Raw genomic sequence first — 56187 nt, forward strand, 5'->3', positions numbered from 1 at the left:
ACACCAGAGTTCCCCCCCCCCCACCCCGCGCCACCCCACCCCCGCACCCCCCCCTCCCCCCCCCGCCGTCCGGGCGGCGCCCACCCGCGCCCCGGCCCCGGCCCCGGCCCCACCCCGGCCCCACCCCGGCACCGGCCTCGCCCCGGCACAGGCCCCGCCCCGCCCCGCCCCGCGCAGCCGAGGCGTCACCCCGGCGAGCCCCCGGCACGGTTAACGTCAGGGACACAGCCCCGCACCTGCTCGTTCACCCCGGTTTGCAAGGATTCCCCCATGGCAGCGACGACCTCCCTCCTCCCCACCGCCCTCGACATTCGGGTGGTCGCCCACCGCGGGGCCTCCCACGAGCACCCCGAGCACACCCTCGCCGCCTACCGGCAGGCCATCGCCGACGGGGCCGACGCGCTCGAATGCGACGTACGGCTCACCGCCGACCACAAGCTGGTCTGCGTGCACGACCGGCGGGTGGAGCGGACCTCCGACGGGCGGGGGGTGGTCTCCGAGATGACGTACGCGGAGCTCGCCGCGCTCGACTTCGGGCGGTGGAAGGGCGAGGAGCACGTCGGGGCCCGGGTGCTGCTCTTCGAGGACCTGCTGCGCGAGGCCCTGGCCGCACCCCGGCCGGTCGGGCTCGCCGTCGAGACCAAGCACCCGACCCGGGCCGGCGGCCGGCTGGAGGCCGAGCTCGCGAGGATGCTCCGGGAGTACGGGCTCGCGGACGGGGCTTCGGGGCGCATCGAGGTGATGAGCTTCTCCCGGAACGCGTTGACGAGGATGCACCGGCTCGCGCCCGGGCTGCCGACCGTCTACCTGATCGAGCGGGCGATGCGGCCCGTACGGCCTCCGTTCGCGACCCACGCGGGGCCGGGGATCGACCTCGTACGGCGGGATCCGGGGCTGGTGGGGCGACTGAAGGCCAAGGGGCTGCGGGTGCGCGTGTGGACCGTGGACGAGCCCGAGGACGTGGAGCTGTGCCTGCGGCTCGGCGTGGACACGATCATCACCAACCGGCCGGGGGAGGTCCGAAAGCTCCTGGACTCGCGCTGACGGACCGGCGGGACCGTGCGGCCTTCCTCGCGCAGGCGGCGACACCGGCCAACGACCCGATGAGCAGCGCGTTGACCCGGATCGGCACGACCTCCACACGGACGCCGCCGGGGAAGGTGCACTCGGTGGACATCGGGAAGTACCAGCGGTCGATCTTGATGTCGGCGTCCGGGGTCCGGTAGCTCTGCGGGCCGTGCTGCGCGGTGAGCGCCTCGATGCACGGGCGGGTGGGGCGCGGGGAGAAGCCGCTGAAGCTGCCCACGGCGAAGGCGATGACCGCGATGCACAGGCACGCCCACGCGCCCTCGCTCCACTGGCCGAAGGCCGTCCGGCTCATGCCCGGTCGTCGGGTCGCCGCCAGGTGGACGGCTTTGACGAGGAGGAACGCCACGGCGGGCAGGGCCAGCAGGACGGCTATGGCGGTGATGATCGCCGGGCAAGCCTGCCACAGCAGTTGGAAACACCCGACCGGGGTGCGCCGGCCGGGTGTGGGGGTTTCGGTCGAGCGGGGCGGTTACGACGCGAATCGCTGGTTCGCCGAACCGTTGCAGGTCTGCAGGCGCAGCGCGTCGTGGGCGGCGGCGACCGTCAGGCACATGCCCGGGGCGGCCGCGGGGCGGATGTTGGCGCCGTCGCGGACGAACTGCTGGTTCGCTCCGCCGTGGCAGTTCCACAGGATCAGGCCGGTACCGGCGCCGTAGTTGGCGCCGGGGGCGTCGAGGCAGCGGTCGTGGGTGAGCCCGACGTGGACGGACTTCTTCGCGGAGTCGTACCACCAGTCCTGGTTGCGGCCGCCGTGGCAGTCCCAGCCCAGGACGGCCGTCTCATCGGCACTGGAGCCGCCCTTCGCGTCGAGGCAGTTGCCGGTCGCCTCGTTCTTCAGGGGTGCGTAGAGGGAGTCCCAGGCTCCGGCCTGGAGCACCGGGGTGCCCGTGCTCGCGGGGTCGGCGCAGGAGGCCTCGCGCAGGCCCGAGTTGTAGAGCTGGGTCAGGCAGGACGCGAAGGCGCCGTGGCCCCTGTAGTTGGGGTGGAAGGACTGGCGGGCGGTGTTCTCGTCCCACGGGAAGTGGTCCCCGAGGTCGAGGTAGAGCCCGCGGGCCCAGGTGTCCTCCATGCACACCTCGTGGCCGTGGAAGAGCCGCGAGTTGTCCAGGTAGGTCGCGCCCGAGGTGAGGGCGGCGGCGCGCATGCCCTTCTCGAAGGTGGGCACCGCGTAGTTGCGGCCCCAGGTGGCGTCGGAGTCGTAGCCGGCGCAGCCCCCGGGAAGCTTGCCGGGGAAGTTCGGGTTGTCGTAGAAGTCGGGACCGATGGGGCTGGGGTAGCCCATCACGACGAGCTTGTAGTCGGAGTCGGCGTAGCCCGCGTCGCGCATGACCGTCTTCAGGTCCGCGACCGTCGCCTCCACCTTGGGCTTCAGGCCGTCGACGCGCGCCTGCCAGCCGGGACCGTACTTGGGCTCGCAGGTGCCCTGGCTGAGCACCCAGCGGGTGACGCAGTCGGTCATGACCGGGCCGAACTGGAGGTCGTCGTTGGCTCCGGCGACCAGCAGGACCATCTTGATCTTCGTGTTGCGGGCCTTGACGGCGAGGTTGTCGCTCTGCACCAGTTCATCGGCGTACTGTTTGCTGCCGCCGATCCTGATGTTGCCGGTGTACCCGCCGGAGCAGGCGACGTTGAAGGTGAGGTCCGCCGGGATGCCGGTGCGGTGGATCGCCGAGTCCGGCGATCGGTGGCACTGGTTGGACGACGTGTTGGTCGCGGGGTCGTAGTTGCCGACGCCCTCGCCGGAAATCTCGCTGTCGCCCAGTGAGATCAGGCCGGTCTTGCGCTCGTTCAGCGGCCGGACGGCCGAGTCGCCGTAGATCTTGACGGCCTCCGCCGCGCGGATCGCCTCCAGCTCGGGCGACAGGGGGGTCACAGCCCCCGCCGAAGTGGCTCCCGAGGTGGCCGCAGGGGTTGCCGCCTGGGCCATGGGGGTGATGGCGGTGACGCCCCCGAGGGCGGCCGCGACCGCCGCGACGGCGGCGAAGGTACATCTGAACCTGGATTTCGCGTGTGCACGTGCCATGAACGCCTCCCCGAATGCCGGTGTTACCCACGGTATTTACTGGCCGGTAGGGGACTTGGGAACACTTCGAACAAGACAATTGCTCAACTTTTTGAGGAGGCCACGAACATGACAGACGATCAGCAGGCCGAAGCGTTCCGGACCGAGCACGACTCCATGGGGGACGTACGGGTGCCCGCGCACGCAAAATGGCGTGCCCAGACACAGCGCGCGGTGGAGAACTTCCCCATCTCCGGGCAGCGGCTGGAGCGCGCCCACATCGAGGCGCTCGCCCGCGTCAAGGCGGCGGCGGCCGTGGTCAACGCCCGCCTCGGCGTCGTGGACCAGGACATCGCCGACGCGATCCGATCCGCCGCCGCCGAGGTCGCGGACGGCCGCTGGGACGACCACTTCCCCGTCGACGTCTTCCAGACCGGGTCCGGCACCTCGTCCAACATGAACACCAACGAGGTGATCGCCACCCTGGCCACCGAGCGGCTGGGCCGTGACGTCCACCCCAACGACCACGTCAACGCCTCACAGAGCTCCAACGACGTCTTTCCGTCCTCCATCCACATCGCCGCCACCGCTGGCGTCACCCGCGACCTGATCCCGGCCCTGGAGCACCTCGCCGCCGCGATGGAACGCAAGTCCGCCGAGTTCGCCCAGGTGGTCAAGGCCGGGCGGACGCACCTGATGGACGCCACCCCGGTCACCCTGGGCCAGGAGTTCGGCGGGTACGCGGCCCAGATCGGCTACGGCGTCGAACGGCTGCGCGCGGCCCTGCCCCGGCTCGCCGAACTGCCGCTGGGCGGCACCGCGGTGGGCACCGGGATCAACACCCCGCCCGGGTTCTCCGCCGCCGTCATCGCCGAGGTCGCCGCGGACACGGAGCTGCCGCTCACCGAGGCCCGCAACCACTTCGAGGCCCAGGGGGCGCGGGACGCGCTGGTGGAGACCTCGGGCATGCTCCGTACGGTCGCCGTCTCGCTCACCAAGATCTCCAACGACCTGCGCTGGATGGGCTCCGGGCCGCGCGCGGGATTGGCCGAAATCAATCTCCCCGACCTCCAGCCGGGGTCCTCGATCATGCCCGGGAAGGTCAATCCGGTCGTCCCGGAGGCCGTACTGATGGTCGCCGCACAGGTGATGGGGAACGACGCGACCGTCGCGGTGGCGGGTGCGGCCGGCAACTTCGAACTCAACGTGATGCTCCCGGTGATGGCCAGGAACCTGCTGGAATCGATCCGGCTGCTCGCGAGCGCGAGCCGCCTGCTGGCCGACCGCACCGTCGACGGGATCACCGCCAACACCGCCCGGGCCAGGGAGTACGCCGAGTCCTCGCCCTCCGTCGTCACCCCGCTCAACCGGTACATCGGCTACGAGGAGGCCGCCAAGGTCGCCAAGAAGGCGCTCGCCGAACGGAAGACGATCAGGGAGGTCGTCCTTGAGTCCGGCTACGTCGACCGCGGCGCCCTGACGCTGGAGCAGCTGGACGAGGCCCTGGACGTCCTGCGCATGACACACCCCTGAGAGGCCCGGGAACCGGCCCCGGACGGGGGCCGGATCCGGTCGGTTCCCGTCCCCCGAACCTCCCCCTGGCTTCGCCGGGGGGACCCCCAGGTGACCTGCAACGCAGCGGGCGCGCGGACCCCAGCCCTAAGATCTGCGCATGACAGGTACCTTCCGGCCCGGGAACGGCGCGGTGCGGCGCGGCGCGCAGGGCACGCGCTGGGCGCCCGGGGAGCAGATCCTGTGGCGCTACCGCGACCACGCCCCGGGGCTGAAGGGCCAGGTGCACATCTGCCGCCCGGTGACCGTCGTACAGGACACCGAGGAGCTGCTGGCCGTCTGGATGGCTCCGGGCACCGAGTGCGTCAAGCCGGTCCTCGCCGACGGCACTCCCGTCCACCAGGAGCCGCTCGCCACCCGCTACACCGCGCCGCGGACCACCGTACGGTCGCGCTGGTTCGGCGCCGGGGTGCTGAAGCTGGCCAGGCCCGGCGACCCGTGGTCGGTGTGGCTGTTCTGGGGGCACGGCTGGCAGTTCAAGAACTGGTACGTGAACCTGGAGGAGCCCCTGTCGCGGTGGTCCCGCGGTGTCGACTCCGAGGACCACTTCCTGGACATCGCCGTCTACCCGGACCACAGCTGGGAGTTGCTGGACGAGGACGAGTTCGCCCAGGCGCAGCGGTCCGGCCTGATGGCCCGTGAGCAGGCAAGACGGGTCCGGGAGGCCGGGCGGGCGGCGGTCCGGGTGATCGAGGAGTGGGGGACCCCCTTCTCCGGCGGCTGGCAGGACTGGCGGCCGGATCCGGCCTGGTCGGTTCCGGTCCTGCCGGAGGACTGGGATGCCACCCCGGCGCATATGACCTCATGAGACCCTTGATGCGCCCCCGGGGTTCAAACGTAGGATCGTCCTCCGGAAGGTCGCATGCGCGAGGCGGTGCGGTCGTACCGTGCACCTGCAAGTGTCGTGCCGTACACGGAACTTGACCGGAGGTCGACGCAGGGCCAGAGGTAACGAGGGGGACGCGGAATCCGGAGTGATGGTGCCCCGGCCGCTGAGCGGGTATACCGCGACTGACCGAGTTGAGTGCAGCGCACATCGAGCGCAAACGGACGGAATTCCACGCGTGACGGAGTACCCCACCTCTCAGGAGGGCCCGCAGCCCGTCGCCTCCGGCGGAGGTACGGACGAGGCCGGCCACGGCAAGGCGCCCATCGCCGCCGCCGAGGCCGTACGCACGCATGCGCCGGGCACCGGCGCCGGCTCTGTCGCGGAGCCGGGCGGACCGGCCGCCGCGGCTTCCGACGCGCGCGCGGCCCGCGCCGCGGCGGGCGCGGGCGGGGCCGCCGGGCTCCCCCGGCCCCGCGGAAAGGCCGCCGCCACGGCCGCCGCAGCCGCCTCGGCCGACCTGCCGAGCGCCGCCGCAGGCCCCGGCGAGGGCCAGGGCAGCGCCCGTCCGCGGGACGGCGAGGCCGCCCGTAACGCGGCGGGTCCCGGCGGGGCCCAGGAGGCCGCCGGCCCGGTCCGCGGCCCTCGTGGTGCCGGGGCCGGGTCCCCGCGCGGCGGTGAGGCCGTCGGCGCGGGCACGGAGGCGACCGGGGCCACGCGCGGCTTGCAGGACATCCCCGGGCAGGGGGCCGCGTACCCGGCCGGAGTCGAGCCGGCGCGCCGCGAGGGTGACCGACTGCGCTTCGTCGGCGCCGCGACCCGGCGGATCGCCCGCGGCATCGACCTCGACGAGATCGTGCTCGGCCTGTGCCGCGCCACCGTGCCCACCTTCTCGGACGCGATCCTCGTCTACCTGCGCGATCCGCTCCCGGTCGGCGACGAACGCCCCGTCGGCCCGGTCGTTTTAAGGCTGCGCCGCACCGACCGGCTGCGGCCGATCGACGATCTCACCGACGCCGCGCTGAGCGGCACCATCGGCGCGGGCATGGACCTCGCCGGGGCCGCGGGGGCCACCGGCGAGCTCGACTTCAGCCAGCTGCCGCTGGTCGGCCCGCAGGGTGACCTGCCCGCGGCCGAGCTGTGCGAGATCCGGCCCGGCGGTGCGCTCGCCGAGGTACTGCGCGGTGTACGGCCCGTCTTCGGGTCCTCCGCCGCCGCCAGGGCCGCGCTGCCGGAGCTGCTGGGGGTGGACCACCCGTTGCCGCGCGGCAACCGGGCCGTCCTCGCGCCGCTGCGCGGCCGCCGCCGGGTGATCGGCGCCGCCGTGTTCCTGCGCAGCCCCGAGCGGCCCGCCTTCGAGCAGAACGACCTCCTGGTCGCCGCCCAGCTGGCCACCCATACCGCGCTGGGCATCGACAAGGCGGTCCTGTACGGCCGCGAGGCGTACATCGCCGACGAACTCCAGCGCACCATGCTGCCCGACAGCCTGCCGCAGCCCACCGGGGTCCGGCTCGCCTCGCGCTACCTGCCCGCCGCCGAGACGGCGCGGGTCGGCGGCGACTGGTACGACGCCATACCGCTGCCCGGCAGCCGTGTCGCGCTCGTCGTCGGCGACGTCATGGGCCACTCCATGACCTCCGCCGCGATCATGGGCCAGCTGCGCACCACCGCGCAGACCCTCGCCCAGCTGGACCTGCCGCCCGCCGAGGTCCTGCACCACCTGGACGAGCAGGCGCAGCGCCTGGGCTCCGACCGCATGGCCACCTGCCTGTACGCGGTGTACGACCCCGTCGCGCACCGGATCACGATCGCCAACGCCGGCCACCCGCCGCCGGTGCTGCTGCACCTGGGCGGCCGGGCCGAGGTGCTCCGCGTACCCCCCGGCGCCCCGATCGGCGTCGGCGGCGTGGACTTCGAGGCCGTCGAGCTGGACGCGCCCGCCGGGGCCACCCTGCTGCTGTACACCGACGGCCTGGTGGAATCGCGCCTGCGGGACGTGTGGACCGGCATCGAGCAGCTCCGCGAGCGCCTGGCGAACACCGCGCAGCTGACCGGCCTGGACCACCCGCCGCCGCTGGAAGCCCTGTGCGACGACGTCCTGGACATGCTCGGCCCGGGCGACCGGGACGACGACATCGCGCTGCTCGCGGCCCGCTTCGACGGGATCGCGCCCAGTGACGTCGCGTACTGGTTCCTGGACCCGGAGGAGACCGCTCCGGGCCGGGCCCGCCGGTTCGCCCGCCGCGCCCTGACCCGCTGGGGCCTGGAGGAACTCCAGGACTCCCTGGAACTGCTGGTCAGCGAGGTGGTCACCAATGCCGTCCGGTACGCGGAGCGGCCCGTGACCCTGCGCCTGTTGCGTACGGACGTACTGCGCTGCGAGGTCGGCGACGACTCCCCGCAGCTGCCCCGGCAGCGCCGGGCCCGGGACACCGACGAGGGCGGCCGAGGGCTGTTCCTGGTCAACCGGATGGCCCGTCGCTGGGGTGCCACCCGGCTGAGCAGCGGCAAGGTGGTCTGGTTCGAACTCCCGTTGCCGGGGGCGCATGATCGGCGCTGACCGCGTGGCCGATCCGTCGGCGACCGGATAGCGGCGCGGCCGTTCCGGGCGGCCGAGGCCCCTACGACAGACCGCCGCCCCGCAGCGCGAACGCTGCGGGGCGGCGGTGTCCGTCCGACCGTGGGTCAGTCAGTCAGTCCGTCACCGGTCCGACTGCGGGAACAGCGGGTCCGGCGGCTTCGGGCCGCCGGTCTTGGTCGCCGTCGCCGTCGGGGTCGGCGTCGGGGTGACCGGCTTCGTCGGGGTGTTGGTCGGGTCCGGCGACTTGGTGGCGCTCTTCGTCGGGTCCGGTGACTGCGGCGCGCTGCTGGTGGCGGCCGGAGCGCTGGAGGACTGGCTCGCGGACGGCGACGGGGAGGTGCTGCGGGACGGCGCCTGCACGGCGCCCATCTCCGCCTCCTTCAGATCGAACTTGTCGGTGTCCTCGCCCTTGAGCACGGCGAGGGTGTACGCCTTCCAGATCGAGGCAGGGAAGCTGGAACCACCCGCACGCCCCAGGCCGGCGGTGCCGGTCAGGGTGACCTGGTTGTGGGTGGTGGGGTCCTCGCCGAACATCGCGACGACGGTGACCAGTTCCGGCGTGTAGCCGGTGAACCAGCCCGCCACGTTGGACTCGGTGGTGCCGGTCTTGCCGGCGGCCTCGTAGGCGCTGCTGCGGACCTTGTTGCCGGAGCCGCCCTCGTCGTTGACCACGCCCGTGAGCACCTTGGTGACGGTGTCGGCGGTCTTGCGGCTGATGGCCTGGCTGCCGATGGCGGGCTCGGGCTTGAACTCGCGGTCCTTGTGCTCGGCCTTCTTGATGATGGTCGGCGTGACCTTCTTGCCGTGGTTGTCGAGGGTGGCGTAGACGCCGGCCATCTCCACGGTGTTCGCGCTCATGGTGCCCAGCGCCATGGCGGGCTTGTCCTCGGGCCAGCCCGGGCGGTCCTTCATGCCGAGTTCCAGGGCCGTCTTCTTCACGGCGGGCGGCTTTACGTCCACGATCATCTGCGCGTAGACGGAGTTCACCGAGAAGTCCGTCGCACCCTGGACCGTGATCATCGGGTCGCCGAAGTTCCGGTTGTCCTGGTTCTGCGGGTTGAACGGGATCTTACTGCCGACGACCGGGCGCTTGCTCGTGCCGTCGTAGAGGGTGTTCGGGGTGATCGGCTTGCCGTCCTGGGTGGTGGCGTTGTTCTCCAGGGCGGAGGCGAGCACGATCGGCTTGAAGGTCGAGCCCGGCTGGAAGTCGGTGCGCAGCGCGTTGCTCGCGGACTTCTCCTCCAGGCCCTGGCCGCCGTACATCGCGACGATCGCGCCGGTCTTCGGGTCGACGGAGGTCGCGCCGGCCTGGACGCTCTGGTCCTGGGGCTTGCCCTTGGTGTCCTTGCGGTCGAGCTTGGACTCCAGCTCGTCCTGGACCGCCTTCTCCAGCGCCGCCTGCTTCGTCTTGTCCACGTTGAGCGTGATGCTCCAGCCGCCGGCGGTGATCTGGGCGTCGTCGATGCCCTGCTTGTTCATCTCGTCGTTGGCGGCCTGGACCAGGTAGCCCTTCTGCCCGTCCATGCCGGGGCGGGGCTTGGGCTTGATCGGCGGCGGGAGGGTCATGGTCTTGCGCTTGGCCTCGTCCAGCTTGCCCATCTCGACCATGTTGTCGAGGACGGCGTTGAAGCGGATGTTGACCAGCCGCGTGCCGTTCGGGCCGGCCGTCGCCAGGTCGTACTGGCTGGGGGCCTGGATGACGGCGGCGAGGTAGGCGCCCTGCTCCAGCGTCAGCTTTTCGGCGTCGACGCCGTAGTAGGCCTGGGCCGCGGCCTGGATGCCGTACGCGTTGCGACCGTAGAAGTTGGTGTTCAGGTAGCCGGCCAGGATCTCGGGCTTCTTCATGCGCTGGTCGACCTTGAGGGAGATGATGAGCTCCCGGATCTTGCGCGTCGGCGACTGGTCCTGCGTCAGGTAGTAGTTCTTGACGTACTGCTGAGTGATCGTCGAGCCGCCGGCCGTGCCCTTGCCGCGGACCGTGTTGAACAGGCCCCGGGCCACGCCCATCACGTCGACGCCGCGGTCCTCGTAGAAGGACTTGTTCTCGATGGCGATGAACGCCGTGCGGACGTCCTCCGGAATCTTGTCGATCGGGAGGATCTCGCGGTTCATCTGACCGGTGCGGGCCATGATCGAGCCGTCGGAGTACCGGTAGGTGTTGCTCTGGAGCGTGGCGCTCTCGTTCGGGTCGGTGGGTTCGTTCACCAAGAAGTACAGGATGACCGCCGTGGCCATCAGGAGCAGCATCAGCCCGAGGAACGTCCCGAGGATCTTCTTCCACGTGAAGAAGCGACGTATGCCGGAGCGTTTGCCGCTGCTCCCCTTGTCCGTGGTGCCCTTCGCGCGTCCGCCCGGTGCACGTCGTGCACCGCGCTGCTGCTGTGCCTTACGCGCCTCTGCTCGGCCCATCGCTCCCGCTCCGCTCGATATCCCCCCGACGTCAGCTCAGAAAACTAACACCGCAGGCTGTGACAAAGGTTGACCAACCATGGCCAATACCGGTCAATTCGGACGTGAGAATCAGCACCCACACCACTGGAACCGACGCACATCAAGGCCGAAGGGTTGCCGCCCCGTGCGATCCCGAAGGAAAAGTGATATCACTTTGCTAGGCGGCTGGACCGGCCGCGACCACAGGAACGGGGACGGATCATGAGCAATGCGACGAGCGCAGAGGGTGCACCGGCCGGGGTACGCGAGTTCACCGCGCGCAGCGTGGGCGGCGGCCTGGCCCTGCTGCTCGGTCTGGCCGGCGTCGCGGCGGGGGCGGGTCTGGTCGCGACCGGCGCGGTGCTGACGGCCGTCGCCGCCAAGGCCTCGCTGATAGCCGGCGGCGTCCTGCTGGCCATAGCCGCCCTCATCGCGATGAGCGGGCTCAACACGGTCGCGCCGGGCGAGGCCCGGGTGGTGCAGTTGTTCGGCCGCTACCGGGGGACCATCCGCACGGACGGACTGCGCTGGGTCAACCCGCTGACCTCGCGGGAGAAGATCTCGACCCGGGTACGCAACCACGAGACGGCCGTCCTGAAGGTCAACGACGCCTACGGCAACCCGATCGAGCTGGCGGCGGTCGTGGTGTGGCGGGTCGAGGACACGGCGCGGGCCACCTTCGAGGTCGAGGACTTCACGGAGTTCGTCGAGACCCAGACCGAGGCGGCGGTCCGGCACATCGCGATCGAGTACCCGTACGACGCCCACGACGAGGGCGGCCTGTCGCTGCGCGGGAACGCCGAGGAGATCACCGAGAAGCTGGCCGTCGAACTGCACGCGCGGGTCGAGGCGGCCGGGGTGCACATCATCGAGTCCCGCTTCACGCATCTCGCGTACGCTCCGGAGATCGCCTCCGCGATGCTCCAGCGCCAGCAGGCGGGCGCGGTCGTGGCGGCCCGCAAGCAGATCGTGGAGGGCGCGGTCGGCATGGTCGAACTGGCCCTGACCCGTCTGCAGGAGGAGGAGATCGTGGACCTGGACCCGGAGCGCAAGGCCGCCATGGTCTCGAACCTGATGGTGGTCCTCTGCGGGGACCGCGCCGCGCAGCCGGTGCTCAACACGGGCACTCTTTACCAGTGACCTCACCCGAGGAAGGTGGCCGGGCGGGCCGGCAGCCGCGCAAACAGGTGCTGCTGCGGCTCGACCCGCAGGTGTACGACGCGCTGGCCCGCTGGGCGGGCGAGGAGCTGCGCAGCGCGAACGCGCAGATCGAGTTCCTGCTGCGGCGAGCCCTGTCCGAGGCGGGCCGCCTGCCGGGCGGGGCCGCCCCGATCCCGCCGCGCGGCCGCCCCCGCACCTCGCCCGACTCCTGACCGGCCTTCCCGGCCGACCTTACGGCCGACCGCCGAACCCCTGTCGGGTATGTCCGCGGGTCCGCGCCGCCCGCGGGCCCGCGCAGGTGGGCCCGGAACAGACGGTTCGGCCCAAGTTGGTTGCATGAGGGTCCCCCGAGCGGTGGCATCCTGCACGGCCGTCCTGATCGCGGGCGGGGTCCGTCCCCCCGGCGCGACGGCCATGGCACTCCAGGACCCGCCGCCCACGCCCTCGGCGACGGCGACCCTGCCCCGTCGGCCCTGAAGCCGATCGATCCGGCCACCTTCCAGGCCGCCGTCGACGGTGCGGCGAAGAAGCTCATGGTGCCCGGCACGGTGGTCCTGCTCCGCACCCCGCGGGGGACCTTCCGCGCGATCACCGGCACGACGCGACGGGGCACGGCCGAGCCGCCGGACAGCGGCGACCACACTACGCCCTGCTGGGCCTGGTCGCCGAGAAGGCCGGCGGCCGCCCCTTGGCCCAGCGGTTCCAGGACCGGCTGTTCGCCCCGCTCGGACTGAAGGAGACATCACTCCCGGGCATCCACGACCGGTCGCTGCCCGAGCCCTACTCACACGGCTACATGTACGGCGGAACGCAGTACGCGCTGGTCGACCGGCCGTACCCCGCCGCGATGAGCGAGGCGGCACGGACGGGGAAGCTCCAGCCCCTCGACTACACCCACCAGAACCCGTCCTACGCCACCGCCGCCGGAGGAGTCATCTCCACCGCGGACGACCTGGCCACGTGGATCACGGCACTGGTGACGGGCAAGGTCCTGAACGCCGCATCCCAGCAGCAGTGGCTCCGCAGGCCGAGGACCCGGCGGCCCCGGACGGCCAGAAGGACGGCTACGGCATCGCCCACCAGCGCTTCGCCCCGAACGCCGCGATGTACTACCACGGCGGTGAACTCCCGGGCTTCAACTCCTTCATCGGCCACGACCCGGACAGCGACGCCACCCTCGTGATCTGGACGAACCTGACCTTGTCCCCCGACGGCCGCACCACGGCCCAGGCCATGCTGCCCACCGTCCAACCAGATCTACGCCGGCCTCGCCCTCCCCACCCCCTAAGCCTCGCCCGACCCGCAGGGGCATGCCGAAGTGATCTCTACACCACGGGTATACACGGCGCGTATACACCGTGTGTATAGTCGGCGGCATGTCCATCGGTCACACACTTCTCGGCCTCCTTGAGGCCGGCCCACGCCATGGCTACGACCTCAAGCGCGCCTACGACGAGCGATTCGGCCACGACCGCCCCCTCGCCTACGGGCAGGTCTACTCGACCATGTCCCGCCTCCTCAAGAACGGCCTCGTCGAGGTCGACGGGATCGAGAGCGGCGGCGGCCCCGACCGCAAGCGGTACGCCATCACCGACGCCGGGATCACCGACGTCGGGTCCTGGCTCTCGCAGCCCGAGAAACCCGAGCCGTACCTCCACTCGACCCTCTACACCAAGGTCGTCCTCGCCCTGCTCACCGGCCGCAGCGCGGCCGATCTGCTGGACACGCAGCGCGCCGAACACCTGCGCCTCATGCGCATCCTGACCCAGCGCAAGCGGGGGGGCGACCTCGCCGACCAACTCGTCTGCGACCACGCCCTGTTCCACCTGGAGGCAGATCTGCGCTGGCTGGAACTCACCGCCGCCCGCCTCGGCCAGCTCTCCCAGGAGGTACGCCGATGACCCCGGCCGGTTCCCTGCTCACCGCCACGGACCTCCGCAAGGCGTACGGGCCCACCCTCGCGCTCGACGGCGCCCAGTTCTCCATCCACCCAGGTGAGATCGTCGCCGTCATGGGACCGTCCGGCTCGGGCAAGTCCACCCTGCTGCACTGCCTCGCGGGGATCGTCACGCCCGACTCCGGCTCCATCACGTACGCCGGGCGCGAGCTGTCCGCCATGAACGACGCCGAGCGCAGCACCCTGCGCCGCACCGAGTTCGGCTTCGTCTTCCAGTTCGGACAGCTCGTACCCGAGCTGACCTGCGTGGAGAACGTCGCCCTCCCGCTGCGCCTGACGGGCGTGAAGCGCAAGGAGGCCGAGCGGACCGCCCTGCACTGGATGGAGCAGCTCCAGGTGGACGACCTCGGCCACAAGCGGCCCGGAGAGGTCTCCGGCGGCCAGGGCCAGCGCGTGGCCGTCGCCCGCGCCCTGGTCACCCGGCCCCGAGTGATCTTCGCCGACGAGCCGACCGGCGCCCTCGACTCCCTCAACGGCGAACTCGTGATGCGACTGCTCGCCGAGGCCGCCCGGTCCGCCAACGCCGCCGTCGTCCTCGTGACGCACGAGGCCCGCGTGGCCGCGTACTCCGACCGCGAGATCGTCGTGCGCGACGGCAGGTCCCGCGACATGGAGCGCTTCGTATGAACACGATCCGGGAATGGGCCCGCGACCTCGGCATGGGCGCCCGCTTCGCCTTCGCCGGCGGCCGCGAGGGCTGGATCCGCACCCTGCTCACCGGCGTGGGCGTCGGCCTCGGCGTCGCCCTGCTGCTGATCAGCACGGCGATCCCCGGTGCGCTCGCGGCCCGCAACGAGCGTGGCGACGCCCGCAGCACGATGACCGCCACCGCCGAGCACCCCGGGCCGGACACACTGCTCATCGCACATGCCAACCAGACGTACCACCGGAAGGACATCGACGGGAGCCTGGTGAAGGCGGAGGGACCACAGGCCCCGGTGCCGCCGGGCCTGAAGAGGATCCCCGGCCCCGGCGAGTTGGCCGTGTCCCCCGCCTTGAAGGAGCTGCTGGCCGCCTCGGACGGCAAGCTGCTGCGCGAGCGCCTCGACGGACGCATCACCGAGACCATTGCCGACGCCGGCCTGACGGGCCCCGGCGAGCTGGTCTTCTACGCGGGCGACGACCGACTGCGAGTGGCGGCCGACACGATGGGCCGCGTCCAGCGGATCACCTCGTTCGGCTACGAGCGGGAGAGCGAACGGCTCAGCCCCGTCCTGCTGCTCCTGGTCGTCCTCACGTTCGTCGCCCTGCTGCTGCCGGTGGCCGTCTTCATCGCCGCCGCCGTGCGCTTCGGCGGTGAGCGCCGCGACCGCCGGCTCGCCGCGCTGCGCCTGGTCGGCGCCGACGGCCGGGCGGTGCGCCGCATCGCCGCGGGCGAGGCCCTGGCCGGGTCACTGGCCGGACTCGTACTGGGCACCGGCTTCTTCCTGATCGGGCGCCGACTCGTCGGCGGCTTCGACCTCCAGCAGCGCAGCGTCTTCCCCGCTGACCTCGATCCGACGGTGTGGCTGGCCGCTCTCGTCACGGTCGCGGTGCCGGCCGCGGCCGTCGCGGTCACCCTGTTCGCCCTGCGCGGCGTGGTGATCGAGCCGCTGGGTGTCGTACGCACGGCCCGGCCGAGCAAACGGCGCATCTGGTGGCGACTGCTGCTGCCGGTGGCCGGACTGGGCCTGCTCGCACCGATGACGGGCCGCGGCAACAACAGCGGGAACTTCAACCAGTGGCAGGTCAGCGGCGGTGTGGTGCTGCTCCTGGTCGCCATCACGGCGCTGCTGCCCTGGGTGCTGGAACGGTTCGTCGGCCGGATGCGCGGCGGCCCGGTCTCCTGGCAGCTGGCCGTGCGCCGGCTCCAGGTCAACAGCGGCGGCGCCGCCCGTCTCGTCAACGGCCTCGCCGTGGCGGTCGCGGGTGCCATCGCCCTGCAGATGCTGTTCGCGGGCGTCGAGGGCGACTTCACCGAGAAGACCGGACAGGACCCGTCCCGGGCCGCCGTCTCGATCCTGGTCGACCACGACTCCGAAGTCGACGTGGAACAGCTGGCGCAGCAGGTCGCCCGGTCCGAGGGCATCCTCAAGGCGGTGCCTCTGCGCTCCGTCGGCGCCGCCCACAAGGTTCCTGCGGACACCGGGCTCATCCACGTCACCGTCGGCAGCTGCGAGGCGCTGCGCGAGGTCGCCGCGCTGGACTCCTGCGAGGACGGCGACGTCTTCCTGGCCACCGGTGCCCCCGGTACCCCCGGCGTCGGCAAGGCCGGCAAGGCTGGCAAGGCCGGCAATTACGGTGGCACGGCCGAGCCCGGCGACAAGCTCTTCGTGGGCAACGTGAGGGGCTACGCGAGCCAGGCCAAGCCGGTCGAGTGGACCGTGCCCGCCGGCGCCCGCCCGGTCGCCAGCCGCCCCGACCCGGTCGGCACACTGCGCTCCGGCCTGCTGGTGACCCCGTCGGTCGCGCCCGGGGACACCAGCGAATTCGGCACGACCCAGATCTTCGTGCAGGCCGACGAGTCGGTGCCGGACGGACTGGAGCGGGCACGCACAGCCGCCTTCAAGGCGTCCCCCCTGTCCACCGCCATGACGCTCAGGACCACGAAGCAGGAAAGCGGCTACTCGGCGATCCGCACCGGGCTCTTCTTCGGGGCCACCGCCGTGCTGATCCTGATCGGTTCGAGCCTGCTGGTCTCCCAGCTGGAGCAGCTGCGCGAACGCAAGAAGCTGCTGTCGGCGCTGGTCGCCTTCGGCACCAAGCGCTCCACGCTGAGCCTGTCGGTGCTGTGGCAGACGGCCGTGCCGATCGGCCTGGGGCTGAGCCTGGCCGCCCTGTTCGGGGTGGGACTGGGCACCGTACTGATGCGGATGGCCGCGGCCCCGGTGCGGGTCGACTGGCTGTCGGTCGCGGCGATGACCGGCATCGGCGCGGGTGTGGTCGCCCTGGTGACCCTGCTCAGCCTGCCGCCACTGCTGCGCCTGATGCGCCCGGACGGCCTGCGCACCGAGTAGCCCCCCGTACGCCCGTTCCCCACGGCCCCGTCCGCTAGTCGGTGGGCCACACCGGGAGCGGGCGTACGGCTTCGCGCAGTGCGCCCGCGATCGCCCGGAACTCCTCCTGCCGGGCCGTCCCCGTACGCATGGCCAGCGCGATCCGCCGGGACGGGGCGGGTTCGGCGAAGTACCCGGTGGCCAGGTACTCGTTGCGGGCGGTCTCCAGCCGCAGCGCGGTACGCGGCAGCAGCGTCACGCCCAGACCCCCGGCGACCAGCTGTACGAGGGTGGACAGCCCGGCGGCGGTCGTGGTGACGTCCGCCCCGTCGGTGCGCCCGGCCTCGCGGCAGATGTCCAGGGCCTGGTCGCGCAGGCAGTGCCCCTCGTCGAGCAACAGCAGTTGCAGGCCGCGCAGTTCCTCGCGCGGGATGTCCTTGCGACCGGCCAGCGGATGCTCCCGCGGCGCCAGGAGGACGAAGTCCTCGTCGAAGACGGGCAGTTCGGTGACCCCGGGGACGCCGAGCGGCACCGCGAGCAGCAGCAGGTCCAGCCGCCCGCCGGACAGCCCCTCCAGCAGCGAGGCCGTCTGCTCCTCGTGCACCTGGAGGTCCATCCGCGGATAGCGCCGGTGGAACAGCCCGAGCACGGTCGGCAGCAGGTACGGCGCCACCGTGGGGATCACCCCGAGCCGCAGCGTCCCGGTGAAGGGGGCCCGTACGGCCTCGGCTTCCTCCAGCAGCCCACCCATGGCGTCGAGCACCACCCGCGCCCGCCCCGCGATCCGCTCCCCGGCCGGGGACAGCAGCACCTTGCGCGTGGTGCGCTCCAGCAGCTGCACGCCGAGCGCCTCCTCCAGCGCGGACACGGCTCCGGACAGCGCGGGCTGGCTCATCCCGATGGCCGCGGCGGCGTCCCGGAAGTGCAGGTGCTCGGCGACGGCCGCGAAGGCCCGCAACTGAGCGAGGGTCGGTTGCTTCGCTCCCCTATTACCCACAGCCACTGATAGGTACCTCCGATCACCTGACACAAGACTAGCTATTTCCGTAATCAATGCAGCTGTGCCAGCATGTGAGATCCGTCCAACCCTCTCGGAAAACCCCCAAAAGGGGCAATTTCCTGTCTGCAAGGAGAGCACGTGCTCACTGTCGGCGACCAGTTCCCCACGTACGACCTGACCGCTTGTGTCTCGCTCGAAGCCGGATCCGAGTTCGCGCAGATCGACCACAAGACGTACGAGGGCAAGTGGAAGGTCGTCTTCGCCTGGCCTCTCGACTTCACCTTCGTGTGCCCGACGGAGATCGCCGCCTTCGGCAAGCTGAACGAGGAGTTCGCCGACCGCGACGCCCAGATCCTCGGCTTCTCGCTCGACTCCGAGTACGTCCACCACGCCTGGCGCAAGGACCACGCCGACCTGCGTGACCTGCCCTTCCCGATGATGTCCGACATCAAGCGCGAGCTCTCCACCGACCTCGGCATCCTCGGCCAGGACGGCCTGCCGATGCGTGCCGTCTTCATCGTGGACCCGAACAACGAGATCCAGTTCTCGATGGTGACCGCCGGTTCCGTGGGCCGTAACCCCAAGGAGGTCCTGCGGGTCCTCGACGCCCTGCAGACCGACGAGCTGTGCCCCTGCAACTGGAACAAGGGCGACAGCACCATCGACGCCGGCGCGCTGCTGGCCGGTGAGTGACGGATGTCCCTCGACTCGCTGAAGGCCGCCATACCGGACTTCGCCAAGGACCTGAAGCTGAACCTCGGCTCGGTCATCGGCAACAGCGACCTCCCGCAGCAGCAGCTGTGGGGCACGGTCCTGTCCTGCGCGATCGCCGCCCGCTCCCCGCGCGTCCTGCGTGAGCTGGAACCCGAGGCGAAGGCGAACCTGTCCGCGGAGGCGTACACCGCCGCCAAGTCCGCCGCCGCGGTCATGGCGATGAACAACGTCTTCTACCGCACCCGGCACCTGCTCTCCGACCCGGAGTACGGCACCCTGCGCGCCGGCCTGCGGATGAACGTCATCGGCAACCCGGGCGTGGAGAAGGTCGACTTCGAGCTGTGGTCGCTCGCGGTCTCCGCGATCAACGGCTGCGGCCAGTGCCTCGACTCGCACGAGCAGGTCCTGCGCAAGGCCGGTGTCGACCGGGAGACGGTCCAGGAGGCCTTCAAGATCGCCTCGGTGATCCAGGCCGTGGCCGTCACGCTCGACGCCGAGGCGGCCCTCGCCGCCGAATAGCAGCGGCCGTACGGCGAACAGGGGCCCCGCGGCCGGGAACGGCCGCGGGGCCCCTGTCGTTCACCTCTTCAGCGTGGCCATCAGCGTGCGCACGTCCTCGATCATCGCCGCCTTGACGGCGTCCTCGTCCGGTGCGGGCGTGTCCTGCTCCCCGTACCAGCTGATCGTGAGCGTGAAGACCGCGCCGCCGTCCAGCACTTGGATCCGGTTCCCCCTGACCGAACGGCTGATCAGTGCCCGCTCGCCGAGCCCGGGCACCTGCTCCGCGCCCGCCGTCTCGTCCCAGACGTTCGACAGGGACTCGGGAGCGGCACCGAACTCCTCGCGCGGGTCCGTCTTCTTGTGCAACTGGACCAGCGCCTCGGCCCCGTACCTCATGCTGTCTTCGGTGGGATACGTGTTGTACATGCAGTACGACCAGTCCATCGCGGGGTGCTCGCCGCGGCGCGGGACGTCACCGCTGAGTTTCGTGGTGGCCCTGGCGACCGCGCTCAGCGGCGCCTCCTTGCAGAGGTCCTCCGCGTGCCGGTACGCGACCTCCGGCGCGCTGCTGAATCGATCCTGCGACACGGCCAGCGTCCCGGCCCACACCATCGAGGCCAGCAGCGCCCCGCCCAGCGCCCACTGCCACGGCCGCGCGGGCCGTCGTAAGGGCTCCTCCGGCGCGTCCGGCTGCGCCTGCCCGGCGGGCGGGGCGGCGGCCCCCCACTCCCCGTCGAACTCGGGCTCGCCGATCACCGCTGTCCCGGGTCGGCCTGGCCCAGGGCGGTCGCCCCGTGCGGCGAGGGGCCGACCGAGGTGGCGTCGTGCAGGAGTTGCTCGCGCGAGTACGCCCTCAGGTAGCCCACCACCGTGTTGGTGACCGCGACCAGCGGTACGGCGACGACCGCTCCGCCGATGCCCGCGATCATCCCGCCGGCCGCCACGGCGAGCACCACCGCGAGCGGGTGCACCCGCACCGCCCGGCCCAGGATGAAGGGCTGGAGCACGTGCCCCTCGATCTGCTGCACGGCCAGCACCACGAGCAGCACCATCAGCGCGGTGAACACGCCCTGGGTCACGAGCGACACGACCACCGCGAGTGCGCCCGAGACCACCGCGCCCACGAGCGGGATGAAGGCGAACAGGAAGATGAAGACGGCCAGCGGCACGGCCATCGGCACGTTGAGGAAGTAGAGGCCGAGGCCGATGAAGGTGGCGTCGATGAGCGCGACGAGTACGGTGCCGCGTACGTACGCGGTCAGCGTGCGCCATGCGCGCGGACCGGCTCCCGCAACTCCGGGCCGGGCGGTGGCCGGGACGAGACCGAGCGTCCACTCCCAGATGCGCTTGCCGTCGTAGAGCAGGAACAGCGTCGAGAACATCGCGAGCAGCATCCCGGTCAGGACCTCGACGAGCACCGTCACGCCTTGCAGGCCGGCGGAGGTGATCTGCTCGGTGTTGGTGCCGATGGTCTCGCTGAGGTTCTTCGCGATGTCGGTGATCTGCTTCTCGGTCACGTGGAACGGACTGTCCAGTGCCCAGAGTTTGAGTTCGTTGATTCCGTCGCGGACCCGGGCGGACAGGTCGTCGAGGTTCTCCATGACCTGCCAGACCACGAACCAGCCGACCAGCCCGATGACCACGAAGCCGAGGATCGCGGTGACGGCGGTGGCGAGGCCGCGCGGCAGGCCGAGGCGGCGCAGCCGGACCACGAAGGGCTGGAGGAGCGCGGTGACCAGCATGGCGGCGGCGAAGGCGAGGACGACCAGGCGGACTTCGCTGATCACCTTCATCAGCACCCAGAGCATCCCGGCCAGGAGCAGCAGCCGCCAGCTGACCTCGGCGGCCACCCGCATGCCCCACGGGACCACGGTCACCGGGTCGGGGCGTTCGGGGACCGCCGGGACGACGACGCCGGGAGCGGCGGATCCCGGCGCCGTGGCGGCCTGCGCCAGGTCGGGCGCGCCGGGGAGCGGCAGAACGCCCCTGGTCTCGGCCTCGACCTCGGCCCGCCGTTCGTCGAGCCGCGCCTCCATCCGGTTCAGCCTGCTCCCGAGCCGGCCGAGCCAGCCTGCCCTCTTCGACATGTCGTTCCCTTCCCCCCGCCTTGGTCACACCTCGAAAGACCGTACACGCGAGGAGCCCCGCGCCGTAGGACGGTGCGGGGCTCTGCGAGGTTGAGCGGGGGTGCGGCGGGGACTGCCGGTCGGCTGCCGCCGCCCGGTGACTAGTACCAGCCGTTGGCCTGGTGGAAGCTCCAGGCTCCGCACGGGCTGCCGTACCGGTCGTTCATGTAGTTCAGGCCCCACTTGATCTGCGTGGCGGGGTTGGTGCGCCAGTCGGCACCGGCCGAGGCCATCTTCGAGCCCGGGAGCGCCTGGACGAGACCGTAGGCGCCCGAGGACGAGTTGACGGCCTTGTAGTTCCAGGTGGATTCCTGGTTGATGATGTTCGAGAAGCACTGGAACTGGCCGGAGGGCACCATCTGCTGGGCGATGGCCTTGACCTGCGCGACCGTGTAGGAGCTCTGGACCGCGAAGTCGCCGGCGTCGCGGGCGGCGGAGCGGCTGGCGACCTGCTCCTTCTCCTCGCGTTCCCGCTTGGCCTTGGCGTCCGCCTCCGCCTTGGCCTTCTCCGCTTCCGCCTTCTTGGACTTGGCGTCCTCGGCGGCCTGGAGACGGGCTGCCTCCTCGGCCGAGCGCTTGGCGTCGGCGTCGGCGGCGTGGGCGATGGCGTCGGCCTGCTGGGTCAGGGACCCGCTCTGGACCTCCGCCTGGTCGCCGACCGGGATGTCAGTGAGGAGAGTCGCGCCGGACGCTGTCGTTTCGAGATCGTTCGTGGGGTCGCCAGTGGCAACGCCAACGACTGCGCCGACGGTGGTGACCGCGGTGGCCGAAGCCACTGCGAACCCCCGGACCGAGATCCGGCTCACATGATGTCCTTCCAGCAACGTCCGCAGTGACCGCGCGGGCGCGAGAGTGCCCCTCGACACTGGCCTCCGTGGTTCTGCGGTCACTGGAGACGCGGGCCCGTGGCAGCTCCCTTACGGGGGCTGCACGTGAAACTCCGGGCGGCATACGGCGATCGGCTGTGGAGTTGTGGTGCTGCGCGTACCTCACGGGTGGTACCGGAGATACAACTGTGCCGTATGCGGGGCCTGACGGAAAACAGACTCTGCCGGACCTCGGCGCCGCAAGGCAATTCTGCGTTGCGTGGGAAAGGTCACACCTGGGATGACCCTGTTGTTTTGACGAAAGGGCTGTGCAGCACGACGCCGCCCGGCTAGGCTCTCGGGCCTTTGCCGGGCGGCGCCAACTCACCTTCCCGCTATGGGGGTTTTGCCCCTCTCCGTGCGCTACAGCGATTCGAGCATCTCGGTGACGAGTGCGGCGATCGGGGAGCGCTCGGAGCGGTTCAGCGTGACGTGCGCGAAGAGCGGATGCCCCTTCAGCTTCTCAACGACGGCGACGACTCCGTCGTACCGGCCGACCCGCAGATTGTCCCGCTGGGCCACGTCGTGGGTCAGAACGACCCGCGAATTCGCCCCGATCCGGGACAGAACGGTCAGCAGGACGTTCCGCTCCAGCGACTGGGCCTCGTCCACGATCACGAAGGCGTCGTGCAACGAGCGTCCGCGGATGTGCGTGAGCGGCAGGACCTCCAGCATCCCGCGGTTCAGCACCTCCTCGATGACCTCGCGCCCGGCGACCGCCGAGAGGGTGTCGAAGACCGCCTGCGCCCAGGGGCTCATCTTCTCGGAGGCGTCCCCGGGCAGGTAGCCGAGGTCCTGGCCGCCCACCGCGTACAGCGGCCGGAAGACCATCACCTTCTGGTGCTGGCGCCGCTCCAGTACGGCCTCCAGGCCCGCGCAGAGCGCCAGCGCCGACTTTCCGGTGCCGGCCCGGCCGCCCATCGAGATGATCCCGATCTCGGGGTCGAGGAGGAGGTCCAGGGCGATGCGCTGCTCGGCGCTGCGGCCGTGCAGCCCGAAGGCCTCGCGGTCACCCCGCACGAGCTTCACGTTGCCGTCCGCCGTGACCCGGCCCAGCGCCTTGCCGCGCTCGGACTGCAGGACCAGCCCGGTGTGCACGGGCAGCTCGGCGGCCTCCGGGACGTAGAGCCGGTCCTCCGAGTAGAGGAGGTCCACCTGTTCCCCGGAGAGCGCGAGTTCGCTCATGCCGGTCCAGCCGGCGTCCGTGATGGCGAGCTCCGCCCGGTACTCCTCGGCCAGCAGACCCACGGAGGAGGCCTTGATGCGCAGCGGGAGATCCTTCGAGACCACCGTGACGTCGTAGCCCTCGGCCTGGAGATTGCGGGCGACCGCGAGGATCCGAGAGTCGTTGTCCCCCAGTCGGAAGCCGGCGGGCAGGACACCCGGGTCGGAGTGGTTGAGCTCGACACGCAGGGTGCCGCCCAGATCGCCCAGCGGGATGGGGGCGTCGAGGCGTCCGTTCCGGACCCGGAAGTCGTCGAGCAGGCGCAGGGCCTGGCGCGCGAAGTATCCGAGTTCGGGATGGTGCCTCTTTGCCTCCAGCTCGGTGATCACCACGATCGGCAGCACGACCTCGTGCTCGTCGAAGCGGGTGATCGCGTTGGGGTCTGCCAGCAGGACGCTGGTGTCGAGGACGTAGGTCCGCCTGTCGGGCAGGCGGCGCTTTGTGCTGGTCACCACGGAAGGACGTACCCCCTCGGAAGAGGTCGGGCCATGAAGACCGGACCGGTCATCGGCACCCATGCCGGGGCCGATTTCCGGCCCTCCCACTTCGTCCGTGCGAACCGCACGTGCGTCCTGGTGCAAAGGGCCTCCCGGGCGGACGACCCCATGCCGTCCGCTGAGACTCGACACCCGTGGATCGGGCGTCGACCTGAAAGGGGTATTCCCAGATCAGGCCAGGCCATGCCATGGCATATGACGGACGCTCTGTGAATCCCAGGTGAAGGCTTGGGATGCAGGGGGCGGCGGTGACCGAGGGGGCGCCGGAGGACACCCCGGGTGAATCGGGATGAATCAGGTGCCGTAGCGCCGGTGGCGTGCGGCGTAGTCGCGCAGGGCCCGGAGGAAGTCGACCTTGCGGAAGGCCGGCCAGAAGACCTCGCAGAAGTAGTACTCGGAGTGGGCGCTCTGCCACAGCATGAATCCGGACAGCCGCTGCTCGCCGCTGGTGCGGATCACGAGGTCCGGGTCGGGCTGGCCGCGCGTGTAGAGGTGCTCGGCGATGTGGTCGATGTCCAGGATCTCCGCGAGCTCCTCGAAGGAGGTGCCCTTCTGCGCGTGCTCCAGGAGCAGCGAGCGGACCGCGTCGGCGATCTCCTGGCGGCCGCCGTAGCCGACGGCGACATTGACGAGTATCCCGTCGATGTCGTGCGTGGCCTGCTCGGCCTCCTTCAGCACGGTCTGCGTCTGGGCGGGCAGGATGTCGAGGTTCCCGACGTGGTGGACACGCCAGCGGCCGTCCGCGGCGAGGCCCCGCACGGTGTTCTCGATGATGTTGAGCAGCGGGCGGAGCTCGACCTCCGGCCGGTCCAGGTTGTCCGTGGAGAGCATCCACAGGGTGACGACCTCGACGTCGGTCTCGGTGCACCAGCCCAGCATCTCGGAGATCTTGTCGGCCCCGGCCTGGTGGCCCTGTTCCGTCGTACCTCCGGACGCCTTCGCCCAGCGCCGGTTCCCGTCCAGGATGACGCCGATGTGCTTGGGCGCCGCGTCATGGTCGAGGCGGCCTTCCACCCGGCGTGCGTAGAGCCTGTACACCAGGTCGCGCAGCTTCACGATCTTCCAGCCCCTCCGTGCAATGCCCCCGTGCGAATTGCGGTCTCCCCCGAGGCGGCCACATTACTGCGCGGCGAGAGGGGGTACCCAACTCGGTCTGTCACAACTCCGTGATAGGGAGGACAACGTGACTGATACCAATCCCTATCGGGCAGAGCTCTCGCGTTACGACTCCATGCAGTACCGGCGCACCGGCCACAGCGGCCTCAAGCTCCCCGCCGTCTCCCTCGGCCTCTGGCACAACTTCGGCGACGACAAGTCGCTGGAGTCCCAGCGGGCGATCCTTCGCCGGGCCTTCGACCTCGGCATCACCCACTTCGACCTGGCGAACAACTACGGTCCGCCGCCCGGCTCGGCCGAGCTGAACTTCGGCAAGATCTTTTCGCAGGACTTCGCGTCCTACCGCGACGAGCTGATCCTGTCGACCAAGGCCGGCTACCTGATGCACCCGGGGCCGTACGGCGAATGGGGCAGCCGGAAGTACCTCCTCAGCTCGCTGGACGCCTCGCTGAAGCGGATGGGCGTGGACTACGTCGACGTCTTCTACTCGCACCGCTTCGACCCGGAGACCCCGCTGGAGGAGACGATGGGCGCCCTGGCGTCCGCCGTCCAGCAGGGCAAGGCGCTCTACGTCGGCGTCTCCTCGTACACCGCGGAGCAGACGGCCGAGGCGGTACGGATCCTGCGCGGGATGGGGGTGCGTCCGCTGATCCACCAGCCCTCGTACTCCATGATCAACCGCTGGACGGAGGAGGACGCGCTGCTGGACACCCTGGAGGACGCCGGCATGGGCTGCATCTCCTTCGCGCCGCTGGCGCAGGGGCTGCTGACGGGCAAGTACCTCAAGGAGATCCCGGCGGGCTCACGGGCCACGCAGGGCAAGTCCCTCGATCCGGGCATGCTCTCGGACGAGGTGCTCCGCCGGCTGAACGGGCTGAACGGCATCGCCGCACGGCGCGGTCAGTCGCTGGCGCAGCTGGCGCTGAAGTGGGTGCTCCGCGACGACCGGATGACCTCGGCCCTGATCGGCGCGTCGAGCGTGAAGCAGCTGGAGGAGAACGTGGCCGCACTGGGCGGAGATCCGCTCTCCGAGGCCGAGTTGAAGGAGATCGACTCCTTCGCGGTGTCCACCCCCGGCACCAATCTCTGGGCCCAGCGCGGCTGACCTGCGCATTTGTCCGAAGGGTGCGGAGAACAAAAAACGGGCCGGTCCGTGGGGGGGATACGGACCGGCCCGAGGGGGGGGTTCCACCATAACCCTTCGTAAAGCGTTATGCGTGCATTGCCGCGACACGATTACGCTCCGAAACCACCCAGCAGCACTCCGGTGAGTGCTCCGGCCGCCATGAAGGGGCCGAAGGCGAAGCTCTGCTTGCGGGTCGCGGGGCCGCGCAGCACAAGGGACAGGCCGTACAGGGCCCCGTAGAGGAGGCCCAGGAAGGCCCCGGCGGCCCATACCCCCCACCCGTACCACCCAAGAGCGACCCCCAGCGAGAGCGCCAGCTTGACGTCGCCGAAGCCCATCCCGCCGGGGTTGATCAGGAACAGCACGAGGTACCCGGCGGCGAGCAGGCCGCCGCCGAGCAGCGCGCGCTGCCAGTCGCCTCCGGCGCGGGGCAGGAGGGCGGCCGACCCGAGCCCGGCGGCGACCGCGGCGGCGAGCGGCAGCGTCAGTACGTCGGGGAGCCGGTGCACGGCGCGGTCGACGAGGGCGAGCAGCACGAGCGCCGGGGCGAGGCCGACGTAGGCCACGGCCTCGGGGCGGGCGCCGACGGCCGCTCCCAGGGCGGCGCAGACCGCCCCGGTGAGGGCGGCGAGGGGGGCGGCGTGCCGGCCGTACGCGTGGCGCGCGGTGAACCGGCAGCGGGCCGGGCCGAGCCAGCCGGGCAGCGCGTGCCCCTCCGGGCAGCGCTCGCGCCAGGGTTCCCCCGGCTCGACGGAGAGCCGGTAGGCGGCGCGCGGCAGCAGCAGCCCGGCGGCGGTCCCGTACACGGCGGCGAGAACGATCACGATGACGCCCATCCGGCGACGGTAGGGCCGGACGGTGGTCGCGGCAAAGCCCTGGCACTGCCCCGGCATTGCCCCGGCGGGGCCTGGGCGGGGCCCGGGTCAGCCCTTAGGCTGCCGCCATGGCGAACTGGCGGGACGGCGAGGGCTTCCTCGGGGTCGGGGCGGTGACGGTTCCGCTGGAGGTCGCCGCCTCGTACGGGGCCCGGACGCGGGGGCTGCTCGGACGGGACGGGATCGACGGGGCCATGCTGCTCACCCCGGCGGCGAGCGTGCACACCTTCCGGATGCGGTTCGCCATCGACGTGGCGTACCTCGGCAGGGACCTCGACGTGCTCGCCGTCGTCACGATGGCCCCCGGACGCCTCGGGCTGCCCCGGCTCCGGTCGCGGCACGTCCTGGAGGCCGAAGCCGGGGCGATGGCCGGGTGGGGGCTGCGGGTCGGGACCACCGTGAACCTGGACGTACCCGGGCGTCTCACGCGCGAGTAGGCGGGGCCCCGCACCGGCGGTAGGTTGGGGCGGTTGAGCTGGGGTGTCAGGGGAGCGGCATGACGGAGAACGCGCACATCAAGGCGCTGGAGCAGATCATGCCGGCGACGCACGGCGCCGACGAGGACATCGACTGGCAGGCGGCCGAGGCGGCCTGGGGCACCCGGTTCCCGGCGGATTTCGTGGCCTTCATGGGCCGTTTCGGCGCCGGGTCCATCAACGGCGAGGCGAGCATCCTGCTCCCGCTCCCCAAGCCGGGCCTCCAGTGGGACCCGGCCGAGATGGCCGAGGAGACCGACAACGCCCGCCAGACCTGGGAGGCGGAGGGCGGCCGGTCCGCCTTCGACGTGGACCCGGAGTCGATCATCGCCTGGGGCGTGACCGGCGGGTCCGACATTCTGTGCTGGCTCACCTCCGACCCCGACCCGGACCGGTGGCCGGTTCTGGTGTGCGGACGGCACACCGCCGACTCGTTCGCGGTGTACCCGTACGGAATGGCCGAATTCCTCCACCGGCTCTGCTCCGACGAGTTCGACGTGAGCCCGGTCAGCATCACCTTCTGGGACGGCGGCCACCTCAGCTTCGTCCACTGGCGCAAGGCCCAGCGCCGATGGCAGGAGGGCCGCAACCCCGAGACGGGCGAGCCCGACCCGTACGCGGGCGAGTTCGCCGACTAGCCGACCGGTACACGCCAGACCCCCCGAGAGCCCGTTCCGCGACCGGAAACGGGCTTTTCGGCATGTCTACGCGCGTCCGGCTTGTCGATCACATATCGGAAAACACCAGCCGGAAAAGCCGCAGTTGGAGTATTGCCCACAAGTGCGGCCCCAATGGAATCAATCACCCTTCCTCGGGAGAGAATTCCGGCCAACGGGCCATGGATGGACACCCCGCCCGGAGCAACTCATAAGTAATAACGGGATCCAAAAGAAAATCAGGGGAATACACCCGTGCGACGAAGAATCTTCGGCGCGGCCTCCACCACGGTCGTGCTCGGTCTGCTGATACCTCTGGCCGGATGCGGCGGTTCCGGAGACAGTGCAGGTGGCGACGGCACGCTGCACATCATCGCCGCGGAATACGGCGATAGTCCGGCCACCAGCTCGAAGGCTTTCTGGGACAAGGTGACGGACGATTTCACCTCCGCCCACCCCGGCATCAAGGTCGAGGTCAAGCTCCTTCCGTGGGCCGACATCGACCGTGAGGTCTCCCGTATGGTCAAGGCCGGGAAAGCGCCGGACATGGCCCTCATGGGCGCGTACTCGGACTTCGCGGCGCAAGGCAAGCTCTATGCCGCGGACGAACTGCTGTCGGTCAGCGCCGAGGCGAACTTCCTCCAGCCGCTCGCCGAGGCCGGCACCGTCGGCAACACCCTCTACGGCCTGCCCTTCGTGGCGAGCAGCCGCCTACTCTTCTACAACGAGGCGCTGTTCAAGCAGGCCGGCGTCAGCACTCCGCCCAAGACCTGGTCGGACCTCAAGTCCGCGGCGGGCAAGCTCAAGGACAAGGGCGTGAAGTTCCCGTACGCCCTGCCCCTGGGCCCCGAGGAGGCGCACGCCGAGGCGATGATCTGGGAGCTGAGCAACGGCGGCGGCTACGCCGACAGCAGCGGCAACTACAGCCTGGCCTCCGACCAGAACGTCAACACTTGGAACTGGGTCAAGAACCAGCTGGTCGCCCCCGGGCTCACCGGCCCGACCCCGCCCTCCCAGCTCAACCGCGCCGACGCCTTCGCCGCCTTCCTGAAGGGCGAGGTCGGCATGCTCAACGGCTACCCCTCGCTCCTCCACGAGGCGCGCGCCAAGGGCATCGGCGTCGGCGCCGTCACCATGCCGGTCTCGGACACCCTCGGCTCCGGGGAGAGCCCGCCGACCGTGGGCGTGGCCGACTGGATGATGGCCTTCAGACAGAACGGCAAGCGTGCCGAGATCGGCAAGTTCCTGGAGTTCCTCTACCAGGACAAGAACCTGTCGGACTTCGCCAACCGCTACCACCTGCTGCCCTCCACCGTCACCGCCTCGCGCCCCCAGGCCGGCGGCGGCCTCGACAAGAACGACCAGCAGTTCCTGACCGCGCTCTACGGCGCCCAGCTCTACCCGGTGAACGACCCGTCCTGGGTGACGGTCAGCGACACCATCAAGCGCAACATCGGACGAGCGGTGGAACCGACCGGAGACGCCAAGGGCGTCCTTGAGGGCATCGCCGCCAAGGCGAACGAGGCCTCCAAGAAGCACTGACGAACACCAGAACACCGAAGTTCCCCCGCGACACGGGACCTTCTCCCCGTGCCGCAGCCCACCCCATGCGGCACCATGGCCACTGCGGCTCTCGATCCAAGGCCGCCGGCCCAGTCGCCCGCCGAGCACCCACAAGGTGCGCGGGGCGGCCGGCCTCGACTCCGCCTCCGGCGCCCCCGTCGCGCAGCCGCCATGGCCGCGCTGACTGCCTCTAGTGCCCCTGCTGACCTTGCTTCCCGTGGTCCGCGGAGAACGCCGTCCGGTGCTGCTCGCAGCTGGAGTCCCAGTGCAAGGTGCCCGTGAGCGTCCCGTAGCCGGAGCGCGTCACCGACCACTCCACCGTGTACTCCCCGGTGTCGCACGCGATCCGCTCGCCGCCCGCGATCCTCTCCCGCCCCGTCGCCGGCTTCCCGGCCAGCTCCTTTCGCACCTCTCCCGCCTTGGCGCCCTTGGCGCTGCGCAGCACGGCGTGCACGACGATCGGGTGCGTGCCCTCCTTGGTCGTCATCGCCTTCTTCACGAGCGTCGAGTCCGACACCGACCAGGCGAACTCGTACGAGGGCTGCCACGCGAGCGTCTTGAGGTCGGGTACCCGCCGCTCGTAGCCCGGGGCCGCGGCGGGGCCCGGGCGGGTGACCGTCCTGTACATGATTCCGGGGTGGAAGCGCAGCTGCCCCTCCACCTTGTGCATCTCGTCCTCGGTCCACATCGACTTCATGGTGTTCTCGCCGCCTGCCGGGTCCTGGAGGTACGCCGTGCCCTCCGCGGCGGTGGCCGCCCGGCCGAGGGCGGGAGCGAGGGCCGCGGCGGTGGTCACGAGGGCGAGGGCGGCGATGCGGGTGCGCTTCATGCCCGGTCCAACGGGGCCCCGCGGCGGGCCGGAACGACGGCGGATGTGCTTTCACCCGTACGGGAGGCCCGGCCGTACCGCTTCGCGCTGGGCTTCGCGCGGCAGCCCGCGGTGGGCCCGGAGGCCTTCGGGCACAGCGGCGCGGCGGGGGCCCAGAGCTTCGCGGACCCGGTCACGGGCATCGCCTTCGGGTACACGCGCCGCCGTTACGCCTTCCCGGGCGGAGCGGCGCCGGAGAACGAGCGCCTGACGGCGGCGGTGCTGGGGGTGGCGCGGGGGCTGTGATTCAGGCCTGGCCGGTCTCGAAGCGGCTGATCTTCCCGCCGGGGGTGACGTCGAAGCGCCATGCGGTGCGCATCTCGCCCCAGGTGTCGTTGCGGTAGGAGACGATGAGGGAGTGGCCGCCGTCGGACTCCTTCTGGACGTCCATGTGGCCGCCGGAGTCGAAGATCTCCCGGTCGATCCACTCGCGGAGGTCGCGGTCCGAGCCGTCGTCGGACATGGTCGCGTCGGGGGTCAGCAGGGCGAGGAAGGCGTCCTTGTCGTGCGCGTTGACGGCGGTGACGAAGGCGCCGACGGCGGGGTCGGAGAGTTTTCCGGGGCTGATGGTCACGGGGGCCTCCTGGCCGGGGCTGGGTCGGACTGGTCGGGCGTACGTTCGTACGCGCGTGACCAGGGAACACCCCGGGGCGCTCGGGGTCGTCGACCCTCACCCGTTCGCCGCCGGACGGCGTGTCAGCCCGCCCCGTCAGGATGGTTCGGTGGTCTCGGGGGCGGTGCGGACCGGGAAGCCGGTCGGCCGGCCCTGTTCCTTCAGCCAGGCCAGCACCTGGTCGAGCGCCTCGACGGTCTGCGCGCGGTTGCCGCCCCCGTCGTGGAAGAGGACCGTCGGGCCGTTGCCGATCTCGCGCTTCACGGCGTCGACGACGGCGGCCGTCCCCGGTTTGCCGAAGTCCTTGGTGTCGACGTTCCAGCCGAGCGGGCGCATGCCGTTCGCTGCGGCCAGGCGGCGGCTGTCGGGGGTGAAGGCGCCGCCGGGGGCGCGGTAGTACTCGACCTTCGCTCCGCCGCCCGCGGCTTCCTCGATCAGCCGCTTCGCGTCGAGGATCTGCTGTTCCTGGTAGGCGACGGGCTTCTTGTCCATGGCTGTGTCGTGGTCCATGGTGTGGTCGCAGAGCCGGTGGCCGGCCGCGACGACCTTCTTGACGAGGCCGGGGTGGGCCTTGGCCTGCGGCCCGATCATGCAGAAGGTGGCCTTCACGTCGTACTTCTCCAGTACGTCGAGGACCTTCGGGGTCCACCGGGGGTCGGGGCCGTCGTCGATGGTGATGTTGACCGCGTTCCCGCCGCTCTCCGACGCGTGGGCTATGCCCTCGGGTATCCGCTCCGGTTGCTGCTGCGGCCCGCGCGCCGCGCCGTCGGCGTCGTGCTGGCGCGACGCGTTCGAGCCGGGCGTCTGGTGTCCCGACTCCACCAGCGTCGCCACTCCCCAGATCGTCGCCGCGACGGCGACGGCCGACGCCGCGACGGCTGCGCGGGCCCGGATGCCCTTCTCGTTGACGCGCGCCAAGAACCCCATGTCCACTCCCCATCCGCATGTGAGCGTTCTGTGGATCAGGACGTGCGCCGCCGCCGGGGGGTTCCAGCCAATTAGCCGGTAAATTCCATGTAATAGGACTTTGGCCCCGAGTTGCCGGAGTTGGCAGAGTTACGCAAAGTACGGGAGTTACGGGAGTTGCCGAACTGACCGCACCGGCGGCGCGGTTGACGCGTGCACAGAAAAGACCCGGCCCCGGTGGATCCGTTCATCCACCGGGGCCGGGCCGTTGTGCGCCGTGCGTGCGCCGTTCATCGAGTGCGTCAGTGCGCGAGGGACTCCTGCGGAGCCGGAGCGGACTTGCCGCCCTCCGCGCCGCCGGCCGGGGCCGGGCCCGCGCCCCGCAGCGGGACCTCCTTGACGAACCAGGCAGCCGCGAAGCCCAGTACGGCGATGGCCGCGCCGAGCAGGAACGCGGAGTGCGTACCCGCGGCCACCGCGTGCTGGTAGGCGTCGCGTACGGCCTCCGGCAGCTTGGCCAGGCTCGCCGCGTCCAGCTGGGCGGAGCCCGCGGCGCCCGCGGCCTCGGGACCCAGGCGGTCGGACATGGTGTCCGTGACCCGGGAGGTGAAGAGCGAGCCCATCAGCGCCACGCCGAAGGAGCCGCCGAGCGTACGGAAGAGGGTCGCCGAGGAGGACGCGACGCCCATGTCCTTCATCTCGACGCTGTTCTGCGCGACCAGCATGGTGATCTGCATCAGGAAACCGAGCCCGGCGCCGAGGACGGCCATGTACACGCCGGAGACGAGGCGCGAGGTGCCGGTGTCCATCGTCGCGAGCAGGAAGAGCCCGACGACCATGAGCGCGCCGCCGACGATCGGGAAGATCTTGTACTTGCCGCTGTTGGTGGTGATGCGGCCCGAGATCAGCGAGACGACCATCATCGAGAGCAGCATGGGCAGCAGGAGCAGACCCGAGTTGGTGGCGGAGGCGCCCTGGACCGCCTGCTGGAACAGCGGGAGGTAGAGCACGCCGCCGAACATCGCGAAGCCGACGAGGAAGCCGATCACGGACATGAGGGTGAAGTTGCGGCTGCGGAAGATGTGCAGCGGCATGACCGGCTCGGCGGCCTTGGTCTCCGCGTAGAGGAACGCGGCGATCGAGACCAGGCCGACGACGATCAGGCCGATGATCTGGCCGGAGCCCCAGGCGTACTCGGTGCCGCCCCACGTCGTGACCAGCACGGTGGAGGTGATGGCGACGGTGAGGAGTGCCGCGCCCAGGTAGTCGATCTTCGGGCGCTCACCCTCGCCCGTCTTCTTGGGGAGGTGCAGGACGGCGGTGACCATGGCGAGCGCGACCGCGCCGAGCGGCAGGTTGATGTAGAAGGACCAGCGCCAGCCCATGTGGTCGGTGATGGTGCCGCCGACCAGCGGTCCGCCGATCATGGCGAGGGCCATCACGCCGGCCATCATGCCCTGGTACTTGCCGCGTTCACGGGGCGGGATCAGGTCGCCGATGATCGCCATGACGCCGACCATCAGACCGCCGGCGCCGAGGCCCTGGATCGCACGGAAGCCGATCAGCTGGCCCATGTCCTGGGCCATGCCGCTGAGCGCGGAGCCGATCAGGAAGATGACGATCGAGGTGAGGAAGGAGCCCTTCCGCCCGTACATGTCGCCGATCTTGCCCCAGATGGGGGTGGAGGCCGCGGTGGCCAGGGTGTAGGCGGTGACCACCCAGGAAAGGTGCTCCAGGCCGCCGAGCTCACCGACGATGGTGGGCATCGCAGTACCGATGATCATGTTGTCGAGCATGGCCAGCAACATCGCGATCATGAGTGCCATGAGTACGACGCGTACGCTGCGCGGCTTCACCTCCTCCGAGGTTCCGGCCGTCTTGACTGTCTCGCCCATGTCCACTCCCCTGGCACTTCTACTGCCGCACTTCTGGTCTTCGAGCGCCGGCTCTTACTTGCCGACCGGCTAGTTCACTACACTGGGGACGGTAGACCCGTCACTAGCCGGGCGTCAAGTAAGTAAATTCTGGGGAGAACCGATCATGACGACCAGCTCCAGCAGCGGTCCGCAGCCGCGCCGTGGCAACACGCGCCAGCGCATCCAGGACGTAGCGCTGGAGCTGTTCGCCGAGCAGGGGTACGAGAAGACGTCGCTGCGCGAGATCGCGGAGCGGCTGGAGGTCACGAAGGCGGCGCTGTACTACCACTTCAAGACCAAGGAAGACATCATCATCAGCCTCTTCGAGGACCTGACGCGGCCGATCGACGAGCTGATCACGTGGGCGGAGGGGCAGCCGCGCACCCTGGAGACCAAGTGCGAGGTGCTGCGCCGCTACAGCGAGGCGATGGCGGCGGGCGCCTCGCTCTACCGCTTCATGCAGGAGAACCAGGCGACGATGCGGGAGCTGAGCATCGGCGAGACGGTCAAGCAGCGCCTCTTCCGGCTGGTGGAACTGCTGCGCACGCAGGACGGCCCGCTGACGGACCAGGTCCGCTGCGTGAGCGCCCTGTTCACGCTGCACGCCGGGATGATGTTCCTCCAGCACGTGGAGGGCGACCCGGAGGAGACCCGCCAGGCGGCCCTGGAGGTCGCGACGGACCTCATCACCCAGGCCCACCACCACGACGCGGGCTGAGCGGCGCCCCGGACCTGGCCTTTCGGCGAGACGTCTGGGTGGTGCTGGAGATCCAGGTACCGGAAGGGAGCACGGCGCCGGGCTGGATCGGTACGGCGACCGTGCAGTACGTGGACACCGGGGCACGCGAGAACCGCAGCCATGAGATCGCGCTGTCGGACGCGGCCACGCTCGCGGAGGAGACCGTGACCGTGCACGCGGTGGGGCTGCGGACGAGCGAGATCACCTTCCACGCGCTCGACGACCTGTACGAGAACGACCGCGATGCCGCCGGGCAGCGCCTGACCCAGCACATCGAGGTCCTCAAGCAGGTCCACCGGACGCTCCCCGCGCCCGAGTTCGTCGACGACCAGGTGACGATCGAGAAGCTGCTCGCACTGGCGGGCACGCTGGGCACGACCGCGGCCTTCTCGGACTCCGCCGTGCACGCCACCGCCCCGGGCATCCGGGGCATGAACCACTTCGCGCGGGTCAGATCCGGCTTCGCCGCCTTCTGACCGGCTGGCGTCTCAGGTGCCGCCGGGGCCGGACACCGGGCCCCGGCGGAAGGCGCCCATACACGCAGATCACACGAGCCGGCGGTCCCCGGCGGCGATCGGAACGTCGTTGATGCTGGCCTCGCGGCGGCTCATCAGGCCGTCGGGGGTGAACTCCCACTGCTCGTTGCCGTGGCTGCGCCACCACTGGCCGCTGGTGTCGTGCCACTCATACTCGAAGCGGACGGAGATGCGGTTGCCGGTGTACGCCCAGAGCTCCTTGCGGAGCCGGTAGTCGAGCTCGCGCTCCCACTTCGCGGCGAGGAAGTCGCGGATCTCGGCGCGGCCGGTGAGGAAACGGTCGCGGTTGCGCCACCGCGAGTCCTCGGTGTACGCGAGGGCCACGCGTTCGGGGTCACGGCTGTTCCAGGCATCTTCGGCGGCCTGCACCTTGGCCCGGGCCGATTCCTCGGTGAAGGGCGGCAGCGGCGGACGGACCACGCTTTCGTTCATGACGGAACCTCTCGCGATCTCACTGGAAGAACGATCGTTCTCACGATAGAGAACGAGCGTTCTCGACGCAATCGAATCTCGACTACGCTGCCCTCATGGACGACGAAGAGGCCCGCACCCGGCTCCTGGACGTGGCGGAGGCGCTGTTCTACGCCGAAGGCATCCAGGCGGTCGGCATGGACCGCATCCGCACCGGGTCGGGGGTCCCCCTCAAGCGGCTCTACCGGATCTTCCCGGCGAAGGAAGCCCTGGTCACGGCGTATCTGGAGCGCCGCGACGGACGCTGGATGACGAGCCTGCGCGAAGCGGTGGCGGCCGGATCCGCAGATCCCGTGGCGGCCCTCTTCGACTGGCTCGCGGAGTGGTTCTCGGAGCCGGACTTCCGCGGCTGCGCGTTCCTGAACGCCTTCGGCGAACTCAGCGCCGCCCACGCCGGGGTACTCGACGTCGTACGCCGCCACAAGGCGGAGCTACGGGCCCTGCTGGCCGACCTGGCCGGCCCGGACCGGGAGGACCTGACCGACCAGCTCCTGATCCTGGTCGAGGGCGCGACGGTGGTCGCCGCCCTGAACCCGGGCCCGGAACCGGCGCGGCGGGCGCGGGAGGTTGCGGAACGACTCATCCGGAGCAACGTGTGACGGTCGGGGAGCGCGCCTGAGCACGTACGCGCGCGGAGGCTCTGTCGCTCGTCGCCGAGTTCACCTCCCCGTCAACGACGGACGCGGACTGGCACGAGAAGCTGCTCGTCTACGGGCAGCTGGTCCCGGGTGTACCTCGTGGTCGACATGCAGGACCGTGAGATGACCTGCCTCTCCGACCGGCCCCCGAGGGGCTACCGCTGGGCCGGGGTGATGCATGCAGCTGACGTCCGCCTTACCCGTCCCGGCACCTATTCACGGTGCCAGTCTCGGACAAGCTGACCTCGTCAGGGGACCTGATTCTTACCGGCAGGCCTGGTACGGGGTCCGGGCGGCGGTGCCACCACCAACCGGCCGGCCTGTTGGAAGGATGCGCCCGTCGGCTCTCTGTGGAAGAGCCGGTAGCCGCGACGAAGTGGCTGTCCAGCTGCTCCATGGCATCGTTGAGCAGCACCGTCACCTCACCAGGCAGGCGGCTCCCGACGTCCGAGAGCACATCGGGAGCTTCCAGCCACCGCGACAGAGCTCGGCTGGGGTACCAACCCGATGGCGCCACCGCCTGTGGACGGGTCGTCCGGCGGCCGGTGGTCGGCCTCCGACCGTTACGGGAGCCGCCCTACTGTTTGACGTCCGCCATGGCCGCCCAGATGAGGGCGGCCGCCTCCATCTCGTCCAGCCACACCACCCCGAGTTCCGCGGCCTTCTCCGGAGACGCCGGCAGCAGCGTGCCGGTCGGCTCCCAGCGCAGGCTGTCCCAGCCGAACGCCTCGTCGTACGGCACGCTGCGCACCGCACGCCGCCGCAACACGGGGCCCTGCCGGTCGGCCGCGATGTAGTAGGTGATGCGGCCCTCGGCGTCCACGGCGTCGAGGAGCGCAGGGTCGAGGGAGACCAGCGGGGGACCGGCGACGCGGCCCACCAGAGTGCCGGGACGCACCAGCACACCGGTCAGGTCGAGGAAACCGGCGTGGTCCTGGAGGAATGCGCCGCCCCGCTCGTAGAAGAGCAGGAGCGGCTCGTAGAGGTCGGGCAGGTCCGGGAGGGTATCCGGGTGCCGCGACCGGAGCTCCGCCAGCCTCACCGCACCCGTACAGGTCCGCTTGATGGGACTGACGACGATGATCTGGGGCAGGCATTCCCAGAGTTGAGCAGCGACTTCCGGGGCAGGCGGGAAATCGGGGTCCACATACTCCACGACGTCGAAGAACGGCCACATCGCCTCGGCCGAGTAGGCCTGCGCCCACATCCCGGCCCGCCGCAGGTACTCGCGCATCAGCAGGCGACGGGACATGACTCGCCCGAGCACGTCGTCCCAGTCCCCGTCCCATTCCACCGCCCGAAGGCGCTCCAACACGAGGGACTCTGCCCGCTCGGTCACGTCCCGATCCCCTTCGATCTCAGCTCTCGGAGCAGAGCCGCCGCTACATCGTCGATGCTCGCAAGACCAGCTGCCAGTTCGGCATTCGGAAGGTCGTGTGGCCCTTGTGGTCCGTCGGGAAATGGGGCCGCCGCCCTCGCGGCCGGATGCCCCGGACCGCCGCTGTACTACACGACCCCGGGCGGGCTTCCGAACCGGTTCCGGTCGGGGATCCCGACGCCTTCACCGGCTTGTGCTTGGAACGGATGCCGCCGCCTACCCGAATACGGTATCGGTGAGGTCCGGCCCACGCCCGTCGATGATGTCGGGAGCCTGGAGGCCGTAGCCCTCGGCTCGACCGTAGTACGTCGGCTCGCCGGGCTCCGCCTCGATCCCGAGCAGTTGGTCGAGCTCCTGCAGGGCTGACGCGAGCCGCGGCGCATTGTTGGCATGGATGGCCGGGTGCGGCTCGCCCCGGAAATCACACTGACCCCATACATCGTGGTACACGGACAGTTCGGCCGAAGGGCCGATCTCGTCGGGTGACACCATGAGTTCGACCAGGCGGTACTCGTTGTGGCGTGTTCCGCTCGCGTCGAACCAGGCGCCGGATCCCAGCACGAGGATTCCGCCCATCTCTGCCTGCGGATGGCCGCCCGGCTGACAGGCGCGGAGGTCACCGGGGAGTGCCGGATCACCGAGCGAACGCCTGCCGAGGTCCAGGCGATTGTGGATGCCGAGGCCGCCCTTGCCGACCTGGAACCAGTTCCACTCAAGCGAGGCCGGCTCCAGCAAAGCGTGCTGCTGAAGCACCGCACCCATGCGCGCCGCGGTCCTGAGAGCGGACTCCAGACCGGGCTCCGCCACGTCGTCCAGGTCCCAGAACCACGAGCCGCACTCCTTCGGCGCGCGCATCAGCATCGACATCGACTTCCTTACGGCTTGGTGGCATTGGTGGGAAATATGGCGGCGGTGCCGTCGAGGACCCCCGAGTCGTGTCGCACCCACGCCCGTCCGTGCCGCACATCTCCGGGGCATGCCCCGGAGGTGAGTCACTGTCCTTGCGGCCGTTGAGGAGACAGGACCTGAACGCGTGCGCCTCGGCTGTTCAGCCAGACTTCGAGATCGACTCCGGTGATCTCCCGCAATTCGTCTCCTTCGACGACCGAAGCTGGACCAAACACCGTCCCTGCGAGTCCCAGCACTACCGTCTGTTCATCCATGACGACTTGGAATGACGTTTGCTGAACACTTGCGTTCGACAGGTCCGCGCCCTGAAGTTTCACGTCGAGCAGTCCGGCCCCATCAAGTTTCCCGTGTCGGAAGGATGCTCCTCGAGCATCAACTGCCCACATTTCCGAACTTCCGAGGTCGGCTCGGTCCAAATTCGCACAGCCCAACGAAGATCGATCGAGTACGGCCTTCACGAGCGTGGCTCCGGAGAGGTCTGCCCCGTTGAGCTCGGCCCCCTCCAGGTGAGATCGATAGAGATCAGCCCCAGACAAGTTGGCTTCGCGAAGGACGGACTCCGTGAACAGTCCGTTGGCGAGATCGGCACCCGAGATGTCGGCTCCACTCAGATCGAGCCCAGCCACGTCCAACAGAGACTCGCTCTCTGCAGCCCACTCATTCAGTACGGCAGTGGCTTGCGCATCGGCTGGGAGCGTCTTCACGCAGCGTCCACCGTCACCACCTGGTCGTCCTGGCATTCAGCACCCTCCCCCGTGAACAACTCGTCGCGGTAGAGGGTCGTGTGGCCCTTGGTCCGCGGGTCCGCCGCCCTCGCGGCCGGATGGCCGGGACCGCCGCCGTACTACACGACCCCGGGCGGGCTTCCGAACCGGTTCCGGTCGGGGATCCCGACTCCTTCACCGGCTTGTGCCGTTGGAACGGATGCCGCCGGAGGTCCGGCCCACGCCCGTCGATGATGTCGGCGTGGTGTCACCGTAACCGCCGCTGCCCGTGGACGGGCCGTCCGTGTGGCCGGTGCCGCCGGTCCCGTCGGTGTGGCTTGTGCCGCCGGGGAGCATGAAGCTGGGACGTTCCACCGGCTTGCGCGGGGTGGCGGGAGCCGGTGTTGCCGCGTCGCCCGTGGCGCACCGTGCCCGGGGTATGCGTGGCCGCGTCGTCCGCGCCGTGGCCGAGGCCGTCCAGGCCCCCGGTGCCCGGCGCCTGCGGGTGGCCGCCGCCCGCGCCGTGGCCGCCTGTGCCGGGGCCGTCGGGGTGGGGTGCTCCGGAACCGGGGCGGTCCGGTTCCCGGCCCCGGCGTCGGACGCCCTGGCTCGTCAGGTGGTGAACTCGCCGACCCACGTGCGCTTGAGCAGGTGCTTGGGCAGGTATTCGGACTCGACGTCGATGGGGAAGCCCGCGTCATAGGCGAGGCAGGCCATCGCGAGCGGGCCGATCGCGACGAGCCCACGGGCGTCGCGCGCGAGGCCTTCGTCGGCGGTCCAGTACTGCTTGTGCAGCGTGAGGGCGTTGGCGAGCGAACGGTTGAACTGGTCGTGATCGTCGGTGACGAAGCGGTGGAAGAGGTCCACGACCGGCCACAGGATCTTCGTGGTCATCTCGGGTCCGGAGATCGGAGCGGCCTCCGGAGCCAGTCCCTCGGCAGCCTGGAGGAGCTGGTCGCCGAGGTCCGGACGGCTCAGCCAGTACGACCGGAGCGTCTCCGTCCACGGGTGGATGTACGTATCGAACTCGGCTCCGGATGCCTGCAGCAGGGACGGCGGGATCTCGCAGAGCGCGTCCAGCCGTGCCTTGTCGCGACAAATCACCGACAGGTAGAAGACGTTGATCCAGGTCCCGGCGTTCGCCCAGGACCGCGGCCCGGAAGCGGGGAGGGATCGCATCTCGTGGTGGATGAGGCATTCGACGCTCTCGGAAGTCGTGGCCGCGGCCGCGAACATCGCTGAACCGGACTGCATGGCGACCACCCACGCCTCCCACGTCTCCAGCCACCCCGCCGCAGGGTCCGGAACGCTCCGCTCCTGGGCGAGGAGCAGAGCATCGGACATGGCGTCGGCGATCGCCTCGGGCGCCTCCTGCAGGTCTTCGAGCGCCCACACGACGCCCTCACTGAGTACGGGGTCGCGCCCCGGGAGGTCATCACGGAGGAAGTCATGACGCGGAACAGAGAGCGCCATTAGCGTCCTCCTCGGTAGAGATCGAAGTAACTCAGTTCGGCCCCAGCATAAGTCCCGGTGTGTTTGTTGGCTTGAACCATCACATACTGAACCTTTTGCCTACGGAGAGCCGGGATCATCTTTTCCGCGATCTCCTTGTCCTCGCCGCCTCGGGCCTTCATTTCCTCAAGGATCGTGCGGACGTACTCGATCGTCCCCTGCTTGACCTTCACGTTGGCGTGAGGGCCGGCGCCCTGACGCCAGCCGAGCTCCCCACCGGGCGCCTTGGCCTCGACGATGAGGAAGTCACCCTTGCCGTTGTCGAGGTGGTACAGCTGGTCGAACCTCCGCGCACCGTGGCCGGTGTCCATGAGGTCGATCCACTGCGGATTGCGGAACTCGGCGGGAACGACGTGCAACTTGGCCGCACCCTCACCGAGCTTCTCGCCGACCTTGGTGTTGTTGGGGACGTCGCCCATGGCCTCCTTGGCGGCATCGAGCGTCACAAGGTTTTCAGCGGTCTTGGACTTGTCGTACGCCCGCTGTGCGTCACCGAGGTCCAGATACTTCTGATGGATGTCGGCCAGCTCGTCAAGCTTCGGAGTGACGTGCGTCTGCACAGAGTTCACGTCGACGGGCTTCGAGGGGAGGCGGTAGTACTCGCGGTCTGCGGAGGGGAGGTCGTCGGTCGCCAGCCACTTCGGGTTGGTTCCCTCCTTCAGCTTCGGCAGTCGCTGCCCGTCAACGATCGCGTCAGCGTCGAGTCGGTGGCCTCGCGTGGCTTCGTAGTGCTCCAGTCGCCACGCCTCGTTCTCGTTGGCCAGCCGCACGTGCTCGTCATGCCAGTACTTCGCCTGCTCGGGCGTCCGCTGGACCCACTCGGTGCTGCCCTCTCCGTGGCGGAGGTCCCCCCGCTGGTGGGGGCCGGTGTCCGGGGCGTCGTCGCCGGCGCGGGTCGCGTCGTCCACGCGGCCCGTGCCCGGGTTGTCCGGCAGGCCGCCGGTGCCGGGGCCGCCCGTGTGGGTGCCGGCCGTGGACGGGGTGTCGCCGTGACCGCCTGTGCCGTGGTCGGCCGCGTGGGTGCCGTTCGTGCCCTGGTCGGCCGCATGCGTGCCGGCCGTGGACGGGGTGTCCGGGTGGGATCCGCTGCCGGGGGTGTTGTTCAGGTCGTTGCGCGGCATGTTGTCCGGGGCGTGGCTGCCCGGGGTGGAGTGGTCGCCGGCGCGGCCCGTCGGGGTGTTGTCGAAGGCGCCGGTGCCGTGCGCGCCGTTGTCCACCGTGTGGAGGGGGTCGGGGATGTCGGATCCGAGGTGGATGCCGTCGTCGGCGCGGCCGCCGACGCCCACCAGGACGCGGTCCGGGGCCTCGACCTTGACCGGGGTCTCGATCTTGGCGGGGGGCTCGGTCTTGGTCGGGGGCTCGATTTTGTCCGGGGTGGCGTGCAGGGGGGCGTCCGCGTCCGGCTTTGCGGGGTTCGTGCCCGGGGCCTCGATCTTGGCCGGGGTGGCGTGCATGGGGACGTCCGCGCCCGGCTTCGTCGCCGGGTTCGTGCCCGGGGTCTTCTCGACCGGGGACTCGACGCCGCCCTGGTAGACGCTGCCGTCTTCCTTGTACAGGTTGCCGTCACCGTCGACGTACTTCGCCGGGCTGTCGTCGAAGGGCAGCTTGACCGTGCCCGGGGGCAGGGTGGCGGTGCCTTCGGGGAGTTTGATGGTGCCGTCGGGGAGTTTGATCGCCCCGTCCGGGACCGCCGAGCCCGACGGGAGGTGGATCGCACCGTCGGGCAGATGGACAGCACCCTCGGGGAGGGCTACCGCGCCGTCGATGTTGATGTTCGGGACCTGGATCTTGCCCATGCCCCTCAGAGCGGCCATCACATCGCCCGCCTTCGAGATGCCCGCGCCCGCGCCCTTCATGATGTACGTCATCGGGTCGACGACCCGGCCGGCCTTGCCCGCCAGCGACAGGGCCTTCGCGACCGCACCGGCCTTGCCCGCACCCGACACCGCACCGCCCGTGCCACCCGAGGCAATGGTGGTGATCACGTTGAAGGTGACCGCACCCGCTGCCCGGCCCGGGTTGGAGCCCCACTGGTCCCACGCGAGCAGGGCCTTGCCGGTCTCCTTCATCGCGGTGCGCGACTCGCGCAGGTAGGAGGGCAGTTTGTCGTCCGGGAGCGCCATGAACAGCGGGCCCGCACCCGGGATCGTGGTGATCGCCAGACCCGTCGCGAGTTTCCCCAGTCCCGACCACGACTGCTTGAAGGCGTCCAGGCCCTGGAGCCCGACGAGGCCGCCCAGGCCCTTGAGGGTGCCCCATACGCCGTCGACGAAGAAGCCCTTGGTGAACTCCCAGCCGTGCTCCCAGAACTGCCAGCCCGGTATGGACTCCTCCACCGCGTCACCCCACGGCAGGGACTTCGACGCCTTGAGGACCTCGGCGTCATAGCCGTACATGCCCTCGCCGTGGGAACCGTCGTCCTTCTTCAGCGGCGTGCCGCCCACCAGAGCGACGATCTTGGCGTGAGCGGCCGTCTCCACGTCCTGGAACTGCGCCCACACCTCGGCGATCTTGTTACGGCGATCGAGGTTCTCATCGATCAGATCGCCGTCTTCACGCCACTTCTCGTCCTTGTCCGTCTTCTCGCGGAACGCTTCCGCTTCCGCCTTCAGGTGCTCCAGCTTCTTGATGATGGGCGCGGCGTCACGTGAGTACGTGCCCAGGGCGCCGGCGATGGTGCACATGTCGGAGCTGAGCTTGAGGCCCAGGTCGGAGACCGGCTTCGTCGTCGCGAACAGCTGGTCCGCCTCCGGCGCCTGGTAGAACGCCTGCAAGCCGCCGTAACTCGTGTGGACGTCCGACGTCTTCGTCGAGACCGCGGCCCCGCCCGACGAGATCGCCTTCACCTGCTCGTCCAGCACGCGCAGATCGCCCGTGAAGACCGGTACCTCAGCCGGATCGACGGGCGCCTTCCCGCTCACTTCTTGCCCCCCGGCTGCTCTCGCAGGACCTCAAGGTTCACGGCCCTGGCCGCGTCCTGGGCCGCCTTGGCCTGGTCCAGGTCGCCTTCCAGGTACTCGTTCGTCGCCTTCACCGCGCCGAGGATGCACGCCTCGATCCGCTCCGCCATCGACTTGAACTCCGGCTTCCGCTTGGACAGGTACTCGCCCAGAGCGGCAGCCACCGGACCCATCGCCTTCTGCGACGCCAGGAAAGCCTGGCCGGGCGCCGGGGCCGCACCGGGGGCCAAGGGGCCCTGCGGAGTCATCCCCGACGCTGAGCCGGGCACGGCCGTCCCCGCCGCCTGAGCCGCCTCCGACATGGCCGTGATCAGGGCGTTCAAGGCCTTCTCCAGCTCACCGGCATGAGTGCCGACGGTCTTCAACTGCCCCTGCACACCCTGCGGCTTGATGTCCCACGACGTCACCGACGACCCACCCCCGTGTAGCCCACTGCCCTCGGTCCTGCCGAAACGATCCTGCTCAGCCGATGTTGTCGACCGCGGCCTTCGCCCGCTGCAGCGTCTGCTGCGCCGTACCGTCGTTCTTCTCCAGCGTCGTGTTCAACAGCTGGATGATGTTCTTGACCTCTTGCGACGCGTTCTTCCACCGCGTCTCCTTGGCGTGGTAGTCATCCGCCACACCATCCGCAGCGAAGTCCGACATCGCCTTCGCCACCTGCGCCTCACGCGCCGCGATCACCTGCTCCAGCTGACCGATCACGACCTTGATGTTGCCCTGCGCCTCCGTCGAAGCACCCACGTCGTACGAACGACGGTCCTTGTCACCAGCCATCACAACCACACTCCCCGCGAAGAAAACTCAGAACAAGATCAACGGCCCGAGAAACGGGCCGCATCGAAGTTCGCCGCCGACTGCTGCTGCCGCGCGTTCTCACCCTGCTCCTGGTCACCCGACCCGAAAGCCCGCTCCATACCCGACTGACCACCCAGGATCGCCGCCAGCGAAGCGTTCAACTCCTTCGCGATACCGTCCGAACGCGCCTTGAACGAGTCGAACGCCACCTTGCCCTGACCGTTGAACTTGCCCTCCAACGGCTGCGCAGCATCCACCAGCAGCTTGATCAACGTCCCCAGGTCCGTACTCGAATTCCGCGACCCCGACATCAGGCTCGTCAGAACCTGCGTCCCCATGTCGAACTTCATCCCACTCCCCCGCACACTCGAACGACGGTAAGTATGACTAGTCCTATCAACTTACATCGCTGATGCAACGAGCAACGAGGCGGCCGTGACGCACTTATGACAAACCGGCAGGCGCGGAGAGCGCGGCAGGTCCGGAGGGTGAGGGGCTCCGTTGCGTACGGGTACTGGTGCCCCGACGCGGCGCCCGCTGCCGACTGTTGAGCATGCGTCAGCAACGCCACCGCTTGCCGCCGACTACTCCAGGTGATCATCCTCGGGGTCTGGTCCACCCGCGCGCGCCACCCTGGAGGTCGGTGTGACCCTCCGCTACGCCCGGGCGGCTGCGGCACCGGAACGAAGCCGGCTTCCCGTCGAGCGAGCCGCAGGCCGTCGGCGTGCGCGAGGCAGGGCCCGCACGTGAGCGGGGACGGAACACGCTGACGCGCAAAGGCAGGAAGGTGTGGAAGGTCATCGCATACGAGAACTCCCGCGCCGATGTCCGGCTGGGCCACGTGCCGGCCGGCTGAGGGTCAGCCGCCCGCGCTGCGAGGGAAGGTGATCTCGACGCGGCGGTTCTTCTTGCGGCCTTCCTCGGTGCTGTTGTCGGCGATCGGGTAGTCCTCGCTGTACCCGCGGACGTCGAAGACGACGCCGGGGTTCGTCACGGTCTTGGCCAGCTCGGCCTGCACGGCGTCGGCGCGCTGCTTGGACAGCTCCTTGCCGTGCTCGTAGCTGCCCTGGTCGTCGGTGAAACCGAAGACGCGGACGCGGGTGGCCTTCTGCGTGTTGATCTCGCCGGCGATGGCCTGGATGCGGGCGGCGGCCTGGGCGTTGAAGACGGCGCTGTTCTCGGGGAACAGCACCTCGGACTGCAGCGCCATCATGACGGTCTGGTTGGTCTCCTGCCGCCGCTGCTCACCGCCGAGGTCTTCGACGACCTCGACCAGGTCAAGCACCTTGGAAGGCGCGAGGGTCCCTCCTTGGGGCAGCTTCAGCCCCAAGGCGTTGGGGTCGACGGGCAAGGGTGCCGATGCCGATGGCTCAGTGCCCGGGGGTACGGACGGCTGAACTCCGTCTGCGGACGCAGCAGTGGCTCCAATGAGGTGAGCCCCCGCGACGACGAGGCCTGCCACTCCAGCGGCGGCAGCTATGCGATAGCGGTGGGTCAAAGCGGTCATGGCGTCACCCGGAAATCTTGATGGTTGCCGTGGCGAAGGTGGGAATGGTGAAGTCGACCTCGGAAGCACTTGCCGGCGGCGCGGGGAACTGAGCAAAGAACGGAACGGATTCTCCCGGCCCGATGCGAGTAATGCCGATTGTGCAGGAGCAGCGCCCCTCGGTGTCCCGAAGCACGTAGTAGCGCTTCTTGCCCTGCTTGTCGACCATAGTGGCGCCCGCAACAGACGCTGCGCTCGCAGTTCTCTCATCGCCTCGCCAAGCGGCCGTCTCGACGTACGCCTCAGTACCGTCGTTCTTGATCTGTCCGCTGACCGTCACGAAGTTGCCCACTTCGCGCACAGCCGAGTTGATGTTCAGAACGATGCTGGACGGGCCCTTCACAGTGGCGATGACCTCTGTTGGCGTAGCACTCTTACTCCCGCTGGGGCCAGGAGCCGGCGAGTTGCCGCTCTGACCGTTCGCAGCGGAGGGCGTCTGCGGGCTCTTCGGCTTCTCGTCGCCGCCACCGCATCCGGCCAACATGAGGGCCATGACCGCTGTACCCACAACGGCCATTCCCCCACGGGCCTTCACCATGCGCCGAATGCTCATCTATGAACGCTTCCTTGTCTCTCGTTCCCTGTCAGCCAACGAGTCGCACGCTGAACAGCTTTCTGGTCAATGCATTGAGCGAGCCCGGGTTCAGCGGGTCGAGCTTGACGAGCTCTCCGCCGCAAGTGAAGTTCACCGTGGGTGGAGCTGGCGTAGGAGCTGGAGATCCACCCCCAGGCGTCGTCGTGGCAGTGGGGCTCGGAGTGGGCACCGCGCCCAGGTGACACCTCGGCTCGACCAAGGCGGTAGCCGTTGCCCTTCCATGCTTGGTTCCGGTGCCAGGAACAACCGAATCCCCCACTGTCCCGCTGGTCTCGACCGTTACGATGAAGCGCGGGAGAGCGGGCTCACATGTTGTTGCCGTTGCGTCGTTCTTCGCCGCGAAGGCTTCTGCCGCCTCGCAGGCTTCGCCAACTTTGAAGAAATCCCCGTTGACGATCTTCTTCCAGTCCGCAGGCGTCACTGTGGCGAGATCAAGGTTCAGCAGCACTTTGTCTCTGGCCTCGCGGCCAGCCGCCAATGCCGCAGCGTCGGCAGCACCCTGGGCATCGCTTCGAGTGACGGAGGCTTGGCCTACGACGAAGAAGGCGAGTGCAGCAAAGAGCAGGCCCGCCACCACCACTACGTAGATGGGAAAGGCCTGCCCTCGGTCGCCGAGGCGACCTGAGGTCATTTCTTTCCGCCACCAGCCGAGATGTCCTCGACCGCCTTCGAGATCTTGTTCGTGATCGCCGTGCCGATGCCCGTACCGACAATCGCGCCAATGATCACGATGACCACCAGGATGATGCCCAGGTACTCGAACGCGGTCTGGCCCCGGTCGAGCCCCGCGTACCGTCGGCGGATCCTCGTCACGGCCGTGTCCGCCCAGGCGTTCACGCTGATCCGCGCCTCCACGACAGTCTTCAGCAGCGCGTTGTGTGACATGGGGGTCCCCTCCCGGGCCGGTACCGGTGTCGATTTGCGGACGGTACGGTGAGTTACCTCTCGTGACCAAGGGTCCCGGGGCCCAAATGCGGACCCATTGCGCACTCCGTCTACCCATGACCGGTCACTCCTGGACGGGCGGTTCCCAGCCAGCGGGCTATGGCCTCGCTGCGGGTGGTGCTGTGGAGCTTGGCGAAGATGCGGTTGATGTGGTTCTTGACCGTCTTCTCGCTGATGAAGCAGGTGGCGGCGATCTGCTGGTTGTTCATCCCGGATGCGATCAGATCCATGATCTCCACCTCCCGCGAACTCAGCCCGAAGACGACAGAGTTGTTCATCCGCTCAGAAGAGGGTGCCACAGTTCGTTGCGCTTGCGAAGAGGACCTCAGCTCGGCGAGCAGTGCGCTCGCCGCCGTCGGGGTGAAGTGGGGGCGGCCCTCCGGGGCGTCGCGGATCGCGCTGAGCAGGGTGTCGGCCGTGAACTCGCCGTGCACCAGGTAGCCGCCGGCCCCCAACAGCAGGGTCTCCCGGACGATTTCGGCTTCCGTGCTGTACGTCAGCATCAGTACGGGAGCCAGCTGCACCAGGTGCGGCAGCGCGGAGATCCCGTCCACCCCCGGCATCCGGACGTCCAGCAGGATCACGTCCGGAGCGTGTCGGCGGGTCAGGCTCAGCGCCTCGCGGCCGTCCGCCGCCTGCGCTATGACCTCGATGTCCTCGGCCTCGCACAGGATGGCCGCCAGGCCCGCCCTGATGACCGGGTTGTCATCGGCGATGAGCACGCTCAGTCGTGCCGGTGCCACGGCTCAGCCACCCCCCAGCATCGCACCAAAATCGACGTTCGCCCCGTACACGAACCCGCAGACGAGGAGGATGAGTGTGCCCGGGAGCATGAACATGGTGACCGCGAACGTCGCCTTCGGGACGGCGCGGGCCGCGCGCCGGCGGGCGTTCTGGGCGTCCGTGCGGCGCATGTCCTCGGCGATCGCGATCAGGGTGTCCACGATCGGGGAGCCGAGTTCCTCGCCCTGCTGCAACGCCGTCACGAACTGCGCGACCTGTTCGCTGTCGTTGCGCCGCCGCAGCTCGTCGAAGGCCTGGCGGCGGCTGACGCCCATGTCCATCTGCTGCAGGGTGATGCGGATCTCGTCCGCCCACGGGCCCTCGTACTTGTGCGCCACCCGGTCCAGCGCCTGTCGGAAGCCGAGCCCCGCGCTCACCACCACCGCGAGCACGTCCAGGAAGTCCGGCAGGGTCCGCTCGATGTGGTCGCGGCGGACCCGGATCGCCGACCACAGCCCGACCTCGATCCAGAACAGGCCGAAGGCGACCATGAGGAGGGCCGGGACCAGCTGTCCGTTGATCAGCATCGAGAAGGCACCCAGGGCGCCCAGGGCCCCGTACACCGCGCGCCGCGCCGCGTAGCGGTCGATCGTGAGGCCGGCCGGGTTGCCCGCCATGTCGATCTGGCGGCGCTTGCGGGCCACCTGTTTCGGGCCCATCAGGCGCAGTATCAGCGGTGCCCAGCGGATGCCCATCCGGTCCACGAGCGAACCCACCGCCGTCGTACGGGTGGCACCGACCTCCAGCGCGAGGGCGAGGTCGGTCGGGAGTTTGACGTCGGCCCGGTAGAGCCGGACGCCGTGGAAGACACCAAGGACGGACACCGCCACGAGCACGGCCAGGAGAAGAGCGATCACGCCGGCAGCCCCCTCACACGTCGATCTTGGACAGGCGGCGGATGAGGACGAAGCCGAGCGTGAAGAGCCCGAGCGCGACCAGGACCGCGGTCTGCCCGATGAAGGCCCCCGTCATCCGGTCCAGCGCGCCCGGCATCATCATGTCCACCAGCAGCAGCGAGCCGAGGCCGATGGCCGGGACCAGGTACGCCGTCACCGTCACCTGGGACAGCTGCGTACGGATCTCCCGGCGGGTCTCCTTGCGCTGCTCCAGCGTCACGGTGAGGTTGCGCAGGCTCTCCACGATCGTGCCGCCCGCACGGGCGGACAGGACGAGCGTGGAGACCAGGACGACCAGTTCCCGCGAAGGCAGCCGCTCGGTCAGTTCGCCGAGGGAATCCTCGATGGAGTGGCCGACGGCGAGGCGGTCGGCGACGCGCGCCAGTTCCTCGCCCGCCGGGGCCTCCAGTTCCTCGGCCGCGATGCCGATGGCCGTACGGAGGGCCAGGCCGGCCTGGGTGGCGTTGGCGAGGATCCGGGCCAGCTCGGGGAGCTGGTTGATGAACCGCTCCGTACGGCGGGTCCGCTGCCAGTTGAGGAAGGCGTTCGCCGCCCACAGCCCGATCAGGCCCGCCACCGGGCCGAAGAACGGGGCCAGGAAGGAAGCCGCGACCAGCCAGACGCCGGCGACCGCCAGCAGCATGTAGACGAAGAACTCGCCCGGCGTCAGGTCCAGGCCCGTCGTCGCCAGCTTGATCTCGATGCGGCGGCCGAGCCTCGTCTTCCTCAGCCGCCGGTCGACCCCGGGGAAGCGGCGCCGCCTGCCCGCCGGGGGCGGTGCGCCGGTGGCCGAGAGGCGTTCGATGAGGGCGGCCCGCTGCGCGCGGCCCGCCATGTACGCGTGCACGCCGAGGATCACGAGTACGCAGGCCAGCAGTGTGGCGCCAAGGGTGAGGAGGATGACTGGGTTCACAGGGCGGTCCGGGTGATGCGGGCGGTGAGCGGGTCGTCCGGCAGTGCGACCCCGAAGGCCTGCGGGATCGGCTGGTTGTTCATGTAGAGCCGGTCCGCGATGGGCCGGGGCAGCGGGTAGTACTCGAAGAAGCCGTACACCCGGCCGTCCGCGCCCATCGGCTGGGCCACGAACCGGCAGACCGTCGTGATCCGGAAGGGCTCGCGGCCGTGCGATTCGAGGACGGAGATCTCCGTGATGCGGCGCGAGCCGTCTCCGAAGCGGGTGAGCTGCACGATGACGTTGACGGCGCTGTTGATCTGGTCCTGGAGCGCCTCGAAGGGGATCTCGACCTCCGACATGGAGGCGAGGGTCTGCAGGCGCATCAGGGCGTCCGAGGAGCTGTTGGCGTGCACGGTGGCGAGGGAGCCGTCGTGACCGGTGGACATCGCCTGGAGCATGTCGAGCGTCTCCCCGCCGCGCACCTCGCCGACGATGATGCGGTCGGGGCGCATGCGCAGGGAGTTGCGTACGAGGTCGCGGATCGTGATCTGGCCCTTGCCCTCGACGTTCGCCGGGCGGGACTCCAGGCGGATGACGTGGGCCTGCTGGAGCTGGAGTTCGGCCGAGTCCTCGATGGTGATGATGCGCTCGCCCTCCGGGATCAGGCCGGAGAGGGCGTTGAGGAGGGTCGTCTTGCCGGTGCCGGTGGCCCCGGAGACGATCAGGTTCATCTTCGCCGCCACGAGGCCGGACAGCAGCAGGAGCATCTGCTCGTCGAGCGAACCGAGCGCGATCATCTCGTGCAGGGTGAAGGCGCGCGGGAAGCGGCGGATCGTGAGGGTGGCGCCGGTCAGGGAGAGCGGCGGGATGATGACGTTGACGCGTTCGCCGCTGGGCAGCCGGGCGTCGACCATCGGATTGGCCTCGTCCACACGGCGGTTGACGGTGGAGACGATGCGCTCGATGGTCTGCATCAGCTGTTCGTGGGAGGCGAAGCGCAGCGGGAGCTGCTCGACGCGGCCGGACCGCTCCACGAAGATCTGGTCGGGGCCATTGACCATGATCTCGGAGATCGAGGGGTCTTCGAGGAGCGGTTCGAGCACACCGAGCCCGAGGGCCTCGTCGACGACGCGGCGGATCAGCTGCGCGCGCTCGACGGTGGACAGGACGGGCCCTTCACGGCTGATGATGTGGCCGAGTACGCGCTCCAGGCGCGCCCGTCGCTCGGCGGGCGCGAGCGCGGACATCTCGGCGAGGTCGATCTCCTCCAGCAGCTTCGCGCGGTACGAGGAGACCAGCCGGCCGTCCTCGCGCGGGCTGTGCCGGTCGTCGGGGGTGTTGACCCGGGAACGCAGGCTCATCGTCAGGGGCCCTTCGGATCGTCGTTGGGCATGACCGCTGTCGCCACGGCGTCGGGGATGTCGAGCCCGGGCACGATGGCGTTGATCTTGATGGTGACCGTCGCGGTCACCGCGTCGCCTCCGGACGGCACCGAGACGTCCGCGGCAAGCCCTTCGCGGATGGCGGCCCGTCCGGCGGCCGCTCCCCGGCCAGGGTGCTGGGCCTCGACCCGCGCCGCCGTACGGGCCGCCGTGTCCGCCTGCTCGTGGACGTACGCGACCCAGCCGAGCTGGATCCCGCACAGCGCCACGAACAGCAGGACCGGTACGAAGCCGATGTATTCGATGGCCACTTGGCCCCGGTCGGAGCGCATGCGTCGTCTGTTCACGTCACTCCGTCTCCCTCTCCATCGCCGCGCCGCCCGTGCCGTCGATCGAGCCGAAGTTGAGCCCCGGAAAGAGGACGGGGATCTTCAGCGTGACCGTCGCCTTGTAGATGTCTCCCGACTCGCGGCAGTTGGGCGTACCCATGCCCCACGCGTCCGAGACGTGCTTCCCGGCCGCCGCCACGCACGCGGCGTGCCCCGTCACCGCCCCCGCCCGCGCCGCCTCGTCCGCCGCGTTGCCCGCCAGGGAGAACGCGTAGCCGATCAGCACGCACTCCCACACCGCCGCCACGAGCAGCAGGATCAGCGGCACCGTGCCGACGAACTCGACCGCCACCTGGCCCTCGTCCCTCGGTCTCCCCGGCGGCATGCGTCAGCCCTCCCGGCCCCGGCGCAGCCGCGCCACCGGGCCCGAGGCGCGGACCGCGAGCGAGGCTCCCGGGGAGGGCGCGGCCGCCGGCGCGGCGGCCTCCGGGGCGGCCAGCAGACCCAGTTCGCCCGCCAGGGTCCACAGGGCCTGCTTCACCGTCGAGCGGTTGTCCAGGTCCTGGACCCGGCCGGCGTCCACCACGGCCTGGAGTTCCTTGAAGGCGGCCGGGACCGGGGTGCGGGTGGCGCGGGTCTTGGTGATCTTCTCGATCAGGGCGGGCTGGATCTCGGTGTGCTTGCTCCAGCGGTTGACGACCATCGCGGTGTCCTCCGCCTTGCGCACCTGGAGCCGCTCCCACATCCGGACCATCCGCTTGGCCGCCCGCACCGCGACCACGTCCGGGGTGGTGACCAGTACCGCCACGTCCGCCGTCTCCACCGCGGCGGCGTTCGCGCCCGTCACTTGCGTTCCGCAGTCGATGACGACGAGTTCGTAGCGGCCGCGCAGGGCGCCGATGATGTGCCGGGCGGCCCGCTCGTCGACCTCCTCGCCGCGCTCGCCGTCCGCCGGGGCCAGCAGCAGCGCCAGCCCGGTGCGGTCGTCGTAGACGGCGTCCTGGAGGACCCGCGGCGAGACGTCCTGGATCCCGGCGAGGTCGGCGATGGAGCGCCGGAACTGCACGTCGAGGTACGAGCCCACGTCGCCCGCCTGGAGGTCCATGTCGACCAGTGCGGTACGCCGCCCCGAGGCGGCCGCGGCCAGCGCGAACTGGACGGCGGTGAAGGTGGTGCCCACGCCCCCCTTGGCCCCGGTGACCGTGACGACCCGGCCGCCGGGCCCCGCCGGGAAGGCCTCGGCCGCGCCTCCCCCGAGGTGGCGGCGTACGCCGACGGACCACTGGGCGGCGGCCTGGACCCGCGCGGCGAGTTCGTCGTAGGAGAGCGGGAGGCCGATCAGGCCCCGCGCGCCCGAGTCCATCGCGGCGGAGAAGAGGGCCGGTCCGGCGTCCGAGGAGACCAGGACGACGCCGACCGCCGGGAAGCGCAGGGCCACCTCCCGGATGAGTTCCAGGGCGGGCACCGGGCCGATCCGCTCGTGGACGAGGACGACCTCGGGGAGTTCGTCGATCGACTCCGCGGCGAGGCGGGCCAGGGTGTCCAGCAAGGACGTGGAATCGGGGACCGGTGCGGCCGGCTCCGAGGCCGGGAGCTGGCTGAGCAGGGTCACGAGGACGCGCGCGGCGTCGGGGTCGCCGGCCGCGGGGAGGATTCGGGTGGTCATGCGCGCCTCACTTGTCCCCGTCGAGGGTGTACGTACGGTCGCCCGGGCTGGGCGCCGAGTCGGTGCCGGGGGCGACCAGGGCCAGGCGGACGTGCTCCGCGAAGGACTCGGCGTACGCGACGCGCTGGGTGTCCTTGGTGTTCAGGGCGAAGGTGATCGGGACGGCCTCGGCCGGCCCCTTGCGGTCGCTGTCCTTGTCCAGGGCGGTGAGCTTGCCGACGCCCAGGACCCGGGCGTTGGCGACGATGATCACCGACCGCGAGGGCTCGGTGTCCTTGGCGCCCTTGAAGGTGGCGATGATGTTGACCTTCGCGCCCGAGGTGATCTTGCCGGCCACGCCCGTCGCCGCGTCGATCATGATGGCGATCTCCTGCTCGCCCGCCTGCAGCTGCGGCCGGTCGACGAACATGTCCGCCTGGAGCAGCGAGCCCTTCTTCAGGGTGGTCAGCGCGATCTTGTCGCGGAGGGCGCCCAGGTCGGTGACGGCGGTCTCCGACAGCCACCGCTTGGGGATCCTGACCTCCTCGAACTGCCCGGCCGCGAGCGGGCTGTACGGCGCGATGTCGCCCTTGGCCCGGTACGCGACGACCTCGGCGCCGACCTTGGAGTTGACGTCGCCGATCACCACGAGGACTCCGGCGAAGGCCCCCAGGGCGCACAGGACCGACAGGAGCAGCAGAATGACGCCGCGGCGCTGGCGTGAGTTCATGGGCCGAAGTACCTCGCCGTTCTTCGTTCGTTCGATGTGTCGGTCGGTCAGGGTCTGGATCGGGCGGTGCTCGCGGGCGCGGCCTGCGGGGGCGGTGCGCTCAGGGGTGCGGCGCAGAAGCCGCAGCGGTCGCCGATGAGTTCGAGGCCGCACCAGCGGCACTCCTCGCGGCGGACCGAGGCGACGAGCTGGTAGAGGACGGACAGGTCCGGGATGCCGGCCGCGAACTCGACGAGCTTGGGGGTGCCCCACCAGCCGGGTGAGTCGGCCGGCAGGGGGTTCTCCATGACGCCCTGCACCTGCCAGGCGGGGGCGAGTTCGGCCGCCACCCAGTCGGAGGTGAGCTGGCCGCGGGCGAAGGTGAGGTGGGTGGCGAACTCGGGCCCGGCCGGCAGGGCGCCTCCGCCGCCGTGCGCCCCGGCGGTCCCCAGCTTCGCCAGGTGCGGCGTCGGGTGGGCGAGTACGGCGAACTGGGCGCTCGGCGACCACGACCTGGCGTGCGCCTTGAGCCCGACCGGGACCCGGTCGAGTTTGGCGACCGAGCCCAGCAGGGCGCCCGCGTAGATGTAGTGGGACAGCAGCCGCGCCGCGGAGGCGACGACTCCGGGGCTGAAGTCGCAGACGCTGAGCTGACGCAGCTGACGTACCAGCAGGGCGGTGCCCAGGGGCGGCAGATCGATCCCGAGGAGCGCGATCCGGTCGGTTTCGAGGATGGCCCGTACGGTGTGCAGCCGCTGGACGGTGGCGCGCGGGAGCCAGGGCGGTACGACGGCCACGAGATGGCCGTGCCGCTCCAGCAGCGCACTGGTCTCGGCGAGCGCGCCGTCCAGGTCCTGCCGCCCGGGCGGGTGCAGTAAGGCGGCCCCGGGCGTGTGCCGGTCGGGGGCCGGCAGTACGAGATCGGCGCTGGTGACAGCGATGGCGGTCGGCACGCGAATCCCCCCGTTCACCCCGTGCGCCACGGCCGTTCGCGTAGCCGCCGCACACACGCACACACTGCGCGACCGCAAACGATCGACGCCCTTCCCCCTTGCCCCAGCACCATATCCGCGTCCCCGCCGACGGGGCAGGGGCTTGGGAATTCCCGTGTGGACAGCACGCGTCACAGGTGGCGGGAAATCCGGACAACAGGGATCGGAGCGTCGACCTTTTCCAGCCACATTGCAAAGACTCTTGACACCGGGATTGGTCTGGACCAACTTGGCTGCGCCAGACCGTTTTCGAGGGGCGTCCCCACGCGCCCCTCCTTCTCCTCCCCTTCTCCTCATCCCCTTCCTCCCCCCACCGGAGCCCACGTGAACCGCATACGCTCCCTCGCCCTCCTCGGCGCCGCCACCCTCGCCGCGGGCGGCCTCACCGCCCTCGCCACCGGTACCGCGCAGGCCGCGGACGTCAACGTCGCCCGCAACGGCGGCTTCGAGTCCGGACTCGCCAACTGGTCCTGCTCCGGCGGAAGCGGCGCTTCCGTCTCCTCGCCGGTCTACGCCGGAACCGGCGCCCTCAAGGCCACCCCGGCGGGCCAGGACAACGCCCGCTGCAGCCAGACCGTCACGGTCAAGCCGAACTCGACGTACACGCTGAGCACGCAGGTCCAGGGCAGTTACGTGTACCTCGGCGCGACCGGCACCGGCACCCAGGACGTGTCCACCTGGACTCCCGGCTCGGGCTCGGGCTGGCAGAAGCTCTCCACCACCTTCACCACCGGCCCCAGCACCACCCAGGTCACCGTCTACACCCACGGCTGGTACGGCCAGCCGGCGTACGTCGTGGACGAGTTCAGCGTCTTCGGCCCGGACGGAGGTGGCGGCACCGACCCCGGCCCGGGTCTGCCCGGCGCTCCCGTCGGGACCGCCGTTTCCGGCCAGAGCGCGAGCGGGCTCACCCTTTCGTGGAACGCGGTCGGCGGGGCCACCGGCTATTACGTGTATCAGGACGGCACCCGCGTCCGGACCGTGTCCCAGGCCTCCGCCCAGATCACCGGACTCGCGGCCTCGACCTCGTACTCGTTCCAGGTGAGCGCGTACAACGCGGCGGGTGAGGGCCCCAAGTCCGCGAGCGTCACCGGCACCACGACCGGCGGCGGCGGTCCGAACCCGAACCCGGCCGTCCCCAAGCACGCGCTGACCGGCTACTGGCAGAACTTCAACAACGGAGCGACGGTC

57 protein-coding genes (1 of these 57 only partly in view) are annotated in these 56187 nt (G+C 70.2%); 21 read left to right on the forward strand and 36 right to left on the reverse strand.

The genetic code is table 11. The features are described 5' to 3' along the window. Positions 1–270 precede the first annotated feature (270 nt). Complete coding sequence (locus ACFYOB_RS36750; protein WP_388568076.1) at positions 271–1044, forward strand: glycerophosphodiester phosphodiesterase; 774 nt, start codon at positions 271–273, stop codon at positions 1042–1044. Here the strand turns inward: ACFYOB_RS36750 and ACFYOB_RS36755 are convergent. Beyond that, positions 998–1435 carry a hypothetical protein gene (locus ACFYOB_RS36755; protein WP_388568079.1) on the reverse strand — a complete coding sequence of 146 codons (438 nt, stop codon included), beginning with the start codon at positions 1433–1435 and terminating at the stop codon, positions 998–1000. The genes ACFYOB_RS36750 and ACFYOB_RS36755 overlap by 47 nt on opposite strands. Before the next feature lie 123 nt (positions 1436–1558). Next, positions 1559–3112: a ricin-type beta-trefoil lectin domain protein gene (locus ACFYOB_RS36760; protein ID WP_388568082.1), complete on the reverse strand. Its 1554-nt coding sequence runs from the start codon at positions 3110–3112 to the stop codon at positions 1559–1561. A 108-nt stretch (positions 3113–3220) separates the two neighbouring features. Between ACFYOB_RS36760 and ACFYOB_RS36765 the strand changes: the two genes are divergently transcribed. The 3 genes from ACFYOB_RS36765 (at position 3221) to ACFYOB_RS36775 (ending at position 8049) form a co-directional block, all read left to right on the forward strand. Further along, positions 3221–4624 (forward strand): class II fumarate hydratase, encoded by a 1404-nt coding sequence (locus ACFYOB_RS36765; RefSeq protein WP_388568085.1) that lies wholly within the window; start codon positions 3221–3223, stop codon positions 4622–4624. Positions 4625–4763: 139 nt separating this feature from the next. Then, on the forward strand, positions 4764–5471 hold the full coding sequence (locus ACFYOB_RS36770; protein WP_388568088.1) for a DUF402 domain-containing protein: 708 nt from the start codon (positions 4764–4766) through the stop codon (positions 5469–5471). Between the two features lie 256 nt (positions 5472–5727). Then, positions 5728–8049: a SpoIIE family protein phosphatase gene (locus ACFYOB_RS36775; protein ID WP_388568091.1), complete on the forward strand. Its 2322-nt coding sequence runs from the start codon at positions 5728–5730 to the stop codon at positions 8047–8049. Between the two features lie 141 nt (positions 8050–8190). Here the strand turns inward: ACFYOB_RS36775 and ACFYOB_RS36780 are convergent, their stop codons facing one another. Further along, positions 8191–10479, reverse strand: coding sequence for a transglycosylase domain-containing protein (locus ACFYOB_RS36780; protein ID WP_388568094.1), 2289 nt, complete (start codon positions 10477–10479; stop codon positions 8191–8193). Between the two features lie 243 nt (positions 10480–10722). Here ACFYOB_RS36780 and ACFYOB_RS36785 point away from each other — a divergent pair, with 243 nt between their 5' ends. The 6 genes from ACFYOB_RS36785 to ACFYOB_RS36810 all read left to right on the forward strand — a co-directional run bounded on the left by ACFYOB_RS36785 (position 10723) and on the right by ACFYOB_RS36810 (position 16614). Beyond that, complete coding sequence (locus ACFYOB_RS36785; RefSeq protein WP_388568097.1) at positions 10723–11640, forward strand: SPFH domain-containing protein; 918 nt, start codon at positions 10723–10725, stop codon at positions 11638–11640. Further along, entirely contained in the window at positions 11637–11873 is a 237-nt protein-coding gene (locus ACFYOB_RS36790; protein WP_388568100.1) for a hypothetical protein, read from the forward strand. The genes ACFYOB_RS36785 and ACFYOB_RS36790 overlap by 4 nt, the downstream gene beginning before the upstream one ends. Before the next feature lie 476 nt (positions 11874–12349). Next, positions 12350–12844 carry a serine hydrolase gene (locus tag ACFYOB_RS36795; protein ID WP_388568103.1) on the forward strand — a complete coding sequence of 165 codons (495 nt, stop codon included), beginning with the start codon at positions 12350–12352 and terminating at the stop codon, positions 12842–12844. Between the two features lie 193 nt (positions 12845–13037). Then, the gene (locus tag ACFYOB_RS36800) at positions 13038–13562 is read left to right on the forward strand and encodes a PadR family transcriptional regulator (RefSeq protein ID WP_388568106.1); all 525 of its coding nucleotides are present in this window, start codon (positions 13038–13040) and stop codon (positions 13560–13562) included. After that, positions 13559–14245 (forward strand): ABC transporter ATP-binding protein, encoded by a 687-nt coding sequence (locus ACFYOB_RS36805; protein WP_388568109.1) that lies wholly within the window; start codon positions 13559–13561, stop codon positions 14243–14245. Before ACFYOB_RS36800 ends, ACFYOB_RS36805 begins: the two co-directional genes overlap by 4 nt. Continuing rightward, a complete protein-coding gene (locus tag ACFYOB_RS36810; protein ID WP_388568112.1) occupies positions 14242–16614 on the forward strand; it encodes an FtsX-like permease family protein in 2373 nt (790 codons plus the stop codon). The genes ACFYOB_RS36805 and ACFYOB_RS36810 overlap by 4 nt, the downstream gene beginning before the upstream one ends. Before the next feature lie 34 nt (positions 16615–16648). On the opposite strand, the gene ACFYOB_RS36815 is transcribed toward ACFYOB_RS36810, so the two are convergent. Further along, the gene (locus ACFYOB_RS36815; protein WP_388568115.1) at positions 16649–17596 is read right to left on the reverse strand and encodes a hydrogen peroxide-inducible genes activator; all 948 of its coding nucleotides are present in this window, start codon (positions 17594–17596) and stop codon (positions 16649–16651) included. Between the two features lie 135 nt (positions 17597–17731). Between ACFYOB_RS36815 and ACFYOB_RS36820 the strand changes: the two genes are divergently transcribed. Together ACFYOB_RS36820 and ACFYOB_RS36825 are read left to right on the forward strand one after the other, a co-directional pair. Further along, the gene (locus tag ACFYOB_RS36820) at positions 17732–18286 is read left to right on the forward strand and encodes a peroxiredoxin (protein ID WP_328927409.1); all 555 of its coding nucleotides are present in this window, start codon (positions 17732–17734) and stop codon (positions 18284–18286) included. 3 nt (positions 18287–18289) lie between these two features. Next, the gene (locus ACFYOB_RS36825; RefSeq protein ID WP_388568119.1) at positions 18290–18826 is read left to right on the forward strand and encodes an alkyl hydroperoxide reductase; all 537 of its coding nucleotides are present in this window, start codon (positions 18290–18292) and stop codon (positions 18824–18826) included. A gap of 60 nt (positions 18827–18886) precedes the next feature. Here the strand turns inward: ACFYOB_RS36825 and ACFYOB_RS36830 are convergent, their stop codons facing one another. From ACFYOB_RS36830 to ACFYOB_RS36850, 5 genes are all read right to left on the reverse strand, one after another. Further along, entirely contained in the window at positions 18887–19564 is a 678-nt protein-coding gene (locus ACFYOB_RS36830) for a hypothetical protein (RefSeq protein WP_388568122.1), read from the reverse strand. After that, on the reverse strand, positions 19561–20895 hold the full coding sequence (locus tag ACFYOB_RS36835) for an AI-2E family transporter (protein ID WP_388568125.1): 1335 nt from the start codon (positions 20893–20895) through the stop codon (positions 19561–19563). Before ACFYOB_RS36835 ends, ACFYOB_RS36830 begins: the two co-directional genes overlap by 4 nt. A 140-nt stretch (positions 20896–21035) precedes the next feature. Continuing rightward, the gene (locus tag ACFYOB_RS36840) at positions 21036–21740 is read right to left on the reverse strand and encodes a transglycosylase SLT domain-containing protein (protein ID WP_388568128.1); all 705 of its coding nucleotides are present in this window, start codon (positions 21738–21740) and stop codon (positions 21036–21038) included. A gap of 423 nt (positions 21741–22163) precedes the next feature. After that, positions 22164–23480: a PhoH family protein gene (locus ACFYOB_RS36845; protein ID WP_388568131.1), complete on the reverse strand. Its 1317-nt coding sequence runs from the start codon at positions 23478–23480 to the stop codon at positions 22164–22166. 336 nt (positions 23481–23816) lie between these two features. Beyond that, positions 23817–24578, reverse strand: coding sequence for an isoprenyl transferase (locus ACFYOB_RS36850; RefSeq protein ID WP_328927403.1), 762 nt, complete (start codon positions 24576–24578; stop codon positions 23817–23819). 127 nt (positions 24579–24705) lie between these two features. Between ACFYOB_RS36850 and mgrA the strand changes: the two genes are divergently transcribed. Beyond that, on the forward strand, positions 24706–25743 hold the full coding sequence (gene mgrA / locus ACFYOB_RS36855; RefSeq protein WP_388568135.1) for an L-glyceraldehyde 3-phosphate reductase: 1038 nt from the start codon (positions 24706–24708) through the stop codon (positions 25741–25743). A gap of 131 nt (positions 25744–25874) precedes the next feature. Here mgrA and ACFYOB_RS36860 read toward each other — a convergent pair whose 3' ends face one another. Next, positions 25875–26600, reverse strand: a complete 726-nt coding sequence (locus ACFYOB_RS36860) for a prepilin peptidase (RefSeq protein WP_388568138.1) — start codon at positions 26598–26600, stop codon at positions 25875–25877. A 107-nt stretch (positions 26601–26707) separates the two neighbouring features. Between ACFYOB_RS36860 and ACFYOB_RS36865 the strand changes: the two genes are divergently transcribed. From ACFYOB_RS36865 to ACFYOB_RS36875, 3 genes are all read left to right on the forward strand, one after another. Beyond that, positions 26708–27076: a DUF192 domain-containing protein gene (locus ACFYOB_RS36865; protein WP_388568141.1), complete on the forward strand. Its 369-nt coding sequence runs from the start codon at positions 26708–26710 to the stop codon at positions 27074–27076. Positions 27077–27135: 59 nt separating this feature from the next. Continuing rightward, positions 27136–27753: an SMI1/KNR4 family protein gene (locus ACFYOB_RS36870; protein ID WP_388568144.1), complete on the forward strand. Its 618-nt coding sequence runs from the start codon at positions 27136–27138 to the stop codon at positions 27751–27753. A gap of 273 nt (positions 27754–28026) precedes the next feature. Continuing rightward, on the forward strand, positions 28027–29313 hold the full coding sequence (locus ACFYOB_RS36875; RefSeq protein ID WP_388568147.1) for an extracellular solute-binding protein: 1287 nt from the start codon (positions 28027–28029) through the stop codon (positions 29311–29313). 211 nt (positions 29314–29524) lie between these two features. On the opposite strand, the gene ACFYOB_RS36880 is transcribed toward ACFYOB_RS36875, so the two are convergent. Then, positions 29525–30163, reverse strand: a complete 639-nt coding sequence (locus ACFYOB_RS36880; protein WP_388568150.1) for a hypothetical protein — start codon at positions 30161–30163, stop codon at positions 29525–29527. A gap of 45 nt (positions 30164–30208) precedes the next feature. Between ACFYOB_RS36880 and ACFYOB_RS36885 the strand changes: the two genes are divergently transcribed. Beyond that, the gene (locus ACFYOB_RS36885) at positions 30209–30448 is read left to right on the forward strand and encodes a hypothetical protein (RefSeq protein WP_388568152.1); all 240 of its coding nucleotides are present in this window, start codon (positions 30209–30211) and stop codon (positions 30446–30448) included. Between the two features lies 1 nt (position 30449). Here the strand turns inward: ACFYOB_RS36885 and ACFYOB_RS36890 are convergent, their stop codons facing one another. From ACFYOB_RS36890 to ACFYOB_RS36900, 3 genes are all read right to left on the reverse strand, one after another. Further along, positions 30450–30776, reverse strand: coding sequence for a nuclear transport factor 2 family protein (locus ACFYOB_RS36890; RefSeq protein ID WP_388568155.1), 327 nt, complete (start codon positions 30774–30776; stop codon positions 30450–30452). A 135-nt stretch (positions 30777–30911) separates the two neighbouring features. After that, positions 30912–31742 carry a polysaccharide deacetylase family protein gene (locus tag ACFYOB_RS36895; protein ID WP_388568157.1) on the reverse strand — a complete coding sequence of 277 codons (831 nt, stop codon included), beginning with the start codon at positions 31740–31742 and terminating at the stop codon, positions 30912–30914. Between the two features lie 281 nt (positions 31743–32023). After that, positions 32024–33616, reverse strand: a complete 1593-nt coding sequence (locus ACFYOB_RS36900) for an MDR family MFS transporter (RefSeq protein ID WP_388568159.1) — start codon at positions 33614–33616, stop codon at positions 32024–32026. 145 nt (positions 33617–33761) lie between these two features. On the opposite strand from ACFYOB_RS36900, the gene ACFYOB_RS36905 reads away from it, so the two are divergent. Next, complete coding sequence (locus ACFYOB_RS36905) at positions 33762–34355, forward strand: TetR/AcrR family transcriptional regulator (RefSeq protein ID WP_388568162.1); 594 nt, start codon at positions 33762–33764, stop codon at positions 34353–34355. A gap of 41 nt (positions 34356–34396) precedes the next feature. Then, a complete protein-coding gene (locus ACFYOB_RS36910) occupies positions 34397–34852 on the forward strand; it encodes a hypothetical protein (RefSeq protein WP_388568164.1) in 456 nt (151 codons plus the stop codon). Between the two features lie 69 nt (positions 34853–34921). On the opposite strand, the gene ACFYOB_RS36915 is transcribed toward ACFYOB_RS36910, so the two are convergent. After that, entirely contained in the window at positions 34922–35344 is a 423-nt protein-coding gene (locus ACFYOB_RS36915) for a nuclear transport factor 2 family protein (protein WP_388568167.1), read from the reverse strand. Positions 35345–35439: 95 nt separating this feature from the next. Here ACFYOB_RS36915 and ACFYOB_RS36920 point away from each other — a divergent pair, with 95 nt between their 5' ends. After that, the gene (locus ACFYOB_RS36920; protein ID WP_388568170.1) at positions 35440–35982 is read left to right on the forward strand and encodes a TetR/AcrR family transcriptional regulator; all 543 of its coding nucleotides are present in this window, start codon (positions 35440–35442) and stop codon (positions 35980–35982) included. 616 nt (positions 35983–36598) lie between these two features. On the opposite strand, the gene ACFYOB_RS36925 is transcribed toward ACFYOB_RS36920, so the two are convergent. The 21 genes from ACFYOB_RS36925 to ACFYOB_RS37025 form a co-directional block, all read right to left on the reverse strand. Next, positions 36599–37360, reverse strand: a complete 762-nt coding sequence (locus ACFYOB_RS36925; protein WP_388568173.1) for a hypothetical protein — start codon at positions 37358–37360, stop codon at positions 36599–36601. 255 nt (positions 37361–37615) lie between these two features. Next, positions 37616–38260: a hypothetical protein gene (locus ACFYOB_RS36930; RefSeq protein ID WP_388568248.1), complete on the reverse strand. Its 645-nt coding sequence runs from the start codon at positions 38258–38260 to the stop codon at positions 37616–37618. Between the two features lie 131 nt (positions 38261–38391). Then, a complete protein-coding gene (locus tag ACFYOB_RS36935) occupies positions 38392–39012 on the reverse strand; it encodes a pentapeptide repeat-containing protein (RefSeq protein ID WP_388568175.1) in 621 nt (206 codons plus the stop codon). A gap of 612 nt (positions 39013–39624) precedes the next feature. Further along, positions 39625–40485: an immunity 49 family protein gene (locus ACFYOB_RS36940; RefSeq protein ID WP_388568178.1), complete on the reverse strand. Its 861-nt coding sequence runs from the start codon at positions 40483–40485 to the stop codon at positions 39625–39627. Continuing rightward, complete coding sequence (locus ACFYOB_RS36945; RefSeq protein ID WP_388568181.1) at positions 40485–43445, reverse strand: hypothetical protein; 2961 nt, start codon at positions 43443–43445, stop codon at positions 40485–40487. The genes ACFYOB_RS36940 and ACFYOB_RS36945 overlap by 1 nt, the downstream gene beginning before the upstream one ends. After that, positions 43442–43891 carry a DUF6507 family protein gene (locus tag ACFYOB_RS36950; protein WP_388568184.1) on the reverse strand — a complete coding sequence of 150 codons (450 nt, stop codon included), beginning with the start codon at positions 43889–43891 and terminating at the stop codon, positions 43442–43444. Before ACFYOB_RS36950 ends, ACFYOB_RS36945 begins: the two co-directional genes overlap by 4 nt. A 55-nt stretch (positions 43892–43946) precedes the next feature. Then, complete coding sequence (locus tag ACFYOB_RS36955; protein ID WP_388561095.1) at positions 43947–44258, reverse strand: pore-forming ESAT-6 family protein; 312 nt, start codon at positions 44256–44258, stop codon at positions 43947–43949. Positions 44259–44296: 38 nt separating this feature from the next. After that, complete coding sequence (locus ACFYOB_RS36960) at positions 44297–44629, reverse strand: hypothetical protein (protein ID WP_328926890.1); 333 nt, start codon at positions 44627–44629, stop codon at positions 44297–44299. A 509-nt stretch (positions 44630–45138) separates the two neighbouring features. Then, positions 45139–45786 carry an OmpA family protein gene (locus tag ACFYOB_RS36965; RefSeq protein ID WP_388568187.1) on the reverse strand — a complete coding sequence of 216 codons (648 nt, stop codon included), beginning with the start codon at positions 45784–45786 and terminating at the stop codon, positions 45139–45141. A gap of 4 nt (positions 45787–45790) precedes the next feature. Continuing rightward, positions 45791–46378, reverse strand: coding sequence for a hypothetical protein (locus tag ACFYOB_RS36970; protein ID WP_388568190.1), 588 nt, complete (start codon positions 46376–46378; stop codon positions 45791–45793). Positions 46379–46409: 31 nt separating this feature from the next. After that, a complete protein-coding gene (locus ACFYOB_RS36975; protein ID WP_388568194.1) occupies positions 46410–47051 on the reverse strand; it encodes a pilus assembly protein TadG-related protein in 642 nt (213 codons plus the stop codon). Continuing rightward, positions 47048–47305 carry a hypothetical protein gene (locus ACFYOB_RS36980; protein WP_388568196.1) on the reverse strand — a complete coding sequence of 86 codons (258 nt, stop codon included), beginning with the start codon at positions 47303–47305 and terminating at the stop codon, positions 47048–47050. The genes ACFYOB_RS36975 and ACFYOB_RS36980 overlap by 4 nt, the downstream gene beginning before the upstream one ends. 110 nt (positions 47306–47415) lie before the next feature. Then, a complete protein-coding gene (locus ACFYOB_RS36985; protein ID WP_388568198.1) occupies positions 47416–48108 on the reverse strand; it encodes a response regulator in 693 nt (230 codons plus the stop codon). A 3-nt stretch (positions 48109–48111) separates the two neighbouring features. Further along, complete coding sequence (locus ACFYOB_RS36990; RefSeq protein WP_388568250.1) at positions 48112–49002, reverse strand: DUF5936 domain-containing protein; 891 nt, start codon at positions 49000–49002, stop codon at positions 48112–48114. 16 nt (positions 49003–49018) lie between these two features. After that, positions 49019–49957 (reverse strand): type II secretion system F family protein, encoded by a 939-nt coding sequence (locus tag ACFYOB_RS36995; protein ID WP_388568200.1) that lies wholly within the window; start codon positions 49955–49957, stop codon positions 49019–49021. Next, positions 49954–51300: a CpaF family protein gene (locus tag ACFYOB_RS37000; protein ID WP_388568202.1), complete on the reverse strand. Its 1347-nt coding sequence runs from the start codon at positions 51298–51300 to the stop codon at positions 49954–49956. The genes ACFYOB_RS36995 and ACFYOB_RS37000 overlap by 4 nt, the downstream gene beginning before the upstream one ends. Positions 51301–51302: 2 nt before the next feature. Beyond that, entirely contained in the window at positions 51303–51668 is a 366-nt protein-coding gene (locus tag ACFYOB_RS37005) for a TadE/TadG family type IV pilus assembly protein (protein WP_388568205.1), read from the reverse strand. Between the two features lies 1 nt (position 51669). Then, positions 51670–52035, reverse strand: coding sequence for a TadE/TadG family type IV pilus assembly protein (locus tag ACFYOB_RS37010; RefSeq protein WP_388568207.1), 366 nt, complete (start codon positions 52033–52035; stop codon positions 51670–51672). Between the two features lie 3 nt (positions 52036–52038). Next, on the reverse strand, positions 52039–53316 hold the full coding sequence (locus ACFYOB_RS37015) for a CpaE family protein (protein WP_388568210.1): 1278 nt from the start codon (positions 53314–53316) through the stop codon (positions 52039–52041). Positions 53317–53323: 7 nt separating this feature from the next. Continuing rightward, positions 53324–54025: a Flp pilus assembly protein CpaB gene (gene cpaB, locus ACFYOB_RS37020; RefSeq protein WP_388568212.1), complete on the reverse strand. Its 702-nt coding sequence runs from the start codon at positions 54023–54025 to the stop codon at positions 53324–53326. A 47-nt stretch (positions 54026–54072) separates the two neighbouring features. Further along, positions 54073–54957, reverse strand: coding sequence for a hypothetical protein (locus tag ACFYOB_RS37025; protein WP_388568215.1), 885 nt, complete (start codon positions 54955–54957; stop codon positions 54073–54075). Between the two features lie 363 nt (positions 54958–55320). Between ACFYOB_RS37025 and ACFYOB_RS37030 the strand changes: the two genes are divergently transcribed. Then, positions 55321–56187 carry the 5' portion of a chitinase gene (locus ACFYOB_RS37030; protein ID WP_388568217.1) on the forward strand. 828 nt of this gene lie beyond the right edge of the window, so 867 of the gene's 1695 nt are visible here — the first part of the coding sequence; its start codon is at positions 55321–55323; its stop codon lies beyond the right edge, outside the window.

This window comes from Streptomyces sp. NPDC006463 (assembly GCF_042870715.1).
GTDB lineage: Bacteria > Actinomycetota > Actinomycetes > Streptomycetales > Streptomycetaceae > Streptomyces.

Bases quoted from the DNA above. Each gene is read 5' to 3' on its own strand.
- ACFYOB_RS36750 (WP_388568076.1), top strand. From the start codon at position 271: ATGGCAGCGACGACCTCCCTCCTCCCCACCGCCCTCGACATTCGGGTG.
- ACFYOB_RS36760 (WP_388568082.1), bottom strand. From the start codon at position 3,112: ATGGCACGTGCACACGCGAAATCCAGGTTCAGATGTACCTTCGCCGCC.
- ACFYOB_RS36765 (WP_388568085.1), top strand. From the start codon at position 3,221: ATGACAGACGATCAGCAGGCCGAAGCGTTCCGGACCGAGCACGACTCC.
- ACFYOB_RS36770 (WP_388568088.1), top strand. From the start codon at position 4,764: ATGACAGGTACCTTCCGGCCCGGGAACGGCGCGGTGCGGCGCGGCGCG.
- ACFYOB_RS36780 (WP_388568094.1), bottom strand. From the start codon at position 10,479: ATGGGCCGAGCAGAGGCGCGTAAGGCACAGCAGCAGCGCGGTGCACGA.
- ACFYOB_RS36785 (WP_388568097.1), top strand. From the start codon at position 10,723: ATGAGCAATGCGACGAGCGCAGAGGGTGCACCGGCCGGGGTACGCGAG.
- ACFYOB_RS36800 (WP_388568106.1), top strand. From the start codon at position 13,038: ATGTCCATCGGTCACACACTTCTCGGCCTCCTTGAGGCCGGCCCACGC.
- ACFYOB_RS36805 (WP_388568109.1), top strand. From the start codon at position 13,559: ATGACCCCGGCCGGTTCCCTGCTCACCGCCACGGACCTCCGCAAGGCG.
- ACFYOB_RS36810 (WP_388568112.1), top strand. From the start codon at position 14,242: ATGAACACGATCCGGGAATGGGCCCGCGACCTCGGCATGGGCGCCCGC.
- ACFYOB_RS36825 (WP_388568119.1), top strand. From the start codon at position 18,290: ATGTCCCTCGACTCGCTGAAGGCCGCCATACCGGACTTCGCCAAGGAC.
- ACFYOB_RS36835 (WP_388568125.1), bottom strand. From the start codon at position 20,895: ATGTCGAAGAGGGCAGGCTGGCTCGGCCGGCTCGGGAGCAGGCTGAAC.
- ACFYOB_RS36860 (WP_388568138.1), bottom strand. From the start codon at position 26,600: ATGGGCGTCATCGTGATCGTTCTCGCCGCCGTGTACGGGACCGCCGCC.
- ACFYOB_RS36865 (WP_388568141.1), top strand. From the start codon at position 26,708: ATGGCGAACTGGCGGGACGGCGAGGGCTTCCTCGGGGTCGGGGCGGTG.
- ACFYOB_RS36870 (WP_388568144.1), top strand. From the start codon at position 27,136: ATGACGGAGAACGCGCACATCAAGGCGCTGGAGCAGATCATGCCGGCG.
- ACFYOB_RS36880 (WP_388568150.1), bottom strand. From the start codon at position 30,163: ATGAAGCGCACCCGCATCGCCGCCCTCGCCCTCGTGACCACCGCCGCG.
- ACFYOB_RS36895 (WP_388568157.1), bottom strand. From the start codon at position 31,742: ATGGGGTTCTTGGCGCGCGTCAACGAGAAGGGCATCCGGGCCCGCGCA.
- ACFYOB_RS36900 (WP_388568159.1), bottom strand. From the start codon at position 33,616: ATGGGCGAGACAGTCAAGACGGCCGGAACCTCGGAGGAGGTGAAGCCG.
- ACFYOB_RS36905 (WP_388568162.1), top strand. From the start codon at position 33,762: ATGACGACCAGCTCCAGCAGCGGTCCGCAGCCGCGCCGTGGCAACACG.
- ACFYOB_RS36915 (WP_388568167.1), bottom strand. From the start codon at position 35,344: ATGAACGAAAGCGTGGTCCGTCCGCCGCTGCCGCCCTTCACCGAGGAA.
- ACFYOB_RS36920 (WP_388568170.1), top strand. From the start codon at position 35,440: ATGGACGACGAAGAGGCCCGCACCCGGCTCCTGGACGTGGCGGAGGCG.
- ACFYOB_RS36930 (WP_388568248.1), bottom strand. From the start codon at position 38,260: ATGCTGATGCGCGCGCCGAAGGAGTGCGGCTCGTGGTTCTGGGACCTG.
- ACFYOB_RS36940 (WP_388568178.1), bottom strand. From the start codon at position 40,485: ATGGCGCTCTCTGTTCCGCGTCATGACTTCCTCCGTGATGACCTCCCG.
- ACFYOB_RS36955 (WP_388561095.1), bottom strand. From the start codon at position 44,258: ATGGCTGGTGACAAGGACCGTCGTTCGTACGACGTGGGTGCTTCGACG.
- ACFYOB_RS36960 (WP_328926890.1), bottom strand. From the start codon at position 44,629: ATGAAGTTCGACATGGGGACGCAGGTTCTGACGAGCCTGATGTCGGGG.
- ACFYOB_RS36965 (WP_388568187.1), bottom strand. From the start codon at position 45,786: ATGACCGCTTTGACCCACCGCTATCGCATAGCTGCCGCCGCTGGAGTG.
- ACFYOB_RS36970 (WP_388568190.1), bottom strand. From the start codon at position 46,378: ATGAGCATTCGGCGCATGGTGAAGGCCCGTGGGGGAATGGCCGTTGTG.
- ACFYOB_RS36975 (WP_388568194.1), bottom strand. From the start codon at position 47,051: ATGACCTCAGGTCGCCTCGGCGACCGAGGGCAGGCCTTTCCCATCTAC.
- ACFYOB_RS36980 (WP_388568196.1), bottom strand. From the start codon at position 47,305: ATGTCACACAACGCGCTGCTGAAGACTGTCGTGGAGGCGCGGATCAGC.
- ACFYOB_RS37000 (WP_388568202.1), bottom strand. From the start codon at position 51,300: ATGAGCCTGCGTTCCCGGGTCAACACCCCCGACGACCGGCACAGCCCG.
- ACFYOB_RS37010 (WP_388568207.1), bottom strand. From the start codon at position 52,035: ATGCCGCCGGGGAGACCGAGGGACGAGGGCCAGGTGGCGGTCGAGTTC.
- ACFYOB_RS37015 (WP_388568210.1), bottom strand. From the start codon at position 53,316: ATGACCACCCGAATCCTCCCCGCGGCCGGCGACCCCGACGCCGCGCGC.
- cpaB (WP_388568212.1), bottom strand. From the start codon at position 54,025: ATGAACTCACGCCAGCGCCGCGGCGTCATTCTGCTGCTCCTGTCGGTC.